Origin of the sequence: Tistrella sp., assembly GCF_002684955.1 — a bacterium.
Taxonomy (GTDB): Bacteria; Pseudomonadota; Alphaproteobacteria; order Tistrellales; family Tistrellaceae; genus Tistrella; species Tistrella mobilis.
Genome location: NZ_NYWI01000074.1, coordinates 1 through 56,407 on the forward strand (window position 1 = coordinate 1; position 56,407 = coordinate 56,407).

51 protein-coding genes (1 of these 51 cut by a window edge) are annotated in these 56,407 nt (G+C 68.7%); 22 read left to right on the forward strand and 29 right to left on the reverse strand.

What is annotated here, in order from left to right:
• Positions 1-214 precede the first annotated feature (214 nt).
• The 8 genes from CMO28_RS24945 to CMO28_RS24980 all read left to right on the forward strand — a co-directional run bounded on the left by CMO28_RS24945 (position 215) and on the right by CMO28_RS24980 (position 9,044).
• Positions 215-337 carry a hypothetical protein gene (locus CMO28_RS24945; RefSeq protein WP_267021083.1) on the forward strand — a complete coding sequence of 41 codons (123 nt, stop codon included), beginning with the start codon at positions 215-217 and terminating at the stop codon, positions 335-337.
• A gap of 202 nt (positions 338-539) precedes the next feature.
• Positions 540-1,385, forward strand: coding sequence for an iron uptake transporter permease EfeU (gene efeU / locus CMO28_RS24950; protein WP_014748158.1), 846 nt, complete (start codon positions 540-542; stop codon positions 1,383-1,385).
• 1 nt (position 1,386) lies between these two features.
• A complete protein-coding gene (gene efeO / locus CMO28_RS24955) occupies positions 1,387-2,565 on the forward strand; it encodes an iron uptake system protein EfeO (protein WP_296718665.1) in 1,179 nt (392 codons plus the stop codon).
• Between the two features lies 1 nt (position 2,566).
• On the forward strand, positions 2,567-3,871 hold the full coding sequence (gene efeB, locus CMO28_RS24960) for an iron uptake transporter deferrochelatase/peroxidase subunit (RefSeq protein WP_296718670.1): 1,305 nt from the start codon (positions 2,567-2,569) through the stop codon (positions 3,869-3,871).
• A gap of 45 nt (positions 3,872-3,916) precedes the next feature.
• Complete coding sequence (efeO, locus tag CMO28_RS24965) at positions 3,917-4,741, forward strand: iron uptake system protein EfeO (protein WP_296718673.1); 825 nt, start codon at positions 3,917-3,919, stop codon at positions 4,739-4,741.
• Between the two features lie 271 nt (positions 4,742-5,012).
• The gene (locus CMO28_RS24970) at positions 5,013-5,513 is read left to right on the forward strand and encodes an RNA polymerase sigma factor (protein WP_296718677.1); all 501 of its coding nucleotides are present in this window, start codon (positions 5,013-5,015) and stop codon (positions 5,511-5,513) included.
• The gene (locus tag CMO28_RS24975) at positions 5,510-6,433 is read left to right on the forward strand and encodes a FecR family protein (RefSeq protein ID WP_296718679.1); all 924 of its coding nucleotides are present in this window, start codon (positions 5,510-5,512) and stop codon (positions 6,431-6,433) included. The genes CMO28_RS24970 and CMO28_RS24975 overlap by 4 nt, the downstream gene beginning before the upstream one ends.
• A 157-nt stretch (positions 6,434-6,590) precedes the next feature.
• Positions 6,591-9,044, forward strand: a complete 2,454-nt coding sequence (locus CMO28_RS24980) for a TonB-dependent receptor (protein WP_296718682.1) — start codon at positions 6,591-6,593, stop codon at positions 9,042-9,044.
• Here the strand turns inward: CMO28_RS24980 and CMO28_RS24985 are convergent.
• Both CMO28_RS24985 and CMO28_RS24990 read right to left on the reverse strand, forming a co-directional pair.
• Positions 9,032-10,285, reverse strand: a complete 1,254-nt coding sequence (locus tag CMO28_RS24985) for an MFS transporter (RefSeq protein ID WP_296718685.1) — start codon at positions 10,283-10,285, stop codon at positions 9,032-9,034. The genes CMO28_RS24980 and CMO28_RS24985 overlap by 13 nt on opposite strands.
• 86 nt (positions 10,286-10,371) lie before the next feature.
• On the reverse strand, positions 10,372-11,292 hold the full coding sequence (locus CMO28_RS24990) for an AraC family transcriptional regulator (RefSeq protein WP_082828439.1): 921 nt from the start codon (positions 11,290-11,292) through the stop codon (positions 10,372-10,374).
• A gap of 96 nt (positions 11,293-11,388) precedes the next feature.
• Between CMO28_RS24990 and CMO28_RS24995 the strand changes: the two genes are divergently transcribed.
• Positions 11,389-12,129, forward strand: a complete 741-nt coding sequence (locus CMO28_RS24995; RefSeq protein WP_296718692.1) for an SDR family oxidoreductase — start codon at positions 11,389-11,391, stop codon at positions 12,127-12,129.
• A gap of 125 nt (positions 12,130-12,254) precedes the next feature.
• Positions 12,255-13,592, forward strand: a complete 1,338-nt coding sequence (locus tag CMO28_RS25000; protein ID WP_296718695.1) for an FAD-dependent oxidoreductase — start codon at positions 12,255-12,257, stop codon at positions 13,590-13,592.
• On the opposite strand, the gene CMO28_RS25005 is transcribed toward CMO28_RS25000, so the two are convergent.
• The gene (locus CMO28_RS25005; protein WP_296718697.1) at positions 13,576-14,292 is read right to left on the reverse strand and encodes a helix-turn-helix transcriptional regulator; all 717 of its coding nucleotides are present in this window, start codon (positions 14,290-14,292) and stop codon (positions 13,576-13,578) included. The genes CMO28_RS25000 and CMO28_RS25005 overlap by 17 nt on opposite strands.
• A 137-nt stretch (positions 14,293-14,429) precedes the next feature.
• Between CMO28_RS25005 and tmpT the strand changes: the two genes are divergently transcribed.
• Entirely contained in the window at positions 14,430-15,074 is a 645-nt protein-coding gene (gene tmpT, locus CMO28_RS25010) for a thiopurine S-methyltransferase (RefSeq protein WP_296718700.1), read from the forward strand.
• Positions 15,075-15,081: 7 nt separating this feature from the next.
• Here tmpT and CMO28_RS25015 read toward each other — a convergent pair whose 3' ends face one another.
• Together CMO28_RS25015 and CMO28_RS25020 are read right to left on the reverse strand one after the other, a co-directional pair.
• Complete coding sequence (locus tag CMO28_RS25015) at positions 15,082-16,020, reverse strand: cyclase family protein (RefSeq protein ID WP_296718703.1); 939 nt, start codon at positions 16,018-16,020, stop codon at positions 15,082-15,084.
• 83 nt (positions 16,021-16,103) lie between these two features.
• Entirely contained in the window at positions 16,104-16,712 is a 609-nt protein-coding gene (locus CMO28_RS25020) for an NAD(P)H-dependent oxidoreductase (RefSeq protein WP_296718707.1), read from the reverse strand.
• A 103-nt stretch (positions 16,713-16,815) separates the two neighbouring features.
• Here CMO28_RS25020 and CMO28_RS25025 point away from each other — a divergent pair, with 103 nt between their 5' ends.
• Positions 16,816-17,439: a TetR/AcrR family transcriptional regulator gene (locus CMO28_RS25025; RefSeq protein ID WP_296718710.1), complete on the forward strand. Its 624-nt coding sequence runs from the start codon at positions 16,816-16,818 to the stop codon at positions 17,437-17,439.
• On the opposite strand, the gene CMO28_RS25030 is transcribed toward CMO28_RS25025, so the two are convergent.
• Positions 17,440-17,838, reverse strand: a complete 399-nt coding sequence (locus tag CMO28_RS25030) for a winged helix-turn-helix transcriptional regulator (protein WP_296718712.1) — start codon at positions 17,836-17,838, stop codon at positions 17,440-17,442.
• 170 nt (positions 17,839-18,008) lie between these two features.
• Here CMO28_RS25030 and CMO28_RS25035 point away from each other — a divergent pair, with 170 nt between their 5' ends.
• A complete protein-coding gene (locus tag CMO28_RS25035) occupies positions 18,009-18,620 on the forward strand; it encodes an NAD(P)-dependent oxidoreductase (RefSeq protein WP_296718715.1) in 612 nt (203 codons plus the stop codon).
• Here CMO28_RS25035 and CMO28_RS25040 read toward each other — a convergent pair.
• Positions 18,614-19,519, reverse strand: a complete 906-nt coding sequence (locus CMO28_RS25040) for a LysR family transcriptional regulator (RefSeq protein WP_296718718.1) — start codon at positions 19,517-19,519, stop codon at positions 18,614-18,616. The two genes, CMO28_RS25035 and CMO28_RS25040, sit on opposite strands and share 7 nt — an antisense overlap.
• Before the next feature lie 110 nt (positions 19,520-19,629).
• Here CMO28_RS25040 and CMO28_RS25045 point away from each other — a divergent pair, with 110 nt between their 5' ends.
• The 3 genes from CMO28_RS25045 (at position 19,630) to CMO28_RS25055 (ending at position 22,275) form a co-directional block, all read left to right on the forward strand.
• A complete protein-coding gene (locus tag CMO28_RS25045; RefSeq protein ID WP_296718721.1) occupies positions 19,630-20,214 on the forward strand; it encodes a GNAT family N-acetyltransferase in 585 nt (194 codons plus the stop codon).
• On the forward strand, positions 20,211-21,386 hold the full coding sequence (locus CMO28_RS25050; RefSeq protein ID WP_296718724.1) for an MFS transporter: 1,176 nt from the start codon (positions 20,211-20,213) through the stop codon (positions 21,384-21,386). The genes CMO28_RS25045 and CMO28_RS25050 overlap by 4 nt, the downstream gene beginning before the upstream one ends.
• A gap of 139 nt (positions 21,387-21,525) precedes the next feature.
• Positions 21,526-22,275, forward strand: a complete 750-nt coding sequence (locus tag CMO28_RS25055; RefSeq protein WP_296718726.1) for an SDR family oxidoreductase — start codon at positions 21,526-21,528, stop codon at positions 22,273-22,275.
• 22 nt (positions 22,276-22,297) lie between these two features.
• On the opposite strand, the gene CMO28_RS25060 is transcribed toward CMO28_RS25055, so the two are convergent.
• Together CMO28_RS25060 and pdxA are read right to left on the reverse strand one after the other, a co-directional pair.
• Entirely contained in the window at positions 22,298-23,356 is a 1,059-nt protein-coding gene (locus CMO28_RS25060) for a cupin domain-containing protein (RefSeq protein ID WP_296718729.1), read from the reverse strand.
• A gap of 4 nt (positions 23,357-23,360) precedes the next feature.
• Positions 23,361-24,401 (reverse strand): 4-hydroxythreonine-4-phosphate dehydrogenase PdxA, encoded by a 1,041-nt coding sequence (pdxA, locus tag CMO28_RS25065; RefSeq protein ID WP_296718732.1) that lies wholly within the window; start codon positions 24,399-24,401, stop codon positions 23,361-23,363.
• 176 nt (positions 24,402-24,577) lie between these two features.
• Between pdxA and CMO28_RS25070 the strand changes: the two genes are divergently transcribed.
• The gene (locus CMO28_RS25070; RefSeq protein WP_296718738.1) at positions 24,578-25,507 is read left to right on the forward strand and encodes a LysR family transcriptional regulator; all 930 of its coding nucleotides are present in this window, start codon (positions 24,578-24,580) and stop codon (positions 25,505-25,507) included.
• Here the strand turns inward: CMO28_RS25070 and CMO28_RS25075 are convergent.
• The 3 genes from CMO28_RS25075 to CMO28_RS25085 form a co-directional block, all read right to left on the reverse strand.
• Entirely contained in the window at positions 25,471-26,079 is a 609-nt protein-coding gene (locus CMO28_RS25075) for a superoxide dismutase (protein ID WP_296718741.1), read from the reverse strand. The two genes, CMO28_RS25070 and CMO28_RS25075, sit on opposite strands and share 37 nt — an antisense overlap.
• 114 nt (positions 26,080-26,193) lie before the next feature.
• A complete protein-coding gene (locus tag CMO28_RS25080; protein ID WP_296718744.1) occupies positions 26,194-26,799 on the reverse strand; it encodes a DUF1003 domain-containing protein in 606 nt (201 codons plus the stop codon).
• 131 nt (positions 26,800-26,930) lie between these two features.
• Entirely contained in the window at positions 26,931-28,361 is a 1,431-nt protein-coding gene (locus CMO28_RS25085) for a tryptophanase (protein ID WP_296718747.1), read from the reverse strand.
• A 402-nt stretch (positions 28,362-28,763) separates the two neighbouring features.
• Here CMO28_RS25085 and CMO28_RS25090 point away from each other — a divergent pair, with 402 nt between their 5' ends.
• Both CMO28_RS25090 and CMO28_RS25095 read left to right on the forward strand, forming a co-directional pair.
• Positions 28,764-30,536, forward strand: coding sequence for a diguanylate cyclase (locus CMO28_RS25090; protein WP_296718750.1), 1,773 nt, complete (start codon positions 28,764-28,766; stop codon positions 30,534-30,536).
• A gap of 122 nt (positions 30,537-30,658) precedes the next feature.
• Positions 30,659-31,534 (forward strand): alpha/beta fold hydrolase, encoded by an 876-nt coding sequence (locus CMO28_RS25095; protein WP_014748128.1) that lies wholly within the window; start codon positions 30,659-30,661, stop codon positions 31,532-31,534.
• Positions 31,535-31,568: 34 nt separating this feature from the next.
• Here CMO28_RS25095 and CMO28_RS25100 read toward each other — a convergent pair whose 3' ends face one another.
• Positions 31,569-32,948, reverse strand: coding sequence for a sigma-54-dependent transcriptional regulator (locus tag CMO28_RS25100; RefSeq protein WP_296718756.1), 1,380 nt, complete (start codon positions 32,946-32,948; stop codon positions 31,569-31,571).
• Positions 32,945-34,846, reverse strand: a complete 1,902-nt coding sequence (locus CMO28_RS25105; protein WP_296718759.1) for a sensor histidine kinase — start codon at positions 34,844-34,846, stop codon at positions 32,945-32,947. Before CMO28_RS25105 ends, CMO28_RS25100 begins: the two co-directional genes overlap by 4 nt.
• Before the next feature lie 284 nt (positions 34,847-35,130).
• Here CMO28_RS25105 and CMO28_RS25110 point away from each other — a divergent pair, with 284 nt between their 5' ends.
• Positions 35,131-36,558 carry a dicarboxylate/amino acid:cation symporter gene (locus CMO28_RS25110; protein ID WP_296718761.1) on the forward strand — a complete coding sequence of 476 codons (1,428 nt, stop codon included), beginning with the start codon at positions 35,131-35,133 and terminating at the stop codon, positions 36,556-36,558.
• A 132-nt stretch (positions 36,559-36,690) separates the two neighbouring features.
• Here CMO28_RS25110 and CMO28_RS25115 read toward each other — a convergent pair whose 3' ends face one another.
• The 14 genes from CMO28_RS25115 to CMO28_RS25180 form a co-directional block, all read right to left on the reverse strand.
• On the reverse strand, positions 36,691-37,302 hold the full coding sequence (locus CMO28_RS25115; RefSeq protein WP_296718764.1) for a glutathione S-transferase family protein: 612 nt from the start codon (positions 37,300-37,302) through the stop codon (positions 36,691-36,693).
• Between the two features lie 123 nt (positions 37,303-37,425).
• On the reverse strand, positions 37,426-39,675 hold the full coding sequence (locus tag CMO28_RS25120) for an ATP-binding protein (RefSeq protein ID WP_296718767.1): 2,250 nt from the start codon (positions 39,673-39,675) through the stop codon (positions 37,426-37,428).
• Positions 39,676-39,758: 83 nt separating this feature from the next.
• Positions 39,759-40,829 carry an ABC transporter ATP-binding protein gene (locus tag CMO28_RS25125; RefSeq protein WP_296718770.1) on the reverse strand — a complete coding sequence of 357 codons (1,071 nt, stop codon included), beginning with the start codon at positions 40,827-40,829 and terminating at the stop codon, positions 39,759-39,761.
• 9 nt (positions 40,830-40,838) lie between these two features.
• Entirely contained in the window at positions 40,839-41,672 is an 834-nt protein-coding gene (locus CMO28_RS25130) for a carbohydrate ABC transporter permease (RefSeq protein WP_014748121.1), read from the reverse strand.
• The gene (locus CMO28_RS25135; RefSeq protein WP_296718809.1) at positions 41,669-42,550 is read right to left on the reverse strand and encodes a carbohydrate ABC transporter permease; all 882 of its coding nucleotides are present in this window, start codon (positions 42,548-42,550) and stop codon (positions 41,669-41,671) included. Before CMO28_RS25135 ends, CMO28_RS25130 begins: the two co-directional genes overlap by 4 nt.
• Before the next feature lie 62 nt (positions 42,551-42,612).
• The gene (locus tag CMO28_RS25140) at positions 42,613-43,920 is read right to left on the reverse strand and encodes an ABC transporter substrate-binding protein (RefSeq protein ID WP_062761909.1); all 1,308 of its coding nucleotides are present in this window, start codon (positions 43,918-43,920) and stop codon (positions 42,613-42,615) included.
• A 186-nt stretch (positions 43,921-44,106) separates the two neighbouring features.
• On the reverse strand, positions 44,107-45,372 hold the full coding sequence (locus CMO28_RS25145; RefSeq protein ID WP_296718776.1) for a hypothetical protein: 1,266 nt from the start codon (positions 45,370-45,372) through the stop codon (positions 44,107-44,109).
• Positions 45,369-46,340 carry a ketopantoate reductase family protein gene (locus tag CMO28_RS25150; protein ID WP_296718779.1) on the reverse strand — a complete coding sequence of 324 codons (972 nt, stop codon included), beginning with the start codon at positions 46,338-46,340 and terminating at the stop codon, positions 45,369-45,371. The genes CMO28_RS25145 and CMO28_RS25150 overlap by 4 nt, the downstream gene beginning before the upstream one ends.
• Entirely contained in the window at positions 46,277-47,191 is a 915-nt protein-coding gene (locus CMO28_RS25155) for a phosphotransferase (RefSeq protein WP_296718782.1), read from the reverse strand. Before CMO28_RS25155 ends, CMO28_RS25150 begins: the two co-directional genes overlap by 64 nt.
• Positions 47,192-47,369: 178 nt before the next feature.
• Positions 47,370-48,329, reverse strand: coding sequence for a phytanoyl-CoA dioxygenase family protein (locus tag CMO28_RS25160; RefSeq protein ID WP_062761913.1), 960 nt, complete (start codon positions 48,327-48,329; stop codon positions 47,370-47,372).
• The gene (locus CMO28_RS25165) at positions 48,304-49,305 is read right to left on the reverse strand and encodes a hypothetical protein (RefSeq protein ID WP_296718787.1); all 1,002 of its coding nucleotides are present in this window, start codon (positions 49,303-49,305) and stop codon (positions 48,304-48,306) included. Before CMO28_RS25165 ends, CMO28_RS25160 begins: the two co-directional genes overlap by 26 nt.
• Positions 49,306-49,330: 25 nt before the next feature.
• Positions 49,331-50,518 (reverse strand): amidohydrolase family protein, encoded by a 1,188-nt coding sequence (locus CMO28_RS25170; RefSeq protein WP_296718790.1) that lies wholly within the window; start codon positions 50,516-50,518, stop codon positions 49,331-49,333.
• Positions 50,519-50,549: 31 nt separating this feature from the next.
• A complete protein-coding gene (locus CMO28_RS25175; RefSeq protein ID WP_296718793.1) occupies positions 50,550-52,160 on the reverse strand; it encodes a B12-binding domain-containing radical SAM protein in 1,611 nt (536 codons plus the stop codon).
• Between the two features lie 96 nt (positions 52,161-52,256).
• Positions 52,257-53,492, reverse strand: coding sequence for a radical SAM/SPASM domain-containing protein (locus CMO28_RS25180; RefSeq protein ID WP_322111413.1), 1,236 nt, complete (start codon positions 53,490-53,492; stop codon positions 52,257-52,259).
• A 192-nt stretch (positions 53,493-53,684) separates the two neighbouring features.
• Here CMO28_RS25180 and CMO28_RS25185 point away from each other — a divergent pair, with 192 nt between their 5' ends.
• Together CMO28_RS25185 and CMO28_RS25190 are read left to right on the forward strand one after the other, a co-directional pair.
• Positions 53,685-55,220 carry a hypothetical protein gene (locus tag CMO28_RS25185; protein WP_296718796.1) on the forward strand — a complete coding sequence of 512 codons (1,536 nt, stop codon included), beginning with the start codon at positions 53,685-53,687 and terminating at the stop codon, positions 55,218-55,220.
• Complete coding sequence (locus tag CMO28_RS25190) at positions 55,217-56,125, forward strand: DMT family transporter (protein ID WP_296718798.1); 909 nt, start codon at positions 55,217-55,219, stop codon at positions 56,123-56,125. The genes CMO28_RS25185 and CMO28_RS25190 overlap by 4 nt, the downstream gene beginning before the upstream one ends.
• Here the strand turns inward: CMO28_RS25190 and CMO28_RS25195 are convergent.
• A protein-coding gene (locus CMO28_RS25195; protein WP_296718802.1) for a saccharopine dehydrogenase family protein crosses the window boundary here: on the reverse strand, positions 56,116-56,407 show its 3' end. Its footprint extends 776 nt past the window's final position; only the last 292 of its 1,068 coding nucleotides appear in the window; its start codon lies off the right edge, out of view — the gene reads right to left on this strand; its stop codon occupies positions 56,116-56,118. The two genes, CMO28_RS25190 and CMO28_RS25195, sit on opposite strands and share 10 nt — an antisense overlap.

Consider the following 56,407-nt stretch of genomic DNA (forward strand, 5'->3'; position numbering starts at 1 on the left):
CACACGGTTCCATTCATCCCTCCCAAGCCAGCAACGTCGACAACGAGAGATTCAGACTTTTTCCGTCCTGTCACGCACAGTTTCACCCGATTGCCCTGGAAGGGGGCACCACCGCGGTTGCGAATGCGTCTCAGCTGTGGAAGACTGTGCCCCAGCCGTCGAGGGCCCGGTTCGGGCCTCCGGCAGATCTGAATGATCGAAGAAGGCCGTCCGCATGTTCGAGCCGCTGTGCTCCATGATGACCGGATCCCCGGCCATTACCGTCATGACCGCTGCACCGCTTGTGCCGACCCTTGATGGGCGCTCGGTGCCGAACGGCATGGCCGAAGCGCCGTAAGATTACCGACGGCTCCGCCGGGCCGCTCGCGGCCCTGGCCGGCGCGCCGGCGCCGATTTTCCATCCGATCCCATCCGTTTCCTGTCCGGTCCGGTGTCGGCTGCTCCCTTTGCTGAGCGGCCGGCCGGTCGCCCTGTGCCCTTGCCCTGCCTGACCGGGCAAGGGCACGGGGCCGGGCAGGGGACGCAGAGAAGGCAATTCCATGCTCGCACCCTTTCTGATCATGCTGCGCGAGGGGCTGGAGGCGGCCCTGATCGTGGGCATCATCGCCGGCTATCTGCGCCAGACCGGCCGGCGCGACCAGCTGCCTGCGGTCTGGGTGGGGATCTTCCTTGCCGCCGCCATGGCGCTGTTCACGGGCGCCGCCCTGCAGATGGTCAGCGCCGGCTTTCCGCAGAAGGCACAGGAGCTGTTCGAGGCCGTGGTCGGCATCGCCGCCGTGGTCGTGCTGGTGGCGATGGTGTTCTGGATGCGCCGGGCGGCGAAATCGATCCGCCGCGAGCTGCATGCCGGCATCGATCAGGCGTTGGCGGCAGAGGGCGGCCGTGCAGCCGGCTGGGCGCTGATCGGCATGGTGTTCTTCGCGGTGGCGCGGGAAGGGCTGGAATCGGTGTTCTTCCTGCTGGCGATCTTTCAGCAGAGCCGGGATGCCGCAGCCCCTCTGGGCGCGCTTGCCGGGATTGCGGTGTCGGCGGGGATCGGCTGGGCGATCTATCGCGGCGGGCTGCGGCTGAACCTGGCGCGTTTCTTCCGCTGGACCGGGGTCGTCATCCTGTTCGTGGCGGCGGGGCTGCTGGCCGGCGCGCTGAAGGCCCTGCACGAGGCGGGGCTGTGGAACGGGCTGCAGGGCGTGGTCTACGATCTGGGCCGGGTGCTGCCGGAATCGGGGGCCGTGGGCACGGTGCTGTCGGGGCTGCTCGGCTATCGCGAGGCACCGACTTTGGGGGAGGTGCTGGTCTATGCGGCCTTCCTGGCGGTGACGCTGATCCTGTTCCTGAGGCCGGCCGCCCCCGTGGCTGCGGCACGCCCGGTCGCGCGGGAGGGGTGAGATGAGCGGATCCGAGACCTCTCGTGCCATGCAGCTGGCGGTGGCGGGTGCCGCCATTCTTGCCATCGCCGGTGGTGCTGCCTTCTGGTATGCGACCGAGCAGAGCCGGCAGGCGGGCCCTGATCGGGCCGCCGATCAGGTGGTCACCGTCACCGTCGGGCGCTGCGATCCGCAGACCATCACCCTGCCCGGTGGCCGGCGCAGTTTCGAGATCGTGAATGCCTCGGACCGCCCGATCGAATGGGAGATCCTGGACGGGGTGATGGTGGTGGCGGAGCGCGAGAACATCGTGCCGGGCTTCCACCAGATGCTGACCGTGCAGCTCACCCCCGGCGATTACGAGATCACCTGCGGGCTGCTGTCCAGCCCGCGCGGGGTGCTGCATGTGACGGCCTCGGACGAGGCGGCGGCTGCGGCGTCGGAGGTGACGCTGCGGCAGTTCCTGGGGCCGCTCGCCGAATACCGGGTCTATCTGGTGATGCAGGGTCGGGCGGCGGTGAAGGCCGCGACGGCGCTGCGCGATGCCATCGCGGCCGGCGACCTGGAGGCGGCGCGCCGGGCCTGGACGGCCGCACGGCTGCCCTGGCGCCGGATCGAGCCGCTCGCCTATCGCATTGCCGATCTGCAGGCGGTGATCGATCCGCAGGCGGCCTATCTGGCCGGGCGCGAGGCCGACCCCGGCTTTATCGGCTATCACCGCATCGAATACGGGCTCTTCACCCGGGGCAGTATCGAGGGGCTGTTGCCGGTCGCCGATCGGCTGGTCGCGGATCTTGAAACCCTGAACCAGAGGTTGAAGACCACCGAGGTGACGCCGGCCCTGCTGCTGGCCCTGCCGGCCGACATGACCGGCCGGATCGTCGAGACCCGGCCGGGCGCCGCCGAGGGGGAGGTTGCCGACCAGGATCTGGACGAGCGTCATCTGGACGAGCTTGAGGCCAGCCTCGACGGCATCGCCAAGCTGACCGGCCTGCTGGGGCAGATCGTCTCGGGCGCCGATCCGGCGCTGGAGGCGGAGCTGACTGCCGCACTCGACCGGGTGGCGGGCGATCTTGCCCGCCTGCGCAAGGCCGATGCCGCGACCGCCGCAGCGGGGGAGGGGCGCGCCGCCCTGACGCGCGATCTGGCCGGGCTGAAGACGACCCTGGGCAAGCTGCCCCCCGTGATCGGGATAAGTTGAGATGACTGCAGAATTGAAACGGAAGGCCGGACCCAGCCGGCGCAGCCTGTTGATCGGCCTTGGTGCAGGTGCCGCCGCCGGTGCGCTGATCCGCCCGGCACGGCCGGCCGCCGCGGCGGTCTCCGCCCCCCGGGTGGATGACGCCCCCCACGCCCATCCGGGCAGCATGCAGGGGCGGGTGCCGTTCTACGGCGCCCATCAGGCGGGGATCACCACCCCGCGCCCGGCCAACGGTATCATCGCCGCCTTCGACGTGGTCGCCATGTCGCTGGACGATCTGGAGCGGATGCTGAAGGCCTTGAGCGCGCGCGCCGCTTTCCTCGCCACGGGCGGCCCGGTGGCGGCCCGCGATCCGAAATTACCGCCGGCGGATTCCGGCATTCTGGGGCCGGTGGTCACGCCGGATGATCTGACCATCACCATCGGGCTTGGTGCCTCGCTGTTCGCGCGGCCCTGGCTGGCGGGCCTGGCGCCCGCGAAGCTGACGCGCATGGTGGAATTCCCCAATGACGCGCTGGACCCGGACCTCTGCCACGGCGATCTGTCGATCCAGTTCTGCGCCAATACCCAGGACACCAATATCCACGCGCTGCGCGACATCGTGAAAAACCTGTCGGCCTTTCTGGTGCTGCGCTGGATGGTCGAAGGCTCGGTGCCGCCGGTCGCCGCCGCCGCCGACGGATCGACGCCCAGCGCCCGCAACTTCCTGGGCTTCCGTGACGGCTCGGCCAATCCGGCCTCGGGCGATGCCGCGCTGATGGACCGGGTGGTCTGGACCAGTGCCGCCGACGAACCCGGCTGGGCGCGGGGCGGCAGCTATCAGGCGGTGCGGATCATCCGCAACATGGTCGAGCGCTGGGACCGCACGCCGCTTGCCGAACAGGAACGGATTTTCGGCCGCAACAAGGTGACGGGCGCGCCGCTGGATGGCGGGCCGGGGGCGACGGAGCATGACGTGCCCGATTATGCCGCCGATCCGGACGGGGCGAAGACCCGGCTCGACTCGCATATCCGCCTCGCCAATCCGCGCACGCCCGCAAGCGCCGCCAATCTGATCCTGCGGCGGCCGTTCAACTATTCGCGCGGCGTGATGAAGAACGGCCAGCTGGATCAGGGGCTGATCTTCATCTGCTATCAGGCAGATCTGGAGCAGGGCTTCATCACCGTCCAGAACCGGCTGAACGGCGAGCCGCTGGAGGAATACATCAAGCCGATCGGCGGCGGGTATTTCTTCGTACCGCCCGGTGCCACCGATGCGGACGACTATGTCGGCTCATCGCTGATCCAGGCCGCCCGGCGGGCCTGATCGCCTTGCCGCGTCATACCCTTTACGAGAGATGCAGGAGGCAGCATGGCTGCAAAGCTCTTCACCACCGGTGCCCTGATCGTCGGTCTTGTTGCAGCGACGGCGCCGGCCGCGCTGGCGGCGGATCCGTCGCTCGATCTGGTCGGGCCGCTGTCGGCCTATAAGATCTATGTCGCCGAGAATACCGATCAGCTGGTGAGCGATACCGAGGCGCTGACGGCGGCGATCAAGGCCGGCGATCTCGACAGGGCCAAGGCGCTGTTTGCGCCCACCCGTACCAGCTATGAGAAGATCGAGCCGATCGCCGAGCTGTTCGCCGATCTCGACGGGTCGATCGACGCCCGCGCCGACGACTACGAGAAGGGGGAGAAGGACGAGACCTTCACCGGCTTCCACCGGATCGAATACGGGCTTTGGGAAACCGGCAGCACCCGGGGGCTGGAAGGCTATGCCGACCGGCTGCTGGCCGATGTGAAAGACCTGAACAGCCGGATCAACGCGCTGACCTTCCCGCCGGAAGCGGTGGTCGGCGGGGCCGCGGCGCTGATGGAAGAGGTGGCCGCGACCAAGATCTCGGGCGAGGAAGACCGCTACAGCCATACCGATCTCTGGGATTTCGACGCCAATTTCGCGGGCTCGAAGGAAATCTACGATCTGCTGCGGCCGCTGATCGCCGACAAGGATTTCGTGGCGCGCGTCGACGGCAATTTCGCCGATGCCGGCAAGGTGCTGGAGAAGTACCGAATGTCGGGCGGCGGCTTCGTCTCGTATGAGAAGCTGACCGATGCCGACCGGCGGATCCTGGCGGCGAAGGTGAACACGCTGGCCGAAGATCTGTCGACGCTGCGCGGCAAGCTGGGCCTCGCCTGACCTCACGGACGGGCATCTCTGGCGGCCCGGCGCATCCTGGTCTACACTCCGCGCCGGGCCTGCGGGCCCCCATAAAGAACCAGCCGCCGCGCCTGTGACCGATCCGTTCCGCCCCCAGCCCGTCGCCCGGGGATCCTGGCCCGGACCTTTGTCGCTGCCGGTTTATCCTGTGTGCGGGGGCGTGTCGCCTCCACCGACGCTGCATCGATCCGGCCGCCCGATGGCGGGCCGGGCGTGGGTGCACGTCCGCGACACGAAGGCATCGGAGCCCATGGATCTACCGGCCCTGTTCCGCCGGCATGCGACGGATATCGGATCATCCCTGCGCGCCCGCGGCGTTTCGGCGGATGTCGCCGCCGACATCACCCAGGACGTGTTCGTGAAGCTGCTTGCGGGCGGCGGTGGCACGGCGGTGCTGCACAATCCGCGCGCCTATCTGAAGCGCATCGCGCTCAACCTCCTGGTCGACCGGCACCGGCGTGAGCCGGGGGCGGCGCTGGTCGAGCTGTCGCCCGATCTGCTGGACGAGATCGCCGACGAGGCACCGGATGCCGAGCGCGCCGCCGCGGCCCGCCAGCGGCTGGCGGTGGTGGAGGCGGCACTTGCCGAACTGCCGCCGCGCACAAGGCGGGCCTTCGAACAGCACCGGCTGGGCGAGCGCAGCCTGGCTGAGATCGCAGACGAGCTTGAGGTGTCGACCGCCCGGGTCTGGGCGATGGTGCGCGATGCCTATGGCCATGTGAAACGCCGGCTGGACGAGCACGCAGAATGACGACGGCGCCGCCTGATCGCGAGACGCTCTGGCAGGAGGCTTTCGACCTTCTGATCCGCCGGCAGAACGCCCCCGACAACCCGGTGACCCTGCGGCTGATCGCCGAATGGCGGGCCCGCAGCCCCGTGCATGACGGGATCTGGCGCGAGGCGCTGGAGCTGCACGCCCTGACCGGCCGGGCCGTGGGGGCGGCCGGCCGGATCCCGCAGCCTCCCGCACGCCGGATCGGGCGGCGCGCCGTTCTGGCCGGCGGTGTGGCGCTTGCCGCCGGGGTGGCGGGTTTTGCCCTGATCCCGCGGCTGACTGCCGGGATGCGAACGGATGTCGCCGCCATCACCATGGTCGACCTTCCCGGCGGCGGTCGCGCCACGATCGGGCCGCTGACCGCCGTCACGCTGACCGCTGCCGGTGCCGATCTGCGTGAGGGGCTGGCCTGTTTCGAGCCGGCGGGGACCGCGCCCTTCACCGTGACCTCGGGCGGGCTGTCCCTGCGAAGCGAGGCGGGACCTGCCGTCTTCGACCTGGCCGTTGAGGGCGCGCTGCGGGTGGTGAGCGTCGAACGCGGCGGGGTGCGGCTTTCCGGTCCAGGCGGCACGGCCGTCTGCGCGGCCGGCGAACGGCTGGTGATCGACGGCAGCCGGGGGGGGGTGGCCCGAAGCCGGCTGGCCCCCGGCCAGTTCGCAGCCTGGCGCGAGGGTCGGCTGGTGGTGGAGGGGGAGCCGGTCGCGGCCGTGCTCGCCCGCATCGCCCGTTGGTATGACGGCCGGATCGTGCTGCTGGATGACGATCTCGGCGCGATGCCGATCAGTGGGGTCTATACCACGAGCGACCCGGAGGCGGCGGCCCGGGCGGTGATCCGCCCCTATGGCGGCCGGCTGCGCCGGATCGGGTCTTGGGCGATGGTGATCGACCGGACCTGACATCGCCGTCTTGTTGCGATTGAAAATAATTCGCAAATATGGGGTTCAAATCCGGGCCGGGATTCCGTCCAGGCTGACAGGAGGGTGGCGGTGCATCGGTATGCAGACCGAGGCCCCACCCCTGATCTGCTGCAAGAATGATTGGACGGACGTCACGATGGCTGGTCTTGGTGGACGGGTGCGGCGGCTGCGCCGGATCCTGATGATGTCGGTTGCCGCAACGGCAGCCATGAGCGGGGCGCTGCCGGGGCAGCCGGGGGTGGCGGTCGCACGGGCGGCAGAGCAGAGCTATGCCGTGCCGTCCGGCCCGCTTGCCCAGGCGCTGCAGGTTTTCGGCCAGCAGTCGGGGTTGCAGATCTCGTACATCCCGTCGCTGGCCGCGGGCCGGACCAGCCCGGGTGTCGCGGGCGAGATGGATGCGATGCAGGCGCTGGTGGCGCTGCTTGAGGGCACCGGGCTCGATTTCCGCACGGCAGAGGGGGGCGTCGTGACCCTGGTTCCTGCAGCGGCGATCCGGGGTGAGGCGCAGAAGCTGGATCCGGTGGTGGTCATCAGCACGCTGACCGATATCCGCACCATCGCGACCTCGACGGTGGATCGGGAGACGATCGAGCGGCTCCAGGCCAATTCGGTGCCGGAACTGCTCAACGATCTTCCGGGTGTCGATCTGGTCGGCTCTGCCAGGCCCGACGGGCATTCGCTCAACATCTGGGGGTTCGGCGATCATGAGGATGTGGCGATCACGCTCGACGGTGCCGACAAGAGCTTCGAGAAATACCGCCAGGGCACGGTGTTCATCGAGCCGGAGCTGGTGAAAGAGATCACCGTCGACAAGGGCTCGTTCTCCCCCCGCGGCTATGGCGCTTTCGGCGGCACGGTGGCGCTGACCACCAAATCCGCGTCGGACATGCTGCTGCCGGGGGAGACTATCGGCGGCTTCCTGAAGCTCGGCTACGGCGTCAACGGCAAGGAATGGAGCCGGACCACCGCGCTTTTCGGCCGTGACGACGACAGCGGCGCCGAACTGCTGGTCTCGGCCACCCGGCGCGACAACGACAGGTACCGGACGGCCGACGGGCAGAAGCTCAACCTGTCGGAAGGCGAACTGCTGAGCGGCCATTTCAAGGGCAGCGTCGCGCGCGAGGATCATTTCCTGGAACTGAGCGGCGCCATGTCGACCAGCGACGTGCTCGGCCCCTTCGCCGCCAAGACCGGCCAGATCGTGCCGTCGGATTATCAGATCGATCGCTACGGTTTCGAACAGGCGCTGGCCCGGCTGACCGTGCGGCGCCAGACCGATGACCGCTCGCTGTCGGGCAAATATGTCTACGATCCGGCCGACCCGCTGGTCCGCACCACCGTGCAGCTGTCGTGGTCCGAGACGAAGCAGCACGATAAGCGCCAGGTCGAGGACATCTATGTCAACCTGGGCCTTGGCGGCAATGAAAGCTGGCTGTCTTACGAGAACTACGGCGCCGAGATTTATAACGAGAGCCGCTTTGCGGTCGGTGGCCTGGAGACGACGCTCAGCATCGGCGCCCAGGTGAAGCACCAGGACCGCGACAGCATGGCCTATTCCTGGACGGACCGGAACGATCCCGATCGCAATTACGGCCATCTTCAGCCCTACAACATTCCGGCCGGCACCCAGACGATCTATGCCGGCTGGATGGAATACGAGGTCGATTTCGGCAACGGGCTGACGGTCACGCCGGGCCTGCGCTACGACCATATCCGCACCGACGGCGTGCCCAATGCCGCGGCCGATTACAGCGACCCCGCCAAGGGGCATGACTATTCGGCCGTGGTGCATAAGGGCTTTTCGCCGACGCTGAACGCGCTCTATCAGGTGAACGACAATCTGGCGCTGTTCGGCGGGCTCGCCTACAAGCTGCGCGCACCGCTGGTCGACGAGATCTACGAGGTCGGCACCAACCGGTCCTCCGCGCGCCAGCTGGAGGCCGAGCGTGCTTTCGAAAAGCGGATCGGCGCGGTGCTGACCTTCGGCGATGTCCTGGAGCCGAAGGACAAGGTGCTGACCCGGGTCCAGATCTATCGCAACGACGTGTCGGACAACATCATGCGGGTGTTCGGCTCGCCCAATGTCGGCCGCTATCCCGACCGGGTGCCGAGCCATCACAATCTCCGCGGCTTCTATACCCAGGGCGTGGAGCTGGAAGCCTTCTATGACAGCCCGCTCTACATCGCCGGCTTGAGCCTCGCCTATGCCGAAGGCGAGCATGAGGGATCGGTGCGCGACATCTATGGTGCCGATCAGCCGGTCTACGACATCGCGCCGTTCAAGCTGGTCGCCCAGTTCGGCCGCAAGATCCCGGAATACGCCCTGCTGGTCGGCTGGAAGGGGCTGTTCGTCGCCGGCCAGGACGACGTCCCGAATGATGCGTTGATCCCCTATACACCCTATCCGGCCAGCGCCGGCTATGGTGTCCACGACGTCTATGTCAGCTGGACGCCGCGCGACGGCCTGTTCGGCGGGGCGACCGCACGGCTGACGGTGCAGAACCTGTTCGACAAGGATTACAAGGCCTATTTCAACGGCTTCTCGGCCAAGGGGCGCAGCGTGAAGGCGGCGGTGGCCTACACTTTCTGATCCGCCAGCCGGGCCGAGACCCGGCGGACGGTCAGCACCAGCACCGGGCAGATCAGGCCGCAATAGCACCCCATGCCGGCGATCAGCCAGGGCAGGGGAATCCCGGCATCGACCAGCAGCCCGGCAAGGCCGGGGCCGGCGGCGGCGGCCAGCACCATGGCCGCCACCACCACCCCCCGCACGGCGCCCAGATGGCGGGTGCCGTAGACCTCGGGCCAGAGGCTGCCGAAAAGGGTGAGCGAGATGCCGTCGGTGATGCCGTAGAGCAGCATGAAGGCGAAGGCCGACCAGGGCGCCTCGACGCCGGCCAGAACCAGGCAGGCGGCCCCGAAGGGCAGCAGATAGACCGGCAGCAGGCGCCGCGCGCTTGCCCGGTCGATCAGATGGCCCGACAGCAGGACATTGCCGATCGCGATCACGGCATAAAGGGTGAAGGCCGAGGCGAAGACCTCGGGCGCCCAGCCGCGGGCGGCGGCAAGGCTGGTCTGGTGGAAGAAGATGGTGTTGCTGATGAAGGCGGGCGGCAGCATGCCGGCCAGCAGCAGATAGAAACACGGATCGCGCAGCACCTCGGCCCGCGACCAGTGGCGGACGGGTGGCGCGGCTGCGGCCGGACCCGCCGCCGCCGGCTGCCGGTCGCGGGCGGCAAGCCGGGCCAGCACCGGCCAGAGCAGCAGAACAAGGCCGGCCGCGACGATCCAGCCGAGGCGCCAGCCGATGGCGCCCGCCAGCACCACCTGACCCAGCGGCAGCAGCGCCTGACCGGTGTTGAGGCCAAGGGCCGCGATCGAGACCGCGCGGCCGCGCCCGGCCGCGAACCAGCGGCCGATGGTGGTATAGGCCAGATGCACCATCATCCCCTGCCCGCAGAAGCGGAGCAGCAGCAGGCCCGGGATCAGCTGGAGAAGGTGAGTTGCCGTGCCGGTCAGCACGGCACCGGCCGCGAAGGCGGGCAAAGTGAAGGCCAGCACGCGCGTGACCGGCATCCGGTCGACCAGCCCGCCGGTCAGTGCCAGCAGCAGGGCCCCGCCCAGGGTGACGGCGGTGTAGATCAGCCCGAAATCGCCCGCCGAAAGGCTGAACGCCGCCCGGATGTCGTTCCCCGACAGCGCCACGAAAAAGGTCTGCCCGAAAGACGAGGCGAACATCGCAAGATAGCCGGTCGCATACCAGCGGGCATCGGCGCGAAGCGGGGCCAGGATCGGCGGAAGGTTCGGGGCAAGGTTCGGGGCAAGAGGCACGCGGCTGGGGCCGGGGCGGCGGCAGGGACGGGAACCCGCAGCCTGCACCATCCGTGCCGCAAAGGCGATGGGTGATCCGTCAGCCGTCAGCCGCCGGTTGCGCGGTTCTCCTGCGCCCAGCCGCGCGGCGCGCGGCCGTGGACGCGCTTGAAGGCCGTGCCGAAGGCGCTTTCCGAGGCATAGCCCAGCCGTTCGGCCAGGGCACCGATCGTGGTACCGCCCCGGCGCAGCGCCGCCCGGGCCAGGCGCATCCGCCAGTGGAGAAGATGGTCGATCGGCGTGGTGCCGGTCGCCTCGGCGAAGCGCCGGGCAAAGCCCGATCGCGACATGGCGGCAAGCCGCGCCAGCTCTGCCACCGTCCAGTCGCGGCCGGGATCGGCATGCATGGCGGCAAGGGCCGCGCCGATCTTCGGATCGGCAAGCGCCGCAAGCAGCCAGCCTCCCTCTTGCGTCGCGCGGCCGGCATGGGCGCGCAACATGTCGATCAGCAGCACCTCGGCCAGGCGCCGGGCCACCAGATCCACCCCCAGATCCCCGGCCAGAAGCTCGGCTTCCAGCCGCGCCAGGGTTGCCCGCACCCCGGCCGCGCGGGGATCGGCCATGTCGATCTTAAGGAAGGGCGGCAGGATCCCGTGCAGCAGCTCGCCATCCGGGCGGTCGATGGTGAAGCTGCCGCCGATCAGCACCACCTCGTCCCCGCCACAGGTGACGCTGCCGCGCGCGGCGGCGGCGAACAGCGCCGATCCGTCCGCCGGCGGCAGCTCCGGATCGCTCGCGACCGTATAGCCGGGGGGAAGGGCCAGCAGGAAGGCATCGCCCGCCTGCAACTGCACCGGCGCGCCACCGTCGAGGGTCAGCCAGCATCGGCCGCGCAGCACGGCGTTGAACTTGACCAGCGGGCGGGGCCGGAAGGCCAGCGACCAGTCGCCGCCGGCTTCCAGCCGCACGAAAGCGGCCCCCCGCACGTCGAGCAGGCCGAGGATGCCGGAGAGGGGGTCGGTCGACATTGGACGATCTCGCCGAAACTCTGGATCCCGTCTCATAGCAACACCGAAAGCTGCCGGCTAGCCTCTTGGAAACCTATCGATGACGGAGGCGATGCGATGACGGATGGGATCGAGGGCAAGGTGGTGGTGGTGACCGGTGCCGGCAGCGGCATCGGCGCGGCGACGGCCCGCCGGCTGGCGGCAGGCGGCGCCAGGCTGGTGCTGGCCGGGCGGGGGGCCGCGCGGCTGGAACAGGTGGCCGCGTCGATTGCCGCCGATGGCGGCACGGTCGCCTGGATGGCCGCCGACGTCGCCACACGCGACGGGCCGGCGGGTCTGGTCGATCTGGCGCTCAAACGCTTCGGGCGGCTGGACGTGCTGGTCTCCAATGCCGGTGTCGCGCCGATCGGTCCCTTCGACGATCTGGCGGTCGACGACTGGGACCGGATGATCGACATCAATCTGCGCGGTGTGCTCTATGGCATCGCGGCGGCGCTGCCGGTGTTCCGCCGCCAGACATCCGGCCATTTCGTGACGGTGATCTCCACCGCCGGGCTGCGCATCGTGCCGGGGATGGGGGTCTATGCGGCAACCAAGAATGCGGTCCGCACGGTGATGGAGGGGCTGCGCCAGGAATCGCGCGGCGATTTCCGCGTCACCGGCATTTCGCCCGGCTTCGTGCGCACCGATCTTGCGGCATCGATGCCTGATCCGGGAAAGATGGCGGGCATGCAGGCCCGGATGGCGGAGATCGGCCTGGATGCCGATGCCGTCGCCCGCAGCATCGCCTTCGCGATCGCCGAGCCCGACGGGGTCGATATCGGCGATCTGGTGATCCGGCCGACCGTTCAGGACTGAGCCCCCTGCCTCCCCCCAATGGCCCGCCCCCAGCGGCCCGCACCATGGCCCATCCGGGTCATAGTGCCATCCGCGACGAGCTTTCAGACTCGGCCCCGGTTGCTGTGAAAAGAGGGGGCGGGGGCATGCGGGTCATCATCGTGGGCGGCGGCATCGGCGGCCTGGGTGCCGCCTGGCGGCTGAGGGCCGAGGGGCACCAGGTGGTGCTGCTTGAAAAGGCGGCCGAGCCGGGCGGGCGCTGCCGGTCGGTGTTCTGGCAGGGCGCCTGGGTTCCGACGGGCGCCTTCGCCTTTCTGGGCGCCGAAACCAATCTCGCCGATCTGTCGCGTGAGCTGGGGCTGCATGCACCGGACGACCTGCTGGACCTGACGGCCGCCCATCGCTGGAACGTGCTGATCCGCCGCCGCGAGGTGGCGGATTTCGGCGCCTTCGACCCGATGAGCGCCGCCCGCCATCCGGCGATCCCCTTTGCCGAGAAGGCCCGGCTGCTGGTGGCCCTGCCGCGGCTGGCCCGGCGGATGCTGGCGGCCGATCCGCGCGACCTGACCAGCGTGGTGGCCCTGGACGACGTCAATGCCTGCGAGCATTTCCGGCGTCTGTCACCTGCCTTCGTCGACTATTTCCTCGAACCCTGCATGGGCATGTTCTGCGGCTATGGCGCCGAGGATTTCTCCCTGGCCTGGACGGCCTGGAGTTCGGCCGGGCGGCTGTCCTGGGCCGGCAACCATATGTGGAGCTATCGCGAGCGTGGCGTCGGCCGGCTGACCTGGGCGCTGGGCCGGGCCTTTGCGGCCGATCCGGGCACCGACTATCGCACCGGCTGCACGGTGCACCAGGTGCGCCATGATGCCGACGGTGTGCAGGTTGCGTGCAGCCGGGCGGACGAGGCGCCGGAGGTCATCCGCGCCGATGCCGTGATCATGGCGGTACCCGGCCATCTGGTCGCCGGGCTGATGCCTGATCTGGATGCCGGGCGGCGCGGCTTCTTCGAGGCGATCGACTATGCCGGCCACCACATCGTCTATTACCTGCTGTACCGGCCCAAGGGCGATCTGCTCGACACCTATGTTCTGCCGGCGGCCGACGGCTTCCATCGCACCGGCAATATGCGCTTCACCGATCGCGGCGACGGCACCACCCTGGCGCATGCCCAGTGGAAGGATGCCGGCTGCCGGCAGCATGCCGATGCGACGGATGCGGAGCTGATCGCGATCACCTGGGGGGACATGGTCGAGGCGGTGCCGGGGCTGGCCGGCACGCGGCTGATCGATGCCTTCGTCTCGCGCCAGCCGGCGGCGATCTGCAAGCGGCCCAAGGGCTTCGTCACCCGGCTCAAGGCCTTTCGGGATCTGGGGCCGCTGCCGCGGGTGGCGTTCTGCGGCGACTATCTGACCAACAGCACCGTGGGCCAGGCCCATTGGTCGGGGTTGCAGGCGGCGTCGGAGATCATGGCGCGCGGCTGAGCATCCAGGCGCAGAGGGCGGTGCGGTTGGCGACCCCGGCTTTCGCGAACACCGCCCGCAGATGGTTTTTCACCGTCTCGGGGCTGAGGCCCAGCCGGCGGGCGATCGCCTTGTTGGTGGCGCCATCCGCCACCAGCCGGGCGATTTCGGCCTCTCGTGCGGTGAATGGCTGTGCGGCGGCGGGCAGGCGGCGATGGGCCAGGGCATAGCTCATCTCCAGCGCCGGAACCAGCGCGGCGGCGAGGCTGCGATCTTCGGAGGAAAAGTCGGGGGCATCCTGGTTGCGCACCAGGCTGAGTGCCGCCGCGATCCGGCCGTCCTGGCGGATGGCGAGGGTCAGCACATGGCGCGCGCCCGTGGGCCGGAGCAGGGTTTCGAAATAGGGCGCGCGCTGAAGCCCGTGCCCGGGCACCAGATCCGACAGCCGGACGACCGGCGGCGTGCCGGGTCGGCTGTCATCCAGCCAGGCGCGGATCGGGTCGTGGCTGCGGACCTGCTGGCGATAGGTCTCGGCGCACCAGCCGGGCCAGGCGATGAAACGGCTTTCTCCACCATCGCTGCCGCGCAACGACAGCACCGCGCGGGGCGCATCGAACAGGGCGGCGATCGACCGGGCGCCTGCGGTCGCAAACCCCCGTGGATCATGGGCACGGCCGAGCGCGGCAAGTGTCCGGCCCAGCCGGTCGGCATCGATCTCCATGGCAGCCTCTCCCTTCCATCGGGCCGGTCGGCGGGCGCCGGCTGCAGTATCATCCTGCATCGCGCGCACCTTCCGTCGGCGTCCCGTCGCGACTAGATTGACGCAGATCCCGATCCTTACGGAAGGCGGCAGGCGGCATGAATGCGGATTTCTGGCACGGCAAATGGCAGCGCAACGAGATCGGCTTCCATGAAGGCCGGCCCAATCATTTCCTGGTGAAGCATGCCGACCGTCTGGAGGCGGGGGCGGGCAGCCGCGTCTTTCTGCCGCTCTGCGGCAAGACCCGCGACATCGCCTGGCTGATGGGGCGGGGCGCCCGGGTTGCCGGCGCCGAGCTGAACCGCGGCGCGATCGAGCAGCTTTTCGCCGAGCTGGAGCTTGCCCCCGAGGTGACGGCGGCGGGGCCGCTGGAGCGCTTCTCCGCCGCCGGTATCGACATCTTCGTGGGCGACGTCTTCGCGCTCACCCCGGCGCATCTGGGGCCGGTGGATGCGATCTATGACCGCGCGGCGCTGGTGGCCCTGCCGGCGGATGTCCGGCGGCGCTATGCCGGTCATCTCCGCGGCCTGACCGGCGGCGCACGCCAGCTGCTGATCAGCTATGAATACGACCAGTCGCTGGCCAAGGGCCCGCCCTTCTCGGTGCAGGCCCGCGAGATCCATGCGCTCTACGGCGCGGACTACCAGGTTCAGGAGCTTGAGACCGCGCCGGTCGAGCGCGGTCTCAAAGGCTTGAGCGAGGTGGTCGAGCGCATCTGGCAGCTGACGCCGCGCGGGGATTGAGGCCGGGTTACGGCTTCGGGCGGAACACCCCGTTTTCGTCGCGCACCAGCGGTGCCGGCTGGCGCGGCAGCGGCGCGCCCGGCGCCTCGGCGATCGTCACCCCCTCCGGCCAGTCCGCCGGGGCGATGGCGACATAGCGGGCGAAGCCGCCGGAACCGCCTTCGGGCTTTGCGAAACCGATCGTCACCAGGGCGCCCGCCTCGGGCACCTTGTCGAGATTGGCGACGCCTTCGGCCTGCACGAAATCATTGTGCAGCAGCCAGTGTTCGCCCTCCAGCGTCGGCGTGGTGTCGGTGTCGAGCGGCTCGTGACCATGGAACAGGATCCTGCGTTCCAGGTGCAGGAATTTGAGCGCGTCGAGCCCGACCCCGGGGAAGGGCTTCTGGTTGAAGCGCGCCGTGTCGCTCCATTTTTTGTACCAGTCGGAGCGCACGAACACGACCGAGCCTTCGGGAATGCGGCCGTGCTTCGCCTCCCAGGCCTCGATATCGGCGATCTGGAGGTGATAGCCTTCATCGGCCGCCACCTTGCCGCTGATGTCGATCACCACCAGCGGCCGCACGGCATAGGTCGGCGGCAGATCGCTGATCGTGGCACCCAGCGGGTTCCAGTGCGAGGGCGGGTCGAGCTGGGTGCCGTACTGGTCGGTGGTCAGGTCATAGGCCGAGGCGACGAAGCCGTGCTTGTCGTAGGTGAATTCCTCGCCCGTCGCGACATAGCCCGGAATGTCCTGGCCCGCCACTGCCGGCTTGAACCGGGCGTTGGAAAAGCCCGGCCAGACCGGCTGCACCGGCGCGAAGGCATGGGTGAGGTCGATGTATTTCGCCGATTTCAGGCTCTCGTCATAGACCTTCCACAGCGAACCATCCCCGGCGAGCGCGCTGCCGCCCGCGGCGAGGAAGGTTGCGGCGGCCAGCGCCAGCCGTGTCACGAACCGCGTCGTCATCCTGCTCTCCTCAGCGCAAAGGATACCGGGGGATGCAGCTATCCTCGGGCATGTTGCGCATCGGTGTCGAGAGGCAGGCGCGGTCAGGCGGCGTCGGTGGCCCTGTGCGTCGCGAACAGCCGCCGGCCCAGGGCATGGGCGGTGTCGAGATGGGCGGCGGCCGTCTCTCCGGGGTCGGTGTCGACCATCAGCTCGGTGGTCGCCACCGGCGCGCCGCAATAGTCGAAGATGCCGTGGTCGATCTGGGTGCGCATGGCGCCGAAATAGCCGTGGCGGGCATAGGTGCGCAGATCGGCGCCGCCCAGCGCCACCAGATGCACCGGCAGCCGGCCCAGCAGCTTGCGGATCCCCTTGCCCGACCGGTCGTCATAGGCCCAGCCATTGCTGAACACCCGGTCGATCCAGCCCTTGAGCAGGCCGGGCATCGACCACCAGTAGACGGGATAGACCAGCACCAGGGCATCGGCCCGATCGATCCGCTGCTGTTCGGCACGGATATCGGCCGGGATCGGGGCCCGGCCGCGATGGGCGGCGAAATCGGCGGCGGAAAAGCGCGGATCGAAGCCTTCGGCCGCCAGATCGGCGCGGGTAGCGCTATGCCCGGCCTCCGCCACGCCGTCGGCAATGCGGGCGGCCACGGCATGGGTCAGGGAACCGGGATCGGGATGCGAGAGGACGATGAGCGCATGCATGGGGCGTGCTCTCCGGTGCAGATGGATGGGGGCAGGGGGGATGGATTGCAGATCGGGGGTAGGTGATATATACTTTTAGTAAGTTACTTTTGGTATATAGGCCATGTCAAGCGTCCCGACAGACCGTTCTTCCACACCACGTCGCCGCCTCAGCCGCGAGGACCGGCTGCGCCAGCTGCTCGACATCTCGTGGACGGTGATCCGCGACGAGGGCACGGATGCCCTGACCCTGGGCCGGCTGGCCGAGCGGGCGGGGGTCACCAAGCCGGTGGTCTATGATCATTTCGGCACCCGTGAGGGGCTGCTGACCGCGCTCTATCGCGATTTCGACGCCCGCCAGACCGCCACGATGACCGCAGCGCTGGAGGCAGGCGCCCCCACGGCTGCTAATCGGGCGCGGATCATCGCCGCCTGCTATGTCGATTGCGTGGCGGCCCAGGGGCGCGAGATCCCGGGCGTGCTCGCGGCCCTTGCCGGATCACCCGAGCTGGCGGCGCTGAAGCGGGACTATCAGCGCGCCTTTCTGGAAACCTGCCGGCAGCTGCTGGGGCCTTTCGCGCCGGGCGGCGACCTGCCGGCCGCCGGGCTCTGGGCGATGCTGGGGGCGGCGGACGCCCTGTCGGATGCCGCGGTGGCGGGGGATCTGACGACAGCGGAGGCGCAGGCGGAACTCCGCCGGATCCTGCTCGATCTGATCGCCCGCGGCGCGGCGGGCGCGGGCGGCTGATCAGTCCTGGTATTGGTTGCGGGCTGCGCGGATTGCGGCGTGGTTCTCGTCGGCCCAGACCACCAGCGCCCGCATCGGCTCCATGAACGACCGGCCGAGATCGGTCAACTCGTACTCCACCCGGGGCGGCACCTCGGCATAGACGGTGCGGCGCACGAAACCGTCCTGTTCCAGGCGCCTCAGGGTACGCGACAGCATCTGCTTCGAGATGTCGCCGATCTGGCGGCCCAGCTCGTTGAACCGCTTCGTCCCCTCCCAGAGGCTGGAGAGCACCAGCATGCTCCACTGGTCGCCGATCCGGTCCAGAACGTCGCGGATCGGGCAGGGCTCGTCCGCCGGGCGGTCCCAGGGGCCCGGCGGGTCGTTGCGCGGGGTGTTCCCGGCGGTCTGCGTTGCCATGTCGCCTCTCCCGGAAGGCCGCAAAGGTCACGCCGCAGTGACCAGATGACGCGAAGATGACTTCTTGCGCGGGATCAGGGTTTAGCATACCTCGGATCCACGGTCCACTTTCCGGACCGGGTCTTGAATGAAGACCACCCTCCATATCCGAGCGGAAGGATCCCTCAATCATGGCGAAGATCGCCCTCATCGGCGCCTCGGGCAATGCCGGCGCGCGCATCCTGAAAGAGCTGTCGGATCGCGGCCATACCGTGACCGGCATCGCGCGGCACCCTGAAAAGATCGCCGCCCTGCCGGGCGTGACCGCGGTTGCGGGCGATGTGTTCGACGTCGAGGGCCTGGCGGCGATCCTGAAGGGGCACGACGCGGTCGTCAGCTCGGTCCATTTCCTGGCGAGCGACCCCGACAAGCTGATCGCGGCGGTCCGCGCCTCGGGGGTTACGCGCTATCTGGTGGTCGGCGGTGCCGGCAGCCTGGAGGTGGCGCCGGGCAAGCGCCTGGTCGATCAGCCGGATTTCCCCGCCGCCTATCATGCCGAGGCCAGCAAGGGCGCCGAATTCCTCGACATCCTGCGCGGCATCGACGACCTGGACTGGACCTTCCTGTCGCCGGCGGCCATGTTCGTGCCCGGCGAGCGCACCGGCACCTTCCGTCTCGGCACCGATCAGCTGCTGGTGGGCGAGGGCGGCAGCAGCATCTCGTTCGAGGATTACGCCGTGGCGCTGGTCGACGAGATCGAGACGCCGAAGCATATCCGCCGGCGCTTCACCGTGGGCTACTGACCCGTCGCCAGCCCGCGCAATGCCTCCACCGCCGCGCGCAGGCCCCGGGTCAGGCGCTTGTCGCGGCGGATCACCACCGCCAGCCGGCGGTGCAGGCGGGGGAAGAGCGGCCGGACGGTGATGCCGGGCAGGGTGCCGCCCGGCACCGCCATGCCCGGCAGAACCGAACAGCCGAGCCCGGCGCCGACCATGGCCTTGATCGCCTCGACGCTGCCGAGCGACATCACCGGCCGGAGCGGCACCGCCGCCCCCGCGAACCAGTCGTCGACGATCCGCCGGGTGTTGCCGCCGGGCTCGAACAATAGCAGCGGCAGCCCCGTCAGGCTGGACGCGGCGACCCGTGCCGGCAGGGCCATCTCGGCCGGGGCGATGGCGACGAAATCATCCTCCAGCACCGGCGTGATCTCGAGCATCCGCCCCGCGGCCGGCAGGGTGACCAGGCCCAGATCGATCAGATTGTCTTCGATCGCCTTGACGATATCGGCGGTGTTGCCGGTGGTGACCGTGATCTCGGTGCCGGGAAAGCGGCGGCGCAGCTCTCCCAGCAGCGGCGGCAGCAGGAAGATGCAGGCGGTGGCGCCGGTGCCGAGCCGCACGCGCCCCGCATCGCCGGCGGCGTGATGCGACACGGCCTCGATCGCGGCGCCGACCGCGGCATCGATCTTCGGCGCATGGGCCAGCAATTCGGCGCCCGCTGCCGTCGGCCGGGCCTTGCGGCCGACCCGTTCGATCAGCGTGGTGCCGAGCCGGCGTTCCAGCTGCCGGATCTGCAGGCTGACCGCCGGCTGGCTCAGCCCCAGCCGTTCCGCGGCAGCTGTGAAGCTGCCGCAGTCGATCACGGTCAGGAAGGTACCCAGATAGTCGAGATCCAGCCGGTTCATCCGATAAGAATTCCTCATGCTCTGCATGATTTCCAGAAGCTTCTTTGATGCTCTGGCGCGCGCCATGATGGCGGGGCGGAGCGGGACGCGATGACGGCGCCCGGCCCGGAACCGGAAAGACCGATCCCATGGACATCGCCAGGATTTCGACGGCGGCCGCCCCAGGCGCGGCCTCCGCCAGGGTGGTCGTGCGCGACGCGACGCCCACGGACATGGCCGCCATCGCGGCCATCTACGCTCATCACGTCCGCCACGGCCGGGCGAGTTTCGAGGAAGAGCCGCCTTCGGTGGCCGAAATCACCGATCGCTGGCAGGGTGTCGTCGCCCGCAATCTGCCCTATCTGGTCGCCGTGCTGGGCGACCGGGTGGCGGGCTATGCCTATGCCACCCTCTATCGGCCGCGATCGGCCTATCGGTTCACGGTCGAGGATTCGGTTTATGTGGCGCCCGATCTGGGCGGGCGGGGCATCGGCACCGCCCTGCTGGGGGCGCTGATCGGGCGTTGCGAGGCCGGCCCCTGGCGGCAGATGCTGGCGGTGATCGGCGATTCGGCCAATGCCGGCTCGATCGCGCTTCACCGCCGCATGGGCTTCCGCCTTGTCGGCACCTTCGAATCGGTCGGGTTCAAATTCGGCGGCTGGCTGAATTCGGTGCTGATGCAGCGCCCGCTGGGCGAGGGGGATGCGACCCTGCCCGGCGATCGCGGCCGATGATCGCCCGGGGCATCGTCCTGCGTCTGGCCCTGGCCCAGCTCGTCGCCTGGGGGGTGAGCTATTATCTGATCGGCGTGTTCGGCACGGCGATCGCCGCCGATCTGGGCTGGGGCGCGGCCGAGGTGCATGGCGGTTTCGCGCTGGGCCTGGCGGTCCCCGGCCTTGCCGCGCCTTTCGCCGGCCGGTTGGTCGACCGGCATGGCGGGCGGGGGGTGATGATCGCAGGCGCACTCGCCATGACCGCGGGTTGCCTGCTGCTGGCGGCGGCCCAAGGCCCGCTGATTTATGTCGCGGCCTGGATCTGCCTGGGCCTCGCCATGTCCTTCACGCTTTATGATGCCGCCTTCGCCACCCTCGCCCGGATCGGCGGCCGTGAGGCGGGGCCGGCCATGTCGGCCGTCACCCTGCTGGGCGGCCTGTCGTCCAGCCTTTTCTGGCCGCTGGGCCAGGGGCTGATGCAGGCGCTGGGCTGGCGAGGTGCGGTGGTCGTCTATGCCGTGCTGGCGCTCGCCACCCTGCCGCTGCATCTGGGGCTGCCGGCCGGGCACGGGCCCTGCCCGGCCATCCTGCGGCCGGTGCCGGCCGCGCGCACGCCCCCGACTGCGCGCAGGCCCCTGGCTCCGGCCATGCTTTATGCGCTGATCATGGCGGTGGCGGCCTTTCTGGCGGCCGGCATGGCCGCCCATATGATCGCGATCCTGGCCGGGCTGGGGCTCGGGGCCCAGGCGGCGGTCTGGGTTGCCGCCGCCCGAGGGGTCGGCCAGTCGGCGGCCCGGCTGTGCGAGGTGGTGACGGGCGGTCGCAGCGATGCGAAGCGGTTGAATCTGATCGCCTGCCTGCTGCTGCCGCCCGCTTTTGCCGCCTGCCTCGCGGGCGGCAGTTCGGTCGTGGCGGCGCTCGGCTTCTCGCTCGCCTATGGTGGCGGCAACGGCCTCTTGACCATCACCCGCGGGACCCTGCCGCTGGTGCTGTTCGATCCCCGCCGTTACGGGCTGACGGTGGGTCGGCTGATCGCACCGGGCTTCGCCGCCGCGGCCGTGGCCCCCGTCGCCTATGCTGCGGTCATGGCGCGCTGGGGGGCAGAGGGCGCGCTGGTTCTGTCGCTCGGCCTCGGCATCATCGCGGGTCTGGCGGCGCTGCTGCTGTTCAGGGTCGTCCCCCGGCCGGCCTGATCGTTAATACTGCCGAAATGATGATGTCGGATCAGGGGAGATTATTTCAAAGTCCATCCGGGCGCATCTTGTGCGGCACCCAGGGCCACTCAGACCCAGGGCCACTCAGGCCCAGGGCCACTCAGGCAGGAGACGACAGATGAGCGGACAGGATCAGACGGCGCCGCGGGTTGCGATCGTGACCGGTGCCTCGCGCGGCATCGGTGCCGCGATCGCCCGGCGTCTGGCCGGGGACGGGCTGGCGGTGGTGGTGAATTATGCCGGCAATGCCGGGGCCGCCGAAGAGGTGGTGGCCGGCATCACCGATGCCGGCGGGCGGGCAGTGGCCTGCCGAGCCGACATCGCCCGCAGCGAGGACGTGACCGGCCTGTTCGATGCGGCGATCGCGGCCTTCGGCCGGGTCGACGTGGTGGTCAACAATGCCGGCGTCATGACGCTGGGCCCGATCGCCGGGATGACCGACGAGGTCTTCGACCGGATGATCGCGATCAATCTGCGCGGCAGTTTCAACGTGATGCGCGCGGCGGCGGGGCGCCTGGGCGAGGGCGGGCGGATCGTCAACCTGTCGTCCAGCGTGGTCGGCCTGCTGCAGCCGGGCTATGGCCCTTATGCCGGCACCAAGGCCGCCGTCGAGGCGATGACCATGGTTCTGGCGCGGGAACTGCGCGGCCGCGGCATCACGGTCAACGCAGTCGCCCCCGGACCCACCGCCACCGACCTGTTCCTGGACGGCAAGTCGCCGGAGCTGGTCGACCGTCTGGCGAAGCTGTCGCCGCTGGAGCGGCTGGGCACGCCCGGCGACATCGCCGCGGCGGTCGCCTTCCTGGCCGGCCCCGACGGCGCCTGGATCGACGGCCAGACCCTCAGGGCCAATGGCGGGGTGGTCTGAGGGGCTGATCCGGTCGGGCGGGTCAGATCGATTTGAGATGGGTGACCGTGCGCCCGCCACCGGCCGTGCCGGTGTTGACCGTGGTCGCCGGTTCCAGCAGCACCACCTCGCAGGGCTCGTCCAGCGCCACCGGGCAGTGCTCCACACCATGGGGCACGATGATGAACTGGCCGGCCGCCACCTCTTCGTCGCGGTCGCGGAATTTCATCAGCAGCCGGCCGCGGGTCACCAGGAACAGCTCGTCTTCGACCTCGTGGCGGTGCCAGACGAAGGCGCCGGACAGCTTGACCAGCTTCAGATGCATGTCGTTGATCCGCCCGCCGATGCGCGGGCTCCAGCAATCGTCGAACCCGGCGAAGGCGCGGGCGAGGTCGACGGTGCCGGCGGCGGAGGTCCGCCCCTCGGCTTCGGCCAGCGCCTTCAGCGCGGCGCCGAGCTGGGCTGAAAGCTCGGGGGCCGCCCCGGCGAAACTGCCCTCGATCGCGGCGGTGCCGATGGTGAAGCCGGCGGCACCGGCCGCGACCACGGCTGCCACCGCCGCCGGGCTGTCGATCGATCCGGCCACGATCACCGGCTTCGGGCCGATGGCCGCCACCACTTTCGCGATCAGCCCCGCGGCATCGCCCGGCCGGCGCCAGGCCAGCAGATCCACGCCCGAGACGCCATCCATGGCGGCCAGCCGGGCGGCATCGGCCACGATCTCGTCATCGCTGCCCGACAGCATGCTGGGATGGCCGGACACCGCGCCGGCAAAGGGCATATAGCGCAGGCCGTGGCCGGCGATCACCGGCAGCACCGCGTCCGGATGCCGGCCGCCGAGCAGCAGGTCGACGCCCAGATCGACCGCCAGCCGTGCCGCCGCCGCTTCGGCGGCGGGATCGAGAGAGACCATCTCCAGCACGCTTTCGGCGCCCGCGGCCTTGATGCGGGCATGAAGTGCCGCCAGACCGGTGCGGTCAAGCCCGACATCCTTGAAGCCGATCCGGCGGATGCCGAGCGCGGCTGCGGCGTCGACCAGGGCGTCGGCCCCGGCAACGGTGGCATCGTTGCGGGTTGCCATGAAGATCAGGCGGTCGGACATGGGGTCAGGCTCCGGTTCGGCTGTCGGCCGGCTGGCGGGATGCCGGGGCGGCGGGATGGCTGGATGCCGGGCACAGGCGGCGGGCGCAGGCGATGGCGGCCAGCAGCGGCGCCGGATCGGCGATGCCGCGGCCGGCGATGTCGAAGGCCGTGCCATGATCGGGGCTGGTGCGGATCAGGTCCAGCCCCAGCGTGACGTTGACCGCAGCATCCAGCCCGTCGAGCTTGGCCGGGATCATCGCCTGATCGTGATACTGGGCGACCACCACGTCGAAGCGGCCGCGGCGGGCCTGAAGGAAGACGGTATCCGCCGGCCAGGGGCCCGAGGCATCGATGCCCTCTGCCCGGGCGGCCGCGATGGCCGGTGCCAGGATCCGGGCTTCGGCATCGCCGAACCGTCCGCCATCGCCGGCATGGGGGTTGAGGGCGGCGACCGCCACCCGCGGGGCCGGAATGCCGAAGGCGCGTGCCCCCTGATCGGCGGCCCGGATGGCCGCGAGTTCGGTGTCGTGATCGAGCCCGGCCACCGCCTCGGCCAGCGCCATGTGCAGGGTTGCCGGCACCACCCGCAGATCCGGGCCGGCCAGCATCATCGCCGCAGGCCCCCGGCCGGCATGGGCCGCCAGCAATTCGGTATGGCCCGGCCAGGGCAGCCCGGCCAGGGCGAGCGCCGCCTTGTTGATCGGCGCGGTGACGATCGCGGAACCGCGTCCCGCCTGCACCAGCCGCACCGCTGCCAGCACCGCATCCACCGCGGCCCGCGCCGCCGCGGCATCGATCCGGCCAAAGCCCGGAAGCGGATCGAGCCGGCCGCTTTCCACCAGCCTGATCACCCCCGGACCGGCCGCCCCGGCCAGGGGATCGGTGACGATATCGATCCGCATATCGGGGGCCACGAGCCCGACCGCCCGCGCCATCACCCGGGCATCCCCCACCACCACGACCGGCAGCGGCCGGGCGGCACCCGCCAGCGCCTTCACGATGATCTCGGGGCCGATGCCCGCCGGATCGCCCATGCTGACCAGAACCGGTGCCGTCTCTGCCATCTCTCTCGCCCTTCGTGCCTGCTGCGGTGTCGGCCTCAGTCTAGCGGCGGGGCGGGCGGGGAAAAGCGATGGGTTCCGACCATAACTGGTGACAAAAGCTGACGGGTTTTGCTGTGGAAATGCGCTCGTCGGGCCTAAGCTTGCATCGCAAGCAACGGTGAGACGCCCAGGCAAAAATGAAACGATCCGAAATCCCCTCGCTCGACGATCTGCGCGCCTTCGAGGCGGTGGTGCGGCTGGGGGGTGTGCGTGCGGCGGCGGAAGAGCTGGTTCTGACCCATGGTGCGGTCAGCCGGCGGATCGGCAAGCTTGCCCGGGATCTGGGGGTGCGGCTGGTGGAGCCCGAGGGGCGCGGCATCCGGCCCACGCCTGAAGGGGCGGTGCTGGCCGCGGCGGCGCATGCGGCGCTCGATCAGGTGGGTGAGGCGCTGGCGCGGATCCGCGGGGCGGCCGAGGGGCCGGTGGTGCTGTCCTGCGAACGCTCGATCGCCATGCGCTGGCTGATCCCGCGGCTCGGCCGGTTCGAGGCGGATCATCCGGATCTGCGGGTGCATCTGTCGGTCGGTGGCGGCCGGCCGGATCCTGGAACAAGCGGCGCGGGGCTGGCGCTCGGGTGGCTGGCCCTCAGGCGGCTGGACTTTCCGGTCGAGCCGGGCTGGATCGTCGAGCCGGTGGTCGAAGAGGCGATGGGGCCGGTGGCGACGGCGGTTCAACTGGCGGCCTTCAGGGATGGGGATTATGTGGCGCTGGGGTCCACCACCCGGCCGCGGGGCTGGGCCGACTGGCTGGCCCTGCATCCGGCGGTGCCGCAGCCGCGCGAGATCCGGCTGTTCGACCATCATGTGCTGGCGGCCGAAAGCGCCGTCGCAGGGCTTGGGGTTGCGCTCTGCCCGCTGCTGGTGGTGGCCGACGACCTTGCGGCCGGGCGCCTGACGGCACCCGAAGGGTTCGCCGCCGACGGCTCCCGCTACGGATTGATCCGGCGCGGGACGCGGGGGGTGCCGTCGACGGCGGTGGCCCGGCTCGGAGACTGGCTGAAATCCGAGCTGGACCAGACGGTGCGCGAGGCTCAGGCGGCGAGCAGCTCCGCTTCGGCAAAGTCGTAATTCGCCAGATTGTCCAGGAAGTTGGTCACGTAATCCGGACGCCGGTTGCGGAAGTCCAGATAGTAGCTGTGCTCCCAGACATCGAGGCCGAGCAGTGTGCGGCCGTCTGCGGCCGAGAGCGGGTTTGCGGCATTCGGGCTCTTCGAGACGCCGAGCCTGCCGTCGGGCTTCAGCACCAGCCAGGCCCAGCCCGAGCCGAACTGGCTGATCGCGGCGGCGCGGAAGGCCTCTTTGAAGGCATCGAGGCTGCCGAAATCCTCCGTGATCTTCGCACCCAGCCGATCGGGCATGCGGCCGCCGGCCGGGGCCAGGCTCTGCCAGAAGATGATGTGGTTCCAGTGCTGGCCGGCATTGTTGAACACCGGCGCCATGTCCGCGCGCCCGGCCGAGAGATGGATGATCTCTTCCAGCGACTTGCCCTGCAGGCTTTCATCCCTGGCGACGAAACCGTTGAGGGCCGTGACATAGGCCTGGTGATGTTTGCCGTGATGGAGTTCCAGCGTCTCCTGGCTCATGCCGCGGGCGGCGAGGGCCGTGGTGCTGTAGGGCAGGGAGGGAAGCTCGAAGGCCATGGGATCCGGTCCTTTGGTGTGTCGCAATTAAGATTGCGACTCATTATTAATATCAGGTCGGATTGTCCGTGGCGCCTGGGAATATGTCAAGCGATGGCTTGTGATATCGCCGGTTCAGGCGGCGGGGCCGGCTGCATCCGGCGCGGCACCGGGGCGGGCCTCGATCCGGTTGCGCAGCAGTTCCAGCATTTCGGCCTGGTGGCGGGAAATGGTTTCGAGGTGCTCGATGCGCAGCTGATCGATCTTTTCGTGCAGCCGCATGATCTCGAGTTCCGCCTTGAGGTTGACCTCGTAGTCATGGGCGGCGGCGATGCGGTCCTTCGCCGCCTGGCGGTTCTGGCTCATCATGATGATCGGCGCCTGGACGGCGGCCAGCATCGACAGCATCAGGTTCAGAAAGATGAAAGGATAGGGGTCGAAGGCCAGATGCCAGAGCTGCAGCAGCCCGGCATTGAGCACCATCCACGCGACCAGCACGCCGGTGAAGCTCAGGATGAAGCCCCAGGACCCGCCGATCGCCGCCACCCGGTCGGCCAGCCTTTCCCAGCGGCCGGATTGTTCATCGGCGAGGTCCGAAACATCGCGGGAGAGATGGGTGTGCCGCGCGATGCCGGCCAGCACCCGGCGCTCTTCGGGTTCCAGGGCATCGGGGGTGCTGCCGAAATGGCGGCGGGCCAGTTCGGCAATGTCGATCGATTTCAGCGGATGGGGGGTCTTCATCGGGCGGCGTCTCCGGGGTCATGCACCGGCCGGCCCGTCTGTCGGGTCGGGAACCGGTGCATGACGAGACTGCCGGGTGCCGCGGGCGCCGCCAAGCGGCAAAACCATGCCGCCGGCGGCGAGGCCGTGGGTCAGGCGCTGCGGCGCAGCGGTCCTGCGCTGTCCGGGGCCAATCGGGCGGTGAAATGACGCAGCACCCTGGGCTCGTGCACGAAACCGAGCCCGGTAAGGTCGTGGGCACGGTCCTTCACCCGGATCAGGGCGTCGGCCACATAGTCCATATGGTCGTTGGTATAGACCCGGCGCGGAATGGTCAGCCGCAGCAGTTCCAGCTTCGACGGCTTCTGCTGCCCGGTTTCGGGGTCGCGGCCAAGCAGCAGCGATCCGATCTCCACCCCGCGCACGCCGGCTTCGACATAAAGCGCATTGGCCAGCGCCTGGGCCGGGAAGCGCGCGGGCGGGATATGCGGCAGCATGCGGGCGGCATCCACGAAGACCGCATGGCCGCCGGTCGGCGCCTGGATCGGCACGCCGCCTTCGATCAGCCGCTGGCCCAGATGGGCGACCTGGGCGATGCGATAGTCCAGGAAGGCCTCGTCCACCGCCTCGTCCAGGCCGACCGCAAGCGCGTCCATGTCGCGCCCCGACATGCCGCCATAGGTCACGAAGCCCTCCATCGGCACGCAGAGCGCCTGGACCTCGGCGAACAGGGTGGCGTCCTCGCGCACCGCGCACAGCCCGCCCATATTGACCATCGGATCCTTCTTGGCCGACATGGTCAGCACGTCGCCTTCGGCATAGATCGCGGCCACGATTTCGGTCAGGGCCGCATCGCGCCAGGCCGGGTCGCGGCGCTTGATGAACCAGGCATTCTCGGCGAAGCGGGCGCTGTCGATCACCACCGGAATGCCATGGGCGCGGGCCAGCGCCGCGGCGGCGCGGATATTGTCCATCGCCACCGGCTGGCCGCCGGCGCTGTTGCAGGTGATGGTGACGATCACGCCGGCGACATTCTCAGGCCCGGCCGCATCGATCCCGGCCGCCAGGCGGTCGAGATCGAAATTGCCCTTCCAGTCGAAGGGCCGACCGGTGTCGTAGGCGGCCGGCGTCAGCACATCGACCGCGCGCCCGCCCGCGAGTTCGACATGGGCGGCGGTGGTGTCGAAATGATGGTTGGACAGAAAAACCGGCCGCGCGGCGGGGTTGCCCGACCGCGCGCGGGCCCGGGCGATCAGCACCGGGAACAGGATCTGCTCGGCGCCGCGGCCCTGATGGGTCGGCACCACATGCCGATAGCCGAACAGCCGCCGCACCGCGGCTTCCAGCCGATAGAAACTGCGGCTGCCGGCATAGGCCTCGTCGCCGGTCATCATCGCGGCCCATTGGGCATCGCTCATCGCACCGGTGCCGCTGTCGGTCAGCAGGTCGATATAGACATCCTCGGCGCGCAGCAGGAACAGGTTGTGGCCGGCCTCTTCCAGGGCGGCGATACGGTCTTCGCGGGTGGTCTGGCGGATGCGCTCGACCATCTTGATGCGGAAGGGTTCGGGAATGCGGGTCATCTGATCGCGATGTCCTGACAAGCCGCCCGCCGCGGCATCACGCAGGATGCGACGGGCGGTGGGTCGTAAAGCTGTTGGACAAAAAGTGTGGCCGGCCCGAAATAGCCGCCTGCGGGCGCGATCAGGCCCGCGGGAAATCATAGGCGAGGACGATGTCCTGATTGTACCAGGCCTTGGCGCGGTCCGCCCGGCGGGCCGCGCATGACGGCGCGCCCGTCCGCGAACCGTTGCCGGTTCGACGGGAGCACCGTCTCCACGAAACCACCACCATCGGCATGGCGACCTTCCCAATCCGGGGGCACTGCTATCGCAAAGGTGGCGACGGAATGCGATCTCTGTCAAGGGGCAGGACAGCATGTTAAAACCGTGAAGCGCTGCCGTGAGATACAAGGACCATGACATATGGCGACGGCGACCGGTCCGGATAGCGGAATACTTCGCCCTCGTCGGCTGCGTCGGCCGGGGCTCAGAACCCTTCTCGCCGTCACGATGGCCGGGCTCGCCCTGACCACGGTGGTTCTGCTCGCCCTGGTGGTGGCAGAGGTGGCCGGACGGCGGCAGGCGGCCGAGATCGGCGACGGTCTGGACGAGCTCGCCTTCCAGATGAGCGACAAGCTCGACCGCGCGATGTTCGAACGCTGGCGGGACATCCGGATCATCGCCGCGCGGCCGGTGCTGCGGGGCGACGACACCACCGCCAAGCGGGTGGCGCTCGAAATCCTGCAGCAGACCTATCCCGATTACGCCTGGATCGGCTTCACTGATCCCCAGGGCAGGGTTCTGGCCTCGACCGGCGGCCTGCTCGAAGGCGAGGACGTCTCGGCGCGGCCGTGGTTTGCGGGCGCCCTCAATGGGCCCTTCGTGGGCGACGTCCACAAGGCCCTGCTTCTGGAACGGCTGCTGACCAACCCCGATCCGGGCACGCCGCTGCGCTTCGTCGACGTCTCGATGCCGGTGATGGCCGAGGGCGGGCTGATCGGCGTCGTCGGTGCCCATCTGTCGTGGAGCTGGGCCGACGACATCCGCCGGTCGCTGATTGCGCCGGGGGAAAGCCGCAGCGGCACCGACATTCTGGTCGTCGACAAGGATGGCGCCGTTCTGCTCGGCCCGCGCGCGCTCGAGGGGCAGAAACTCGATCTGCCGGGCCTGGCTGCGGGCACCACGGATCCCGGGCCGCGGGTCGAGACCTGGCCCGATGACGGCCGTGCCTATCTGACGGCCCTGCACCGCAGCCAGGGGTTTCGCGACTATCCGGGCCTTGGCTGGACGGTGGTGGTGCGTCAGCCGGTCGATCAGGCCCTGACCCCGGTCCGCGATCTGCGCCGCCTGATCCTGTGGGGGGCGGTCGCGATCGCGGCCACCGCCTGCGGCTTCGCGCTGTGGCTGGCGGCCCGCATCGCCTCGCCGCTCGACCGGTTGAGCCGGGCGGCCCGGCGGGTGGGGGAGACCAGCAGCCCCGACGAGGTGCCGCTCGACGGCGGCTATCGCGAGGTCCGGGACCTGGCCTGGTCGCTGCAGCGGATGATCGCCGCGCTGACGCAGAAACAGGAGGAGCTGGTCCGCGCCAATCTCGGGCTGGAGGCGCGGGTCGCCGAGCGCACCGCCGAGCTGACCGCCGAGATCGCCGAGCGCCGGAAGGTGGAGCAGGAGCGCGAGGATCTGATCCAGCGCCTGAAACAGATGGCCGAGACCGATTTCCTGACCGGGGTGATGAACCGGCGGTCCTTCTTCGACATCGCCGGTCGCGAGCTCGCCGCCGCCCGGCGCTATGTCCGCGCGCTGGCCGTCATTGTGCTCGACATCGATCACTTCAAGCGGATCAACGACCGCTATGGCCACGGCACCGGCGACGAGATCCTGAAGGGTGTAGCGAAACGGCTTGCCGATGAAATGCGTGCCGGCGACATTCTGGCCCGTTTCGGCGGCGAGGAATTCGTCATCCTGCTTCAGGAAGCCGATCAGGACGCCGCCGTCGCCACGGCGGAGCGGTTGCGCACCGCGCTGGCCGACAGGAGTTTCGGCCTGATCGACGGCAGCTGCCTGACGGTCACCGCCAGCCTGGGCCTGGCGACCGCCGATTTCGAGACCGGCAGCATCGACGATCTGATCACCCGCGCCGATGCGGCACTTTACCGGGCCAAGGAAGCCGGCCGGAACCGCGTTGAGGTGGGGTGAACCCGGTGTCATGTCATCGGCGCATTGCGTCGACTGCGCCGACGGTTCACCATACCGGGCAACGACCGGCCGGCCGGCGCATGGGGTGCCGGCGCGTGCCGGCACCGGAGGAACCGCACGCCATGACCGCCGACGACACCGCCTTCACCTTGACCGCGCCCGACGGCCACGAGATCCGGGTCCGGGCCTGGCTGCCCGAGGGCACGCCCCGGGGCGTGGTGCAGCTTGCCCATGGCATGGGGGAGCATATCGGCCGCTATGACCGGCTTGCCCGCCGGCTGACCGCCGCCGGCCATGCGGTCTATGCCGCCAATCATCGCGGCCACGGACCGGCGGCGGCCGAGGCCGGCACGCTCGGCGATTTCGGGGCGGCCGGTTTTGCGGCGCTGGTCGACGATCTGGCGGTGATCGCCGCCGATCTGGGACGGCGCCATCCGGGGCTGAAGCGGGTGCTGGTGGGTCACAGCATGGGCTCGTTTGCCGCCCAGGCCTTCATGACCCGGCATCCGGGGGCGGTGGACGGTGTGGCGCTGTCGGGCACCACCGCGGTCGACATGCTGGGCCAGGCCGCCGCCTCGGGCAGTTTCCGGCTGGAAGACCTGAACCAGACCATCCCCGATGCCCGCACCCCCTTCGACTGGCTGAGCCGCGATCCGGCCGAGGTCGATGCCTACATCGCCGATCCCTTGTGCGGCTTCACCGTCGCCGAGGCCTCGTTCGGCTCCATTTTCGAGGTCTGCGGCCCGATCTGGCAGCCCGAGGCGACCGCGCGGCTGGTGCGCGACATGCCGCTGCTGCTGTTCATCGGCGATCGCGACCCGGTCGGCGGCGACATGGTCTGGTTCGATACGCTGGTCGGCCGCTATCGGGCGGCGGGCCTGGCCGATGTCTCGGTCCATGTCTTCGGCGGCGCCCGTCACGAAACCCTGAACGAGACCAATCGAGACGAGGTGATGACGGTGCTGGGCGCCTGGATCGACCGGGTCACCGCCGCCTGAACCGTCAACCCAGACATCATCAACCCTGGCATCATCAACCCCGGCGGGTGCGGCGATAGTCGTTGGGGTCGATGCCGTGGCGCTGGAGCTTGTCGTAGAAGGTCTTGCGCGGCAGGCCCAGCGCCTGGATCACCGCCTTGACCTCGCCGTCATGCAGCGCCAGCGCGGCGCGGATCGCGCCTGCCTCGAACCGGTCCACCCGGCGGGGCAGGGGCAGATCCGGGTCGTCGCCCGGCCCGGCCGCGCCCGCGGGCAGGGGGCCCGAGCCCGGTGCGGTTTCGGCCGGGAGCCCCAGCGCCACCCGTTCGGCGAAATGGGCCAGTTCGCGGACATTGCCCGGCCAGTCATGGGCGGCGAGATGGCGATGGACGGCATCGTCCGGCGCCGGCACCGGCCGGCCGAAGCGGGCGGCCGCGCGCTCCAGGAAATGGGCGAACAGCAGCGGCACATCGCCCCGCCGCTCACGCAGTGGCGGAATGCGGATCGTCACCACGTTCAGGCGGTAATAGAGGTCGTCGCGGAACCGCCCCTCGGCCGCTTCCTGCAACAGGTCGACCTTGGTGGCGCCGATCACCCGAAGATCGACCGGCCGGATGTCGTTGGTGCCCAGCGGCTCGACCGTGCGGGTCTCCAGCACCCGCAGCAGCTTCACCTGCAGGCTTTTCGGCATGCTCTCGATCTCGTCGAGGAACAGCGTGCCGCCATCGGCATGTTCGATCCGCCCGACCCGGCGGCGCTGGGCACCGGTGAAAGCGCCGGGTTCATGACCGAACAGCTCGCTCTCGATCACCGTCTCGGGCAGGGCGCCGCAATTCAGCGCCACCAGCCGGGCGGTCCGCCGCCGGCTGCCGGCATGCAGCGCGCGGGCCACGACCTCCTTGCCCGATCCGGTTTCGCCCAGCACCAGCACGTCGACATCGGCGGCGGCGACCGCCTGCACGGTCTCGCGCAGCCGCTCCATCTCGGGCGTGCGGCCGATCAGCCCCAGCGCCGCCTCGGCGTCCAGGGCGGCCTTCAGCCGGCGGTTCTCCATCACCAGCCGGCGCAGCCGCGTGGCCCGGGTCACCGCATCTACCAGCGCCTCGGCCGGATAGGGTTTGGACAGGAAGTCCTGGGCGCCGCGGCGCATCGCCTCCACCGCCATCGGAATGTCGCCATGGCCGGTCACGAAGATCACCGGCAGGTCCGGATCCTGTGCCCGCAGCCGGTCGAACAAGGTGAGCCCGTCGATGCCCGGCATGCGCATGTCGGTGACCACCACCCCTGGAAACTCGCGGTCGACCAGCGCCAGCGCGGCCTCGGCCGAGGCCGCGGTCAGCACGTCGAACCCGGCCAGGTCCAGGGTCTGGGCATTGGCGATCCGGACATCGTCCTCGTCGTCGACGAAGACCACCTGTGGCAGCTCGCGGGTCATCCGGCCTCCGGCAGATCGATGATGAAGGTGGCGCCGCCCGTCGTCGCGGGCGGCTCTGCGGCAAGCGTGCCGCCCATGTCGCGTACCAGATCGGCCGAGATCACCAGCCCCAGCCCCAGCCCGTCGGGTTTGGTGGTGCGGAAGGGCAGGAACAGGGCCTCGCGGATATCGGGCGGCAGCCCCGGCCCGTTGTCCGAGACCAGGATCCTGAGCCGCGCCGTGCCGTCCCCGGCAATGGTGCGCGCGACCCTTATGGCGATCCGCGGTGTCGGGCGCCCCTCGACCGCGTCGATCGCATTGCCGATCAGGTTGACCAAAACCTGTTCCAGCCGCACCCGCTCCGCCACCACCCGCGCCGCGCCGGTCTCTGACGGGATGTCGCAGACCAGGTCGATGCCGGCGGCCCGGATCCGGTGGCCCAGCAGCAGCAGGGCGCCGTCGATCGCCTCCGTCACCAGCACGGGTCTGGGGGCGGTGCCGGCCTTGCGGGCGAAGCCGCGCAGCTGGCCGGTGATCGTGCCGATGCGCGTGGTCAGCTCGCCGATGCGGGACAGATTGGCCAGGGCGGCATCGGCCCGGTCGCGCTCCAGGAAGGCGCGGGTATTGTCGGCGAAGGCGCGGATCGCCGCCACCGGCTGGTTGATCTCGTGGGCGACGCTGGCGGCGATGCGACCCAGCACCGCCAGCCGCCCGGCCTGGATCAGATCGTCCTGCAGGCGCCGTGCGGCGGCCTCGGCCTGGCGGCGTTCCTCCATCCCGGCCTCGAGTGCCGCATAGGCGCGGGCCAGATCGGCGGTGCGGTCGGCAACCGCCGCCTCCAGCCTCTGCCGTTCCAGGGCGGCGCGGGCGGCCCGGCCTTGCAGCTGCTGGCGGCGATACAGCCCGGCGGCCGCCAGGGCCGCGAGCAGGGCGATGCCGGTGCCGGCCAGCGCGCGTGCATCGGCCACCGCCCGCAGCATCGCCTGGTCGGCCGGGGTCATCAGATGCAGGGTCCAGCCGATTTCGGGCATGGTCAGGCTCTGATGCAGCAAAACGGCATCATCGACGCGCAGCAGCGCCTGATCGCCGGCCGCGGGCGCGAAAGGCAGGGGGTCGAGCGGTGCATCGCCGTATTGCAGCCCGGCGCGGATCGCGGCCCGCATCTCTTCGGGCAGCGGCGTCAGGCTGCGGAAGCGCCAGCCGGCGACCCCGCTGACCAGAACCACGCCGCGGGCGTCGGTGGCGAAGACCCGTTCGGGCGCGCCGGCCCAGATCGCCTCCAGCCGGTCGAATTCGATCTTCACCACCATCACGCCCAGCCCAGGGCGCGGAACGGGGCCCCGATCGTCGTCGATCCGCCGGGCCAGATACATGCCCGGGCGATGGCTGACCGTGCCCATGGCGAAATGCTCGGCGGCGCCTTCGGCCATGGCCACGGCGTAATAGGGCCGGAAGCCGTAATCATTGCCCACGAAGCTGACCGGCGTCGCCCAGTTGCTGGCCGCCAGCGTCAGACCGTGATCGTCGATCAGGTAAATCACCGCGGCACGGGTGGCGCGGGTCAGCGCCTCCAGCTTGCGGTTCAGCCGGTCGCGGGCGCCGGTATCCTCCGGTGCCCGCAGCACCGCAAGCGCATCGGGATCGCGCGCCAGCACCACCGGCAGGGCGCGCTGCTTGTCGATCTCGGCGCCCAGCGTCTCGGCGTTCAGCGACAGCGAAACCCGCCCGGCCTGGCCCAGATCGGCCAGAACCTCGTTCCGCGCGATCCGCCCGGCCTGCCAGACCACAAGCCCGCCGATCACCAGCCACAGGCAGACGAATGCCGCCCAGACCCGGATCCGTCTCCGGCGGATCAGGCTGGCATCGGCGGGCCCGCCGGTGGCGGTGCCCGGGGGTGTGGGGGCGGCGCGGTCGCTCATGGCGCCAGTGTCCGACGAATCGCGTCCGCGCGCAAATCCACACATTGTGCGGAAATTCGCCAATTTCGCCGCCAATCCGGGCGGAGATCCGCACACTTCACGCAAAGTCCGATGGCGCATGCCGGGTATTCCACCAGGGAATTCAAGGATTTGTTCGTCCTGGTGCCGGCTGGCACGCCGATTGCCAACAGCGGCCTCCGGGTCCGCCGGCAGGGGATGGCGGGCCGGATTCCAAGATCGGCCGGCGCCGCACGCCGGCGAAAACCCGGAGGAGGACGCCGGCGATGGCACAGGGTCTCGCAGGGCAGGGCGCGCAGGCAGGCGCGGCCCGGCCGAAGAAAATTTATCAGCACCTCTACGTCCAGGTCCTGATCGCGGTGGCGGCAGGCATCGTGCTCGGCCATTTCTATCCGCAGCTGGGCGCGGATCTGAAGCCGCTCGGCGACGCCTTCATCAAACTGGTCAAGATGATCATCGCCCCGGTCATCTTCCTGACCGTGGTCACCGGCATCGCGGGCATGAGCGATCTTGAGAAGGTCGGCCGGGTCGGCGCCAAGGCGATGATCTATTTCCTGGTCTTCTCGACGCTGGCCCTGATCGTCGGGCTGGTCATCGCCAATCTCGTCCAGCCCGGTGCCGGCATGCATATCGACCCGGCCAGCCTGGATGCCGCCGCGGTCAAGGCCTATGCCGACAAGGCCCATGACCAGACGCTCATCGGCTTCCTGATGGGCATCATCCCGGCCACCGCTTTCAGCGCCTTCGCCTCGGGCGATATTCTGCAGGTGCTGTTCTTCTCGGTGCTGTTCGGCGTCGGCCTGTCGATGATCGGCGAGCGCGGCGCGCCGGTGCTTGGCTTCCTGAAGATCACCACCCAGGTCGTCTTCAACATCGTCCATATCGTGATGAAGGTCGCACCCATCGGTGCCTTCGGCGCCATGGCCTTCACCATCGGCAAATACGGCATCGGCTCCATCGCCAATCTGGCGATGCTGGTCGGCACCTTCTACATCACCGCCCTCTTTTTCGTGCTGGTCGTGCTGGGGGCAGTCGCCCGTGCCAACGGCTTCTCGATCCTGCGCCTGATCCGCTACATCAAGGCGGAGCTGCTGCTGGTGCTGGGCACCAGTTCCTCGGAATCGGCGCTGCCCTCGCTGATGGAAAAGATGGAAAAGGCCGGCTGTTCCAAGCCCGTCGTCGGCCTGGTCGTGCCGACCGGCTATTCCTTCAATCTGGACGGCACCAACATCTACATGACCATGGCGGCGCTGTTCATCGCCCAGGCGACCGACACGCCGCTGGGGCTGGGCGATCAGATCCTGCTGCTGCTGGTGGCGATGTTGAGTTCCAAGGGCGCCGCCGGCGTCACCGGATCGGGTTTCATCACGCTGGCGGCAACGCTGGCGGTGGTGCCCAGCGTGCCGGTCGCCGGCATGGCGCTGATCCTGGGCGTCGACCGCTTCATGTCGGAATGCCGCTCGCTGACCAATTTCGTCGGCAACGCCATGGCCGCGATCGTGGTCGCGCGCTGGGAAGGGGAGCTGGACCGCGACCGTCTGGCGGCGACGCTGGAAGCCGGGCGGGTGCTGGATGATGCCACCGAAGCGGCCCACGTACACATGCCGGCCCCTGGCCTTGCCCGTCCGCTTGCAGGCCCGCCGATCGCGGGGACTCCGATCGCGGGGACTCCGATCGCGGGGCCGGCCGAGTAAGGCCCGTCCCGCCAGACTTGCCCCGGGGGAAGGGGGCACGCGGCCCCGCCGGGGCGCCATCCGTCGGGGGAGGTGGATGGCGCCGGGCGGGGCCGCAGCTTTTGTGCCGGTGCGGTTCGCCGTCCCGAAGGCTCAGGGCAGCTTCTGGGCGGTCTTCGCCGCGTCGCGATCGCGGCAGCGCTTCACCCAGTCCGCGACATGGGGCACGCCCGACAGATCCATGCGTGCCGCCGCCAGCCAGTGGACGATGGCCGAGACATTGAGGTCGGCCACGGTGAAGCGGCCGCCGACCAGCCAGCCATCGCCCTTGGCCAGGGCCTTGTCGAGCACGGCAAGCGGCCGGGCAAGGCTGGCTTCCGCCGCCTCGGCGCGGGCGGCATCGCGGGCTTCGCCGCGCAGCACCAGGCGGTGCAGCAGCACGGTCAGCGACAGCGCCTCCAGATCGGTGACTGCCCAGAAGCTCCACTGGGCCATCAGCCCCGCTTCGGCGGCATTGCCCGCGGCAAGCGGCCCGCCGTGTTTCGCGGCCAGGTAGAGGTTGATCGCCATGGATTCGGTGATGACCACGCCGTCGTCCTCGATCACCGGAATCCGGAGATTGGGGTTGAGGCGGGCAATGTCGGGGTCGCTCGCCGCGTCGGCGATCTTGACCGGGATGTGCTCGTAGGCGATGCCGAGTTCCTCGGCCATCCAGAGATTGCGCGAGGTGCGCGACGCGCTCATCCCGTAGATCTTCAACGTCATGACCCGTGTTTCCTCCGTCGGTCGGGTCCCCCGGCCTTGCGCGGGGGTATCGTGGACGGCAGGACGTTAGCACGAGCCGCGGGCCGCGCGCATCGGCGCAGGTGGCCCGCGGGCCGGGGCCGGTCAATAGGGCTGGTATTCCCTGAGCCGCGCCCGGCGGAGCAGCAGCTCGACCAGGGTTGCGCGCAGCCGGCTGGTGAAGGCCTCCAGATGGCCGCGGCGGAGATGCTCGGCCTCGTCGTTCTCCACTGCGATCGCCAGGCGCCGGCCGATGAGGGCCAGTTGATCCAGGCCGAGCAGGGCGGCCTGGCCTGCGATCGTCCGCGCATCGTCGGCCAGCACCACGGGGTCGGCGTCGTGGGTCATCCGGCGGATGCGGTCGGTGGCGGTGGCCATGAAGCCGTCGAGCATCTGGGCCACACGATCCTGGCCCATCTGACGCTGCAGCCGGTCGATCGCCGCCATTTCGTCGCCCACCGCTTCGACCGGCGCCTCGGGATGCGGCGCGGCGGCCTGCGGCGGTGCGGGCGGCGGCGCGCGGCGGATCCGGGTGTAGCGCTGCAGCATCTCGGCCAGTTCGGACAGCTGGACGGGCTTGGCCATATAGTCGTTCATGCCGGCGTCGCGGCATTGTTCCATGGCCGAATCGAAGGCATTGGCGGTCAGCGCCACGATCGGTACCCCGGCCAGCGTCGGGTCGGTCAGGCCGCGGATGGCGCGCGCCGCCTCCAGCCCGTTCATCACCGGCATGCGCATGTCCATCAGCACCAGATCGATGCCGCCGCGGGCGGTGATGGCCACCGCCTCGGCCCCGTCTTCCGCCTTTTCCACGATGCAGCCCAGGCGCTTGAGCATGGCGGCCAGAACCTCGCGGTTCATCTCCACATCGTCTGCCACCAGCACCCGCGGGCCGCGCCCTTCGGCGGCGGGCGGCGGGGATGGTGCGGCTTCCGGACGGTCCAGCGCCGTGGCCGCCCTGCCGGTCTTGAGGGGGGTTTCCGGCAAGGCGACCTCGAAGCGGAACAGGGCGCCGCGGGTGACGCTGTCGTCCAGTTCCAGCCGCCCGCCCATGGCGGCGGCCAGCCGCGCCGAGATCGCAAGGCCCAGCCCGGTGCCGGTTGCCGCGGTCGCGGTCTCGTCCAGCTGCGAGAAATCCTTGAACAGCAGATGCCGGCGCTCGGGCGGGATACCCGGACCGTCATCCTGCACTTCGAAGCGCAGCCACCCGTCCTGCCCCCGGCGGGCCCGCAGGATGACGCGGCCATGGGGGGGGAATTTGACCGCGTTCGACAGCAGGTTCAGCAGCACCTGCTGCAGGCGCATCGCGTCGGCGCGGATGGCGTGCGGCAGATCGGCCGCGGCATCGGTGATCAGAACCAGGCCCTTGGCCGTCGCCTGCGGGGCGACGACATCGCTGACCACGGTCAGCAGGCCGCGCAGATCCACCCCGTCGCGCGGCTGCAGTTCCAGCTTGCCGGCCTCGATCTTCGAAAAGTCGAGCACGTCGTTGATCACGCCCAGAAGATGCCGGCCGGCGCTTGCGATCATCTGCACCCGCTGGCGCGGCCCCGGGCCCACACCCGGATCGCCCAGCAGCAGCTGCGCCGCCCCCAGAACGCCGTTCAGCGGCGTGCGCAGTTCATGGCTCATGGTCGCCAGGAAGCGTGATTTCGCGAAACTGGCCCGCTCTGCCGCCTCGCGCGCGCTTTCCAGCTCGGCCGCGTGGCGTTCGCCGTCTTCGACCACCATGCTCCACAGCATCGCGAAATTGCTGCCGACATAGAACATGCCGGCCAGCGCCAGAAAGCCGCTCTGGACCCAGGTGCTGGCCAGCACGCTGTCCATGTCGGGGCCCGCCAGCGTCGCCAGCCCCCGTGCCAGGGTCAAACCGCCGAAAATCGCGAAGACGATCCCGGCAGCGTGCAGCGACGGCCGCGCCCGGCCCCGGATGTCGTTGCGGATCGCGACCACCGCGCACATCAGCAGCAGCAGCCCGGATCCGGTGGAATAGGAGACGATGCGCGCCTTCAGGTCGGGGCTGGCGATGGTGAAGGCGAGCACCAGCCCCATCGTCACCGCGATCACCGCAATGGCGGGCGGCATCAGGCCACGCCGCCCGGTCAGGCGTTCGAAACTTGTAAGGTAGAGCGCCGAAGAGACGAGCAGCAGGCCGTTTGCGGCCAGTGTGGTCGGCAGATCGCCGGTCGCGAGGTTGAAAGCCAGCACCAGCGAGGCGATCGCCCGCGCCGCATTGCCCGCGGTCCACCACAGAACATGGGCCGGACCGCGCCGTGCCGCACTGACCGCGGCGAATCCGATGGTCAGGGTCACGGTGATCCAGGCGTTGTAGATCGCCAGTGTGACGATGTCCATCTTCCGGCCCCTTCGGCGTGTACGTCCTTCAGATCCTACACTGTCCCGAAAAGGGGTAAACAAATCGCGTATATCGCGAGCCGTCAGACAGAAAATCGACCGGATACCAGCCGGCGCTCATCGGCCCCGAAAGCGTGCAGGCCGGCCGCACGGAGGGTGATCCCGACCCTGTCGCCGACGGGCGGCGCCGGCTGATGATGGCGGACCACGATTTCGTCGCCGTCATCGACCCGCAGATGCAGGATCCGGCTGTCGCCCAGCTCTTCGATCATCCGGACCCGGCCGGTCGTCACCGCATCGGGGGCGTCGGCGGTGGTGATCGCCAGATCCTCGGGCCGGATGCCGATCCAGGCGGTGCCCTGGGGCAGATCCCCCGCCGCGGCCAGTGCCCGGCCGGCGGCGCTGGCGGGGGAGGCGATGTTCATCTGCGGGCTGCCCAGGAAGCGGGCGACGAACAGGGTGTCGGGGCGGGTGTAAAGATCGTGCGGCGGGCCCGCCTGCTCGATCCGGCCGCGGTTCAGCACCACCAGCCGGTCGGCCAGCGTCATCGCCTCCACCTGATCATGGGTGACGTGGATGATGGTGGCGCCCAGATCGGCATGCATGGCGGCAAGCTCCACCCGGGTGCCGGCCCGCAATGCGGCGTCCAGATTGGACAGCGGCTCGTCGAACAGGAAGACCTTGGGGTCGCGCACGATGGCGCGGGCGATCGCCACCCGCTGGCGCTGGCCGCCCGACAGCTGGGCCGGCCTGCGGTCCATCAGCTCGCCGATCTTCAGCATGTCTGCGGCCCTGGCGATCCGCGCGCGGATGTCGGCGTCCGAGGCCCCGGCGATCTTCAGGCCGAAGCCGATATTGCGACGGACGGTCATATGCGGGTAGAGCGCATAGGACTGGAAGACCATCGAGACGCCGCGTTTCGCCGGCGGCAGCTGATCGACCCGGTCGCCGTCGATCAGGATCTCGCCCGCGCTCGGTGCGTCCAGCCCGGCGATCAGGCGCAGCAGGGTGGATTTGCCGCAGCCCGAGGGGCCGACCACCACGGTGAAGCTGCCGCGCGGCACGGCGAGGTCCAGCCCGCGCAGCACCTCGGCCGCGCCATAGCGGCGGCCGAGGCCGCGAAGTTCCAGCATGGGGGGCAGATCGTCGGTCATGAGCGCGCGTCAGCCTTTCACGGCGCCCGCCGTCAACCCGGCCACCAGACGGCGCTGGAAGACCAGCACCAGCGCCACCAGCGGCAGGGTGACCGTGACCGAGGCGGCCATGATCATCCCCCAGGGCAGTTCGTGCTGGCTGCCGCCGGTCAGCAGGGCGATCGCGACCGGCACCGTGCGCATGTCGTCGGTGAGGGTGAAGGTGAGGGCGAAGAGGAATTCGTTCCAGGCGATGATGAAGGCGATCAGCCCGGTGGTGACGATGGCCGGCCACATCAGCGGCAGGAAGATGCGGATCAGGATGGTGAAGGGGCCGGCCCCGTCCATGATCGCGGCTTCCTCGATCTCGACCGGCAGTTCGCGGATGAAGGTGGTCAGCACCCAGACCGTGAAGGGCAGGGTGAACAGCAGATAGGCGAGCGCCAGGCCCCAGAGCGAATTGTAGAGGCCAAGCCCGCGGATCAACGTGAACATGCCCGAGAGCACCGCCACCTGCGGGAACATCGAAACCGCGAGCACCGCCAGCAGGATCAGCCGCCGGCCGCGAAAGCGGATCCGCCCCAGCGCGTGGGCGGCGGTCAGGCCCAGTGCGGCCGAGGCGGTCACCACCAGCACCGCCACCAGCACCGAATTCAGGATGCTGCGCCCGAAGGCGCCGGTTGCGAACAGGGCCCGGTAGTTGCCCAGTTCGATCGCCTCGGGCCACCAGCGGATCCGGAAGATGCCGCTGCCGCTTTCCATCGAGGTCAGCACGGCATAATAGAGCGGGAACAGCGACCAGAGCAGCAGCAGGACGACCGAGAGGCCGAGGCCGATGGCGGCAAGCGGGGTGCGGCGGGTCATGCGCCCGCCCCCCCGTGCCGGCCGCCGGCCGCCGACCGGTCGGGGCGGAGCACCGCCAGCCACAGGATCGTGACCAGCCCCACCACCAGGAAGAGCAGGGTAGAGGCGGCCGAGCCATAGCCCATGTCCTGGAACTGGACCAGCTGCTGGCGGGCATGGACCGACAGCGTCATGGTCGCCTCGGCATTGCCGGTCATGACATAGACCAGATCGAACACCCTGAGCGCGTCGAGCAGGCGGAAGACCACCGCCACCGCCAGCGCCGGGCGGATCAGCGGCAGGGGGATGAAGACGAAGACTTTCCAGGCGGGGATGCCATCGACCCGGGCTGCCTCGTAACAGTCGCGCGGCACGGTCTGCAGGGCCGCCAGCATCAGCAGGGCGACGAAGGGCGTGGTCTTCCAGACATCGACCAGGATCACCGCCGGCAGGGCGGTCGTGGCATCGGCAAGCCAGGCCACCGGCCGGTCGATCACGCCCAGCGCCATCAGCCCGGCATTCACGATGCCGAACTGGTCGTGGAGCATCCAGGCCCACATCTTGGCCGAGACCACGGTCGGGATCGCCCAGGGCACCAGCACGGCGGCGCGCACCCAGCCGCGGCCGGGGAAGTCCGCGTTCAGCACCAGGGCCATGGCGATGCCCAGCACCGTTTCCAGCGTCACCGAGGCGGCGGCGAAGATCAGCGTATTGGCAAGCGCCCGCCACCAGGTCGGATCGGCCAGGATGCCGTACCAGGCCCCGTCATAGGCTTCCAGATAGTTGGCGAAGCCGACCAGGCCGTAATCGCCGGGGGCGGTGAGGCTGGCATCGGTGAAGCCGAACCAGATGGTGCGGGCCAGCGGCCAGACCGCGACCAGCGCCAGCACCGCCATCATCGGCGACAGGAAGATCGCCGCGGTGCGGGCGGAACCGCGGCTGGCGGTGGAGGCCCTCGCGCTCACCAGCGTCCGCCGCGCGACAGGCGGCCGAGATCGCGATCGAGGCGGGTGAGGGCGGCTTCGGGCGTCATCCGCCCGGCCAGCGCATCCTGGGTGCGTTGCCAGACGGCGGCCGACAGCCGGTTATAGGCATCGCCCGTGGCGCGGGACGGCCGGGCGACCGCCGTCTCGAAAGTCTGGTAAAGCTGGCCGAAGAACGGGTTGGCGGCCAGAACCTCGTCGTCCTTGTAAAGCGCGGGGATGGTCGGGTTGTAGGCGGCTTCGACCGCGCGGCGCTTCTGCTCGGCGGCGCCGGTCAGGAACCGCACCAGATCGGCCGCCTCGGCCGGGTGCTTCGAATAGCGCGAGACCGCCAGATGCCAGCCGCCCAGCGTGCCGGTGGTCTTGCCCTCGGGGCCTCCCGGCGGCAGGGCGGTGACGCCGACCTTGTCCCTGACGGGGCTGTCGGCGCTTTGCGCCAGGGCCCAGGCATAGGGCCAGTTGCGCATGAACACCGCCTTGCCCGACTGGAACACGCCGCGTGCGGCCTCTTCGTCATAGGTGAGCACGCCTTCGGGCGAGATCTTCCCCACCCAGGATGCGGCTTCGGTCAGGGCGGCCAGGGCCTTGGGGTTGTTCACCGTCACCCGGCCGTCGGCATCGACGATGGTGCCGCCGCCATAGGCGTCGATCCATTCCAGCGCATTGCAGGTGAGGCCTTCATAGGCCCGGCCCTGCCAGACATAGCCCCAGAGATCGGTCTGCCCGGCCGCGCGTTCCTTCTGCTGGATGTCGGCGGCGATGCGGGTGAGATCGGACCAGCTTTCGGGCGGCTGGTGGCCATATCGGTCCAGCAGATCCTTGCGGTAGTAGAGCACGCCGGCATCGGTCCACCAGGGCATGGCGACCAGCCGGCCGTCGACGGTGTCGTTCTCGATCAGGGCCGGGAAATGCTGCGCGGGAGCATCGCCCATATACGCCGACAGATCGACCAGATGCGGCGCCAGCATGCCCGGCCAGACCACGTCGATCTGCAGCACGTCGATATCGTCGGCGCCGGCGCCCAGGATCTGCTGATAGAGCGCGAAGCGTTCATTCGAGGAATTGGGGGTTGAGACGATCGCGACCGTGTTGCCGGTCGTCTTCTCCCAGGCGGCGACCCCGTCGCGGCAGAGCGACAGCTCGACACCGACCGCGCCGCAGGAAATGGTGAGCGAGACACCCTCGGCCCGGGCGTCCCCGCCGGTGCCGGCAAGGGCCGCCGCCCCCAGCAGCATGCCCGCCGCAACCGTGATGCGGCGCATGTCCCGCCGCGTCGTCATGACCATCGGTCCAGATCCGCTTCTGAATTCGCCGGTGTGCCCGTGCCGGCCTCGTCATCCTCCGAAACATCCATCGCGACCACGTGATGTCGCGCTCAACTCTGCGCACGACCAGCGGGGGCCGGGTCTTCACCCCCGTCTGGCGGACGGGGGCAGAGACCCGGAAATCTCACGCGGGCGATCCCTTTTGTTCTATCCCGATCGGGCGGAAAGTCCACCCTGTATCTGGTGTCCATCACCCGTGGATTTCGGCTTCGGATGCGCAAACACCCCTTCAAGCCCCGTGCTCTCGATCGTGGTGATGTCGCCGTCCCGAAGCGGTGAGGAGCCCTGCTGCCGCGTGATCATGCTCGTCGGAAAGGCAAGGGAAAGGGCGCGGCGCAGATGCGCGCCAGGTCCCATATGTCCGCGACCCGATATCGTCCGAAGCACGATCGCCGCCGGTTTTGCCGTCGGCAAACCCAGGGCGCGGCAGGCGAACAGGGCGCCCGCATCGAGATGATCATCCGCCTGGAGATCGATCAGCACCACAGCGTCGTCCGCTGCTGCGAAACGCGATGTAAGGCATCGCCAGCCATCTTCATCACGCGGCAGACCGCGCAGATCCATCAACGGGCCGCTGGCCGTCATCGCAGGCATGTCGACGCCCGGCAGCATGGCTCTGGCCAGAGCGGTCGCCTGCACAAGGTGACGTCTTCCCTGCGGGTCGGTCACGATTTCCAGTTCCAGCGCGGGGCCGCCCAGTCGTCGGTGCAAGGACGCGATCAGCGCCGGCAGCCCGGCGAGGGCAGCCGTGAAAACCGGTTCGGTGCAGGCGGTGACGGGGCCAGAGAAGCAGCACCGACGGTCGGCTGTGGCAAGATCGGCCATGATCCCACGCGGGCCGACATGAATGGTGCCGTCGGTTACGACGTCGACCCGGGTCATCATGACCAGTCCGGCGCCTGCCCGATCCCGGCGGAGTGGTACGCCCGCGAAGCGGAAGGCAAGCGCGGTATAGGGCTTCCACAGGCCGGCAATGCACCGCGCAAGGCCCTGCGCCAGACCATCGGGCGCCGCCTTGTCGACGAGCGCGGTGGAATCGATGCCCGGCATGCGTTCAGAGGCGCCCCCCGGCCAATGGAGGCTGGTGCGCAGGATCAGGCCGCTGCCGGTGTCTGACAGGCAGGTATCCGCCAGGCCGGGGTCCGGCAGAATTGTGGCCCGACCGGTCGCCTCTGTCAGTTCCCGAGCCATCATACGGCATGCCGCGAGCACGTTTGTCGGGGGCTGGTCAGTGCGCGCATATGGCGGCTGAGACCGTGCGAGAGCCCCGATCCGGCGCAGATGCGCAACGGTTGCGGAAGCAGGGATCGCGACGAAATCCGGCACCGTCCTGTCTCGTCCGTCGTCGCCGGCCGCCAGATCCAGAAGTGCGGCAGCCTTGGCGCCGACGATCTCTTCAAGGTTTTCCGTCATGACGGTTCCCCGCACCGCAGCAGCCGGACCAGCAGCGCATTCAGCGGCACGGCGATGTCATGGCGGGCTGCAAGCCGCGTGATGACGCCGTTGCGCATCGCCCATTCGGTGGGGCGGCCTGCCTGCCGGTCCCGGGCGATCGATGGCAGATGATCGCCGGCTCTGCTCAGGGCCTGCGCCATCAGCCGATTGCCGGGGGCCGGCTCGATCGCGGCGCCCTCGGCACGGGCCACGGCTGCGGCCTCGTCGATCAGGGCGATGCAGGCCTGGCGGGCTTCAGGCCCGCCGCAGCCTGCATAGCTGAGCCCGGTAAGCGTGGCGACCCCGCCGACCGCGGCATTCACGAGCAGTTTTTCCCAGGCGATCGTGATCCAGTCCCGGCTGGTGGTGACGTGGATCGGACCTCCGGTGAAAAGGTCCGCAACCCTCCGTCCATCCGGCCCCTCAGGCAGCAGGATCTCCGGGTGGCGGCCTTCGATGACAACCCTGCCCGCCGCCACACGCCGCGCCGCAAGCAGGAGCACGGCCGGGAGCACCCGCATCGTGGGCGGCAGCCCGGCTGCCTGCAATGCCGGCACGTGATCCAGTCCGTTTCGCAGGATCACGACCAGGGCATCAGGGGCTGCAACCTCACGAAGGCGTCGGATCGTACCGGCGTCATCGACCGCGCGCGTGGCGACCATGGCAACGGCGACCGGGGCCGCCGGCCTCTGGTCCGGGAGCAGAAGATCGGCAGTGATCGGATGCTCGGGTCCATCGACGGCCCAGCCGAGGACGTCAGGCACTCTCCGAAGGCAAAGCATAACCCGCCGGCCTGCGGCGTCGAGTGCTGCCGCAGCTGCGAGGCCGATGGCCCCGGCGCCGATGACGGCGACAACCGGGCCTTTCGTCGGAACCGGGCCTTTCATGGGAAGAGTTCCGGCGGCAGCGGCGTGCCGGGTGTCATAAGGGACATGGCGAGTGTCCATATCCAGGCCCCATGTCCGGCATCGATGTCGGGATAGTGATGTGGTGACAGAAAGACCAGAAGGCGCTTCAGAAAGAACGGCGCAAGGCGCTCCGCGATCCTGTCGTCGCCCGTCAGCCGGATATAGTGGCTGACCAGGCTGCGCCGCGCCAGATCATGGGCCCACCGGACGTCCGGGGGGCCGATCGCACCGAAGATGGCGTGGTTGACCAGCAGGCAGGCAAGATCATCCGCCGGGTCGCCGTACCCGGGGAGGCGCGCGCCGATGACCCTGATCTGATTGCCGGCCAGAAACAGGTTCCAGGGGTGATAGTCCAGATGGATCCGCGTCAGACGGTGCGGTCCGGTATCGAGCGTGATCCGCCAGGCGATCAGCGCATGTTCCACAGCGGCGCGTCGGCTGGTCGCCGCTGGCCCGAACCTTTGCGCCCCATCGATCAGTCTCAGGCTTGGGATCACGAGGCCGTCCCGCAGAAAGCGGGCATAGAGTGCCCTCTGATCGCCGGGTGGGGCCACGGCGTGAATTGCTGCAAGATGAGCGGCAAGTGCCGCCGAATCCCGACGAATTCCGGCCTCGGGGGTATCTGCGCGCAGGCCCGTCATCCGATCGGCATATCTCGTACCTTGCAGGCCCTCCTCGACCAGAATCAACGGCGCACCGGGCCGCAGATCGGTCCGGAGCAGGCCCTGGTCATCCGGGCTGGCCGCTATGGCACGGGCGTGGCCCGGAATGTTGTCATAGCCTGACGGACGCCAGAAGACCTCGCGTGCCCGATCGGCAGGCAGGGTCTCGGCATACAGGGCTTCGTCAGGGGCTTTCAGGAACAGGGTGCAGGGGCCGTCGCCCGACACCGCTTCAATCCGCAGGCTGTGAGTGATCCCGTGGGCCTTGACCGGATCGTGTTCTGACAGATTGACATGCCGCACACGCAGATCCGTCGGAAATAGCGGTCCGGCCACAGGATGCAGGGCACGGGACCAGCGGGACGGATCGGTTCCATGCAGGACGACAAGCCGGTCGATTGCGGTCCTATCCGGCATGGCTGATCCCCCAGCGGAGGGCCTGACCCCCGGGGGGCAGGCCGTTGCGGGAGGCCCAGCTGATGAAAGGCTCGGGCCCGTCCGCTCCGCTGACGCGGAAACGCGGCGTTCCGCGGCGATCCAGCCGCCGATGCATGATCTCGTAAGCGGTCCTGATTCCGTCCGTCGGGAAATGGCCATTGGCCGTCGCCTCGAACCGCATGTCTATGCTCCAGCGCACCTGATCGCCCCGGTTCTCCGTGGCGGCGTGGATCAGCAAGGGATGAAAGAACAGAACATCTCCCCGCTGCATGGGCAGCAGGTGCGCCGGATGTCTGCGCGCGGCGTCTGCGGCGATCTGCCGGATGTGGTCCTGTCGGGCGGGCGTGGACGGGCGGATGTTGTCATCCGCCGGCGGGGCTCCGGGAAGGGCGCCGCGTCGATGGCTGCCGGCCGAGACGGCGAGGCAGCCATCTTCCAGCCCCGTATCGACAAGTGGCAGCCAGACCTGAACCATGCAATCCGCCATGGCCTCGACGCCGGCACCGTAGAACTGGGTGTCCTGGTGCCATGGCCAGGTCCGCGGGAAGGGGGCCGGGCTCGGCAGCATGGGCCGCAGATGGCCGTTGCCCTGGCAGGTTATCTCGGGCCCGAGCAGGTTCCGCAGGATGTCGACGAAGCAGGGGGACGTGAAGAGTGCATGAACTTCGGCGCAGATCAGCAGGGGGTCCCAGGCGCGTGTATTGATTCGGGCGGCCCTGCCGAGCAGGGAGATCAATCCCGTTTCGAGTGATGTGTCCTCGCCTGCCCGGCTTTCCTGTCCAAGGGCGTATCGGCACCGGGCGATCTGCCCGATTTCCGCCCGCAGCCGCTCGCGAACCGCGTCGGTCGTTGCGGGGGGAAGGCAGTTCCGTATCAGAAGATATCCTTCGGCCAGAAAGGTTTCACGTGGCGTCACCGGCGCCTCCATCGTCCATCGCCACCAGCCCGGCGGCTTCCGGCCAGCTTCCGGCGTGGCGGATATTGACTGCAATTCCCGGAGCCGTTGGCGGTGGTAAGCCGGGATCGGCGAAGAGGACCGCAAGTTGGAGGAACGGCATCCGCGCCAGAACCTCGAAACGGTCGTCGATCATGTGGGTCAGACCAAGCTGCCGGGCGATGACGGCCTTTTCGGCGAGGGTCTCCGTGAAGTGAACCCTCTCCGGGACCAGGCCGATCGCCTCAGCCAGCCCGCTTTGCCATAACCAGGCAGCAATCAACGGGCGGACGGCCGGCTCTGCCTTGGAAATAATGTGGATCCGGTCGCCGAAAAACGGCTTCAGGACGGTGTGCATGACCACATGGACATCCGGCATCGCGACGAGGGCGGCCGCTCCCCCCTCCGGCGTCGCGGGCAGGCGCCCCTCTTTGAGGTGCAGCCGGCAGAGAACGCCACCCACATCCACACCCAGACAAGGCGGCCTGCCGAGGGCTTCGGAGATGGGGGCTGCGGCGAGGATCTGTGCGATGCGGTCCTCACGCCCCAATGCACGGTAGAGACGGGACAGCGCCGACACCCCCATCATCGGCAGTCCCGAAGCGGAGGACCGAAACGGCTGGTGCGGGAGAATTTCCGGCGGTTCGCCCAAAGGAGCGGGATCCGGCAGGCCGGGCCGCGACGCGGAGAGGCCGCAGATGGCATCGACCGTGATGCCGCCGATCCGGGCAACTGTCCGGATCGAGACGAGCTGCGGGCTCCGGAACCGTTCGGGCGGCCGGCCTCCAAGCAGCTCGGCGATCCGGCCCGCATCCGCTTCACCGGCAAAGATGTCCAGATCATCGGGCAGAAGATCGGCGCCATGATAGGCCGCGGCGGCGCTGCCGCCGACCCTCCAGGAGATGTCCCGTCCTGACAGGCGTCGAGCGATGTCCTCTAGGATGGCGAGCATGGGGTCGGCAAGAGGCACGGTCGGTCTCTCCGGGGCGGCTTCTTCAGCTCATTGCGGGGGTCGGGGTCAGCCGGGTTGCGGGATCAAGGCCGAAGAAACGACAGGGCGTGTCGACCAGGATCTGCCGCCGGATGGTCTCGGGGAGCGTTCCCAGCATCTCGGTCAGCCACCGGCGTGAATGCGGGAAGGTGGTCACCGAGTGCGGAAAGTCGGAACACCACATCAGCATGTCGGGCGTCGGCAGCCACTGTCCGCCCTCGATATCCGCAGGCTGCAGAAGGCGGGCGATCACCGGGTCCTTGAAAAAGCTGAACCGGAAGTGGCGTCGGACATAATGGCTGGGAGGCGCGCTGATCGGAAAGGGCATGGCCTCACCGAACACGGCGTGGTTGTCGTCCATCATGAACAGGACTTCGGGCAGCCAGCCGGCATTGCTCTCTGCGACATAGAAGACCAGATCGGGAAACCGGTCGAACAGGCCATCGGCGATGGTCGCACACAGGAAGGGCAGAATGGCAGGTACACAGCCGCGCATAAGAACCGTGGCCGGATCGAAACGGCCTGCAGCGGAACTGACCAGCATCGGATGATGACGGTCTCCGACCGCGACATGCACCGTCAGCGGCATGGCCAGATCGATCGCCCGTCGCCAGAAGGCGTCATCGGCCGGAGAGGGACGTGGACCACCGGCAGGGAACTGGCTGAGGCAGACCGCCTTCAGCCCCAGCGACCGGCAGTTTTCGAGTTCCGCGATCGCATGGTCGACGGGGCCGACCGGTATCAGCCCTACACCGATCAGCCGATCGGGAGCGGTGCTGCAATAGTCTTCGGCGAGCGAGATGTTGTAGGCACGGATGATCGCCCGGTAGGCGCGCTGATCGCCGATTCCTTCGATGAAGCGGGCAAGGAAAGCGGGTGGGAACAGGACTTCTGCATCGATGCCGTCCGCATCCTGTTCATGCAGGCGTTGAACCGGTCCGCCGGTTCCCGGCTTCGGCCGGCCGTGATCATCCAGATAAGAGGCGCCGGTGAGCTGCAGCCGGCCACCGCCGGAAATGTTCGTGCCGTTGTGGATCAGCGGACTGCCCTCGATCAGCCAGGCTTCGCCTCCGTCGGGAAGCTGCAGCAGGCGGGGGGCGAATGGACGGTAGGCGGCAGGGATGCGTGCGAACCACGCCTCTGCCGGGGTCTCCAGATGGCCGTCCGCCGAGATGACCGTGTATCTGCGCATGGCTGATGTCATCCTTGATCCGTAGTCGGGCTTAATCCGTGATCAGATCCCGGCCACAATGTGTGGCCGGATCGGTGCGTGTGATGCCGAAGCGGGCTGCGGCGTCGAGCAGCCGGTCGAAGGCGGCCATGCCCGTGGCCGGATCGGGATGGTCGCGCGGCAGCATCGCGATCCGTTCAACGATCTTTTCGACCTTCAGATTGTCCTGACGGGACAGATGCGGCAGCAGATAGCGTTGGTAGCGGTCCTGCCACATGTGCAGAACCGCGTGCTCGTTGCGGCGCCGGACCTGATCGATGGTGTCGTGGTTGAGCCGGGTCGCCGTCGTCGCGTCCATGCCGTCATGGCGCCAGTCGAAATCCGGATCATCTTCGTCTCCCACTTCCAGCCCGAAGCGCGCTCGATCTGCCCAGACCGGCATGGCTTCGTCGGTCATGCCGAAGACGTGCAGCTTGAAGTGGCCTTCATACTCGGACACCAGGAAATCACTGGTCGCGCGATAGGCCTCGGGGGTCTCGCCGGGATAACCCACCATGAACGAGCAGCGAAAACCGATCTCGCCGCCACGCAGAAGATCGAAGGCGCGGCGATTCTGGGCGGCGGTCACTTTCTTGCTCATGGCGGCAAGGACACCGTCATGCATGCTTTCGAAGCCGATCGACAGTGTGCGGCAACCGCCGGCCGCCAGCCGGTCCATCTGACGTGTGTCTTTCAGATAATTGGCGCGGCTATAGGCCTCCCACGAAATGCCGATGGAGGGCAGGAGGTCCAGAAGGGCTTCCATCCGGCGCGGCGGAACGGTGAAGGTACTGTCCATGGCGTTGATCAGCCTGGTCCCGTTACCTTCGGCATACGTCGCCCAGTCGCGGGCGATGCGCTCTGCCGTGCGGTAACGCCAGTGCGGACTGGCGAAGGGGAAGGAACAGAAGCCGCAGGTGAACGGGCAGCCGCGCATGGATTCATAGGGGATTGCCGGGCGATCGCCTGTGATCCGGGGGGCGGGCCAGTCTTCGAACCGGATCTCGTGGCGTGGCGTGGCGGCCACTCTGCCGTCGGCCGTCGGATAGACCAGGTTCGGGATATCATGAAGATCCTTGTGATCGCGAATGGCGATCAACAGTGCAGGCAGAGCCTGCTCGGCATCCCCGCGCAGAATGCAGTGGATATCCGGATGGCGCGCCAGGATCTGTCGGAAGCGGATATTGGCATATTGACCGCCGAGAACGACGGGCCGACCGTCAGCAACCTGACGGGCAAAATTCAGGGCCCGGCCCAGGGTCGACATGTCCCAGATATATGACGTGGATACCAGTACGGCATCGATCTGTCCGGCAGGCAGGTGCGCCGTACCGTTCCAGATGTCGGTGGTATCGATGTGGATCTGTTGAATGCCGGCGGCCTCCAGGATGGCTTCCAGCGTCATGGTGGTGAGATGCGGTACGGCGTCGCGCAGGGGACGGAGCAGCGCATGGCGCAGGCCGCCCGAGACGAAGGACAGGTCACTCAGGGCGAAACCGCCGCGGTCTGCGAAATAGCTCCTGCCGACCGCGGCGGCCGTCGCTGCGTCGCCGAACAGCGTGCCGTCGAAATAGACGTCGTTCTTGCAGGTCGGGCCGAAGCCCGAAAGCAGGGCGACACGCATGATGTCCGTCTCCCGGTCATGCATGTGGGTCCGGCCCCGGGGCCGGGTCGGATGCGGCTCAAATGGGGTACGGCCCGGAAGGTCGAGGCCCGCCACTCAGGCGGTCATCAACCGGGGCCGGCCGATCCAGGTGCAGAGATAGTCCATGTGGACGAGGTGCTGGTCGGTCACCAGCGTGGGTTTCTGCGGGAAGACCTGGTCGGGGGCCACGTCGCGGGGACAATAGGGATCCCGTTGGCGCATCGACCGTTCGCCCGTGCCGTGCAGATGGTGGAGATAGGCACGGGCCGCACAGCCGCCGCCGCAGCTGGACTGGAGTGCACAGCCCCCGCAGCCTTCGATCACGTCGGGATTGCGGTTCCGCTGTCGGAAAACGCGGAACAGGTCGCTCGACACGATCTCGGAAAGGTCATGCGTCAGCAGATCGAGTTCGGATTTGTAGTCGTGCAGATAGACGCAGGGGCTGACATGAATCTCGCCGGTCGGGGTGATCGAATGGATGCGGAACGATGTCCGGCCGCAAGGGCAGCGGCGGGCAGCCTGATAGTCCGTGACTGCCGCCAGGGGCGGTTCGCCCATATCGACCGGATCACACAGCTCCATCAGTCGGGCGAAGCCTGCATAGTAGAGATCGGCCGGAAGGGCGACGGACATATGCTCGGGGCGGACGGGCTTGATCGGGTTGATGCGCACATTGGCATCCAGGCGCGCTGCCAACGCCACCAGGGCATCGATATGGCGGCGGCTGAAATTCCAGGACATCCCGCACATGATCGCCGAATGCGCCTTGTCGGCTTCGATGCAGAGTTCCATCGCGCGGACGGCCTGATGATAGATGCGCGCGCCGCGATTGCGGTTGTGTTCTTCTTCGAAGGGGGAGTCGAACGAGACGTCGACATCGTTGAGCAGCGCGAAGGCTTCGGGATGATCACGATGCAGATAAAGCAGGCTGATGCCGCTCGTGGTGATGCCGACTTCGATGCCCGCCTCGTGAAGTTTGCGGATGATCACGGGCAGCAATGTGTCGCGCGGTTGCGGCCCATTGGTGAAGAGAGGTTCGTTGCCGCCCAGATTGACCGTCTCGACGCCATTGCTGGCAAGCTGATCCACGATCCGTTCGATCATCTCGACGGACATGTTCATGCCCTTCCGCCGGGCACTCATACTGTAGCAATGCGTGCACCGATACGGGCAGTCATTGCCCAGAGTCCAGCCGATATTCTTGATATTTGGGGTGATTTCCTCAAGGCCCTGGTACTCGGAAACCGGGCCTTCGCGTTTCTCGTAATGCGAATACATGTCGAAATCGACAGGCGTGGTCGGACCATCCATGTTCACACTCCGTTATCTGGGGTGGACATGTTCGGGGTATGGCAGCTTGTTTTAGCGTGTTGCGCGATTTGTGGCAGAGAATATGATCCCATAAGTTAATTTTGCCCATGGGCATATTTATTACAGGTTGATGACAGCGCCGGTGACCGCTCCCGGTGGCGGCGGCATCGGGTCCAGGTCGGGAGGTCGGTGATGACGACGGTAGTGGAGCGGCTGTCAGGGCCGTCATGGTCTGTGATGGTCTGGCCGGGGCGAAGGCTGGTGCTGACGGAGGCGGAGGCGGAGGTCATCGCCACGCGGCCGTTCCAGCGTCTCCGGCGACTGCGTCAGATCGGCCTGTATGGCCATGCCGCCCCGCTGGCGGATCACACCCGCTATGCGCACACCATCGGCACCGTCTGGTGGACGGCAGAGCTGATGCGGTCGCTCGATGACCCGGCAGCCGACCCCGACGGACCACGGCATCTTGCCGCCATGCGGCAGATTCTGGCGGATGAAGGGGCCTCTCTGAATCTGGTCGTCCGGCTTTTCGCTCTTATCCACGACATCGCGCTGCTTCCCTTCGGCCATACGCTGCGTTTCCAGCTTGGCCTGATCCATGGCGCAGACAGCTTTACGCGCTGTTTCAGGCAGGCCGTCGACAATATCGGCGACGAGATCCGCCCGAATATGACCGACAGGCCTTCGGCCGAAGCCCTGCTGTGGCATCTGGAACTCGCCGTTGCGGTGGCTCATGCGCCGCGCCTGCTGGCCGGCCATAGGCCGGCCGTCGGCGGGCCCCGGCTGAACACGGAAGTGACGGACAGGCTGATGCCGGTTCTGACCTTCGTCTACGACCTCGTTCACGGGGTCTATGGCGCCGATATCATCGATGTCTGCTGGCGGGATCTGTTTGCGGCCGGGCGCGTGTGGGACCTGCCGGCTTCGCTGCCGGTGGCCGGGCAGATCATCCTCTGCCGTCCAGGCGATCCGGCCTGGCCGGCACCGGGGCGGACCATGCCTGCATCGATCTTCCGTTACGGCATTCAGGCGATGGACGGCGACAGGGTTCTCATGGATCGTCTGACCGACCTGTCTGCGACCCTGGACCTGCGCTATGAGGTTGCGGAAAAGGCCTTCTTCCATCCGCGAAAATGTGCGGCGGATACCATGCTCGACAAGGCTCTGCGCAGCGTCGACGACCATGGCGGCGGGGATCTGTCCGCCGGTCGTCCTCCCTTCACGGATCTCGACCTGCTGGAGATGGGCGATGATGCCTTTCTTGATCTCGTGGCCCAACGGGAGGCGGCGATCGGGGAGGGTGTCCGTGCGGCACGGGATCTGCAGGCGGGCCGCATCTGGCCGGAGATGGTGCATCTCGACGGTCGCGGACTGGCGGCATTGGAGGACCAGGTCTGCGACAGTCTGACGGCGCCGGCCGGGCGTTCGTCGGCCGAGCGACGACTGGCCCGGGAGCTGGGCGTTCCGGCGGCGCATGTCGCTTTGCGTCTGGCGCCGCGTCGCATGCAGGCGAAGGCGCCTGACACGCCCATCGGCTGGCGGAACGGACAGGCAATCCCCTTTGACCGGCTGTGTCGCGAGCACGGGTTGCCCCTGAGTGCCGCCTCATTGCCGATGCGCTATGCCGGGCTGCGGGATCTGTCCCTTTATGTCCGGGACGGGGCGGCTGTCGCGTCGATCACGGCGGGGCGCCTGGTCGAGATCCTCCGGGGAGTGGCCTTTGCATGATCCGCCGCCCTGCAGGACCTGCCCTGGCGTTTATCGGCTTCGGGTGCTTTTCGGCGGCGGACCTTGTCACGAAGCTGTTGATGGGCGCGCATGGGCTCGCGCAGGTTCTGGTTCTGTCGGGGCTGGTGATGCTCGTGGTCATGACGGCCGGCGCGCGATGGCTGGGCGGGATCCAGGGCGTGGCGCGCGGCATTCTGGCGCTGGTCGTGTTGAGGGGGCTGATGTCCGCAGGCATGATCGCGCTCAGCCTGCATGCTTTGTCACGGATGGCGATTGCAGACGTCTATGCGCTGCGCTTTCTGGCGCCGCTGTTGATCGTTATGCCCGGCGGCCTGTTGATCGCCGAGCCGCCGCGTGCACGGGATCTGGCCGCGGTTCTGGTCGGTCTCGCAGGGGTCTGGGCCGTGCTCAAGCCGGGATGGCTGGCTTCCGGAGCGGTGGTGGTGGATGGCGCCATCCCCTGGGATGGTGCAGCCGCAGCTCTGGGAGCTGCGGCGCTTCAGGCGGCTTCGGTGTTGATGCTCAGGCGCTGGCATGCCGCATCGACGCCACTGGTCGATGCGGCGCTGCCGGTCATGGTGACGGTGCTTGTGGCGCTACCGTTCCTTCTGGAGAACGGCATGTCATACGGGCATGGCTGGATCATGCCGCGGGCGGTGGAATGGGCAGGCTATGTGGCCGCAGGCCTCTTCCTTGCCGGCGGCCGGTTGTGCCTTGTCTTTGCGCTAAGATCGGCGCCTGCCGCAGTCGTGGCGCCGGCGCATTACAGCCAGCTGCTCTGGGGCCTGGCCTTCGGCTGGCTGATCTTTGCCGACCGCCCCGACCCGATCTCCACGATGGGCGCCCTCGTGATCGTGGCCGCGGGCCTGATGACGGCCCGCGGTGCCAGGCTGCGTCAGGCGTAATGCCGCCCATAGCGGTTGGCGAGCAGGGCGTCGGCGTCGATGTGGTCGTGACGGACGAGACCCTTCTGGGGCAGGCGGCCTTCGGCCAGGAGGTCGATGACCGCGGCGACGCCGGCGGCGGTGGTCAGGCGGATGGCGGACATGTGCATGCCGTCGACCTCGCGGGCGCCGACTTCGCGGCTCCACGAGCGGCGGGTCAGGCGGCCGTCGGCGATGCCGTCGACCGAGACCGAGAGCACCACCACATCCTGGTCCGTGGTCGGCACGGCGGCTTCCAGAACC

Bases quoted from the DNA above. Each gene is read 5' to 3' on its own strand.
- CMO28_RS24945 (WP_267021083.1), top strand. From the start codon at position 215: ATGTTCGAGCCGCTGTGCTCCATGATGACCGGATCCCCGGCCATTACC.
- efeU (WP_014748158.1), top strand. From the start codon at position 540: ATGCTCGCACCCTTTCTGATCATGCTGCGCGAGGGGCTGGAGGCGGCC.
- efeO (WP_296718665.1), top strand. From the start codon at position 1,387: ATGAGCGGATCCGAGACCTCTCGTGCCATGCAGCTGGCGGTGGCGGGT.
- efeB (WP_296718670.1), top strand. From the start codon at position 2,567: ATGACTGCAGAATTGAAACGGAAGGCCGGACCCAGCCGGCGCAGCCTG.
- efeO (WP_296718673.1), top strand. From the start codon at position 3,917: ATGGCTGCAAAGCTCTTCACCACCGGTGCCCTGATCGTCGGTCTTGTT.
- CMO28_RS24970 (WP_296718677.1), top strand. From the start codon at position 5,013: ATGGATCTACCGGCCCTGTTCCGCCGGCATGCGACGGATATCGGATCA.
- CMO28_RS24975 (WP_296718679.1), top strand. From the start codon at position 5,510: ATGACGACGGCGCCGCCTGATCGCGAGACGCTCTGGCAGGAGGCTTTC.
- CMO28_RS24980 (WP_296718682.1), top strand. From the start codon at position 6,591: ATGGCTGGTCTTGGTGGACGGGTGCGGCGGCTGCGCCGGATCCTGATG.
- CMO28_RS24990 (WP_082828439.1), bottom strand. From the start codon at position 11,292: ATGTCGACCGACCCCCTCTCCGGCATCCTCGGCCTGCTCGACGTGCGG.
- CMO28_RS24995 (WP_296718692.1), top strand. From the start codon at position 11,389: ATGACGGATGGGATCGAGGGCAAGGTGGTGGTGGTGACCGGTGCCGGC.
- CMO28_RS25000 (WP_296718695.1), top strand. From the start codon at position 12,255: ATGCGGGTCATCATCGTGGGCGGCGGCATCGGCGGCCTGGGTGCCGCC.
- CMO28_RS25005 (WP_296718697.1), bottom strand. From the start codon at position 14,292: ATGGAGATCGATGCCGACCGGCTGGGCCGGACACTTGCCGCGCTCGGC.
- tmpT (WP_296718700.1), top strand. From the start codon at position 14,430: ATGAATGCGGATTTCTGGCACGGCAAATGGCAGCGCAACGAGATCGGC.
- CMO28_RS25015 (WP_296718703.1), bottom strand. From the start codon at position 16,020: ATGACGACGCGGTTCGTGACACGGCTGGCGCTGGCCGCCGCAACCTTC.
- CMO28_RS25020 (WP_296718707.1), bottom strand. From the start codon at position 16,712: ATGCATGCGCTCATCGTCCTCTCGCATCCCGATCCCGGTTCCCTGACC.
- CMO28_RS25025 (WP_296718710.1), top strand. From the start codon at position 16,816: ATGTCAAGCGTCCCGACAGACCGTTCTTCCACACCACGTCGCCGCCTC.
- CMO28_RS25030 (WP_296718712.1), bottom strand. From the start codon at position 17,838: ATGGCAACGCAGACCGCCGGGAACACCCCGCGCAACGACCCGCCGGGC.
- CMO28_RS25035 (WP_296718715.1), top strand. From the start codon at position 18,009: ATGGCGAAGATCGCCCTCATCGGCGCCTCGGGCAATGCCGGCGCGCGC.
- CMO28_RS25040 (WP_296718718.1), bottom strand. From the start codon at position 19,519: ATGAGGAATTCTTATCGGATGAACCGGCTGGATCTCGACTATCTGGGT.
- CMO28_RS25045 (WP_296718721.1), top strand. From the start codon at position 19,630: ATGGACATCGCCAGGATTTCGACGGCGGCCGCCCCAGGCGCGGCCTCC.
- CMO28_RS25050 (WP_296718724.1), top strand. From the start codon at position 20,211: ATGATCGCCCGGGGCATCGTCCTGCGTCTGGCCCTGGCCCAGCTCGTC.
- CMO28_RS25055 (WP_296718726.1), top strand. From the start codon at position 21,526: ATGAGCGGACAGGATCAGACGGCGCCGCGGGTTGCGATCGTGACCGGT.
- CMO28_RS25060 (WP_296718729.1), bottom strand. From the start codon at position 23,356: ATGTCCGACCGCCTGATCTTCATGGCAACCCGCAACGATGCCACCGTT.
- pdxA (WP_296718732.1), bottom strand. From the start codon at position 24,401: ATGGCAGAGACGGCACCGGTTCTGGTCAGCATGGGCGATCCGGCGGGC.
- CMO28_RS25070 (WP_296718738.1), top strand. From the start codon at position 24,578: ATGAAACGATCCGAAATCCCCTCGCTCGACGATCTGCGCGCCTTCGAG.
- CMO28_RS25075 (WP_296718741.1), bottom strand. From the start codon at position 26,079: ATGGCCTTCGAGCTTCCCTCCCTGCCCTACAGCACCACGGCCCTCGCC.
- CMO28_RS25080 (WP_296718744.1), bottom strand. From the start codon at position 26,799: ATGAAGACCCCCCATCCGCTGAAATCGATCGACATTGCCGAACTGGCC.
- CMO28_RS25085 (WP_296718747.1), bottom strand. From the start codon at position 28,361: ATGACCCGCATTCCCGAACCCTTCCGCATCAAGATGGTCGAGCGCATC.
- CMO28_RS25090 (WP_296718750.1), top strand. From the start codon at position 28,764: ATGGCGACGGCGACCGGTCCGGATAGCGGAATACTTCGCCCTCGTCGG.
- CMO28_RS25095 (WP_014748128.1), top strand. From the start codon at position 30,659: ATGACCGCCGACGACACCGCCTTCACCTTGACCGCGCCCGACGGCCAC.
- CMO28_RS25100 (WP_296718756.1), bottom strand. From the start codon at position 32,948: ATGACCCGCGAGCTGCCACAGGTGGTCTTCGTCGACGACGAGGACGAT.
- CMO28_RS25105 (WP_296718759.1), bottom strand. From the start codon at position 34,846: ATGAGCGACCGCGCCGCCCCCACACCCCCGGGCACCGCCACCGGCGGG.
- CMO28_RS25110 (WP_296718761.1), top strand. From the start codon at position 35,131: ATGGCACAGGGTCTCGCAGGGCAGGGCGCGCAGGCAGGCGCGGCCCGG.
- CMO28_RS25115 (WP_296718764.1), bottom strand. From the start codon at position 37,302: ATGACGTTGAAGATCTACGGGATGAGCGCGTCGCGCACCTCGCGCAAT.
- CMO28_RS25120 (WP_296718767.1), bottom strand. From the start codon at position 39,675: ATGGACATCGTCACACTGGCGATCTACAACGCCTGGATCACCGTGACC.
- CMO28_RS25125 (WP_296718770.1), bottom strand. From the start codon at position 40,829: ATGACCGACGATCTGCCCCCCATGCTGGAACTTCGCGGCCTCGGCCGC.
- CMO28_RS25130 (WP_014748121.1), bottom strand. From the start codon at position 41,672: ATGACCCGCCGCACCCCGCTTGCCGCCATCGGCCTCGGCCTCTCGGTC.
- CMO28_RS25135 (WP_296718809.1), bottom strand. From the start codon at position 42,550: ATGATGGCGGTGCTGGCGCTGGTCGCGGTCTGGCCGCTGGCCCGCACC.
- CMO28_RS25140 (WP_062761909.1), bottom strand. From the start codon at position 43,920: ATGGTCATGACGACGCGGCGGGACATGCGCCGCATCACGGTTGCGGCG.
- CMO28_RS25145 (WP_296718776.1), bottom strand. From the start codon at position 45,372: ATGACGGAAAACCTTGAAGAGATCGTCGGCGCCAAGGCTGCCGCACTT.
- CMO28_RS25150 (WP_296718779.1), bottom strand. From the start codon at position 46,340: ATGGACACTCGCCATGTCCCTTATGACACCCGGCACGCCGCTGCCGCC.
- CMO28_RS25160 (WP_062761913.1), bottom strand. From the start codon at position 48,329: ATGGAGGCGCCGGTGACGCCACGTGAAACCTTTCTGGCCGAAGGATAT.
- CMO28_RS25170 (WP_296718790.1), bottom strand. From the start codon at position 50,518: ATGCGCAGATACACGGTCATCTCGGCGGACGGCCATCTGGAGACCCCG.
- CMO28_RS25175 (WP_296718793.1), bottom strand. From the start codon at position 52,160: ATGCGTGTCGCCCTGCTTTCGGGCTTCGGCCCGACCTGCAAGAACGAC.
- CMO28_RS25180 (WP_322111413.1), bottom strand. From the start codon at position 53,492: ATGGATGGTCCGACCACGCCTGTCGATTTCGACATGTATTCGCATTAC.
- CMO28_RS25185 (WP_296718796.1), top strand. From the start codon at position 53,685: ATGACGACGGTAGTGGAGCGGCTGTCAGGGCCGTCATGGTCTGTGATG.
- CMO28_RS25190 (WP_296718798.1), top strand. From the start codon at position 55,217: ATGATCCGCCGCCCTGCAGGACCTGCCCTGGCGTTTATCGGCTTCGGG.